This is a genomic window from Antarctobacter sp. (assembly GCF_965277915.1).
Lineage (GTDB): Bacteria > Pseudomonadota > Alphaproteobacteria > Rhodobacterales > Rhodobacteraceae > Antarctobacter.
Genome location: NZ_OZ255849.1, coordinates 1536879 through 1592774, shown reverse-complemented (window position 1 = coordinate 1592774; position 55896 = coordinate 1536879). Strand labels below are relative to the sequence as shown.

Annotated in this window: 54 protein-coding genes, 1 tRNA gene and 1 pseudogene (2 of these 56 running past the window's edge); 14 read left to right on the top strand and 42 right to left on the bottom strand. The window is 65.9% G+C overall.

All coding sequences use genetic code 11. The features are described from left to right. The 4 genes in view from ACQY5B_RS08560 to ectA are tightly spaced (at most 47 nt apart) and all read right to left on the bottom strand, a layout consistent with a single transcriptional unit that may run on beyond the window. Nucleotides 1-971, bottom strand: the 5' portion of a protein-coding gene (locus tag ACQY5B_RS08560; protein ID WP_420325601.1) for an aspartate kinase. It extends 463 nt beyond the left edge of the window; 971 of the gene's 1434 nt are visible here — the first part of the coding sequence; it begins with the start codon at nt 969-971; the stop codon falls past the left edge of the window. A 4-nt stretch (nt 972-975) separates the two neighbouring features. Next, nucleotides 976-1377, bottom strand: coding sequence for an ectoine synthase (locus tag ACQY5B_RS08555; RefSeq protein ID WP_305968468.1), 402 nt, complete (start codon nt 1375-1377; stop codon nt 976-978). A 5-nt stretch (nt 1378-1382) separates the two neighbouring features. Then, nucleotides 1383-2669 carry a diaminobutyrate--2-oxoglutarate transaminase gene (gene ectB / locus ACQY5B_RS08550; protein WP_305968469.1) on the bottom strand — a complete coding sequence of 429 codons (1287 nt, stop codon included), beginning with the start codon at nt 2667-2669 and terminating at the stop codon, nt 1383-1385. A 47-nt stretch (nt 2670-2716) separates the two neighbouring features. Beyond that, nucleotides 2717-3247 (bottom strand): diaminobutyrate acetyltransferase, encoded by a 531-nt coding sequence (ectA, locus tag ACQY5B_RS08545; protein ID WP_305968470.1) that lies wholly within the window; start codon nt 3245-3247, stop codon nt 2717-2719. Nucleotides 3248-3458: 211 nt separating this feature from the next. On the opposite strand from ectA, the gene ACQY5B_RS08540 reads away from it, so the two are divergent. Continuing rightward, nucleotides 3459-3941: a MarR family winged helix-turn-helix transcriptional regulator gene (locus ACQY5B_RS08540; RefSeq protein ID WP_305968536.1), complete on the top strand. Its 483-nt coding sequence runs from the start codon at nt 3459-3461 to the stop codon at nt 3939-3941. 278 nt (nt 3942-4219) lie between these two features. On the opposite strand, the gene ACQY5B_RS08535 is transcribed toward ACQY5B_RS08540, so the two are convergent. The 3 genes from ACQY5B_RS08535 to ACQY5B_RS08525 are packed head-to-tail and all read right to left on the bottom strand — an operon-like array spanning nt 4220 to nt 7349. Further along, the gene (locus ACQY5B_RS08535) at nt 4220-5194 is read right to left on the bottom strand and encodes a sensor histidine kinase (RefSeq protein ID WP_420325602.1); all 975 of its coding nucleotides are present in this window, start codon (nt 5192-5194) and stop codon (nt 4220-4222) included. Continuing rightward, nucleotides 5191-5865, bottom strand: a complete 675-nt coding sequence (locus ACQY5B_RS08530) for a response regulator transcription factor (RefSeq protein ID WP_420325603.1) — start codon at nt 5863-5865, stop codon at nt 5191-5193. The genes ACQY5B_RS08535 and ACQY5B_RS08530 overlap by 4 nt, the downstream gene beginning before the upstream one ends. Next, complete coding sequence (locus tag ACQY5B_RS08525) at nt 5865-7349, bottom strand: DUF4153 domain-containing protein (protein ID WP_420325604.1); 1485 nt, start codon at nt 7347-7349, stop codon at nt 5865-5867. The genes ACQY5B_RS08530 and ACQY5B_RS08525 overlap by 1 nt, the downstream gene beginning before the upstream one ends. A gap of 326 nt (nt 7350-7675) precedes the next feature. On the opposite strand from ACQY5B_RS08525, the gene ACQY5B_RS08520 reads away from it, so the two are divergent. Further along, the gene (locus ACQY5B_RS08520) at nt 7676-7864 is read left to right on the top strand and encodes a hypothetical protein (RefSeq protein ID WP_371931738.1); all 189 of its coding nucleotides are present in this window, start codon (nt 7676-7678) and stop codon (nt 7862-7864) included. A 1-nt stretch (nt 7865) separates the two neighbouring features. Here the strand turns inward: ACQY5B_RS08520 and ACQY5B_RS08515 are convergent, their stop codons facing one another. Beyond that, nucleotides 7866-10295, bottom strand: coding sequence for a hybrid sensor histidine kinase/response regulator (locus ACQY5B_RS08515; RefSeq protein WP_420325605.1), 2430 nt, complete (start codon nt 10293-10295; stop codon nt 7866-7868). 649 nt (nt 10296-10944) lie between these two features. Beyond that, a pseudogene (locus ACQY5B_RS08510) lies at nt 10945-11154 on the bottom strand (WecB/TagA/CpsF family glycosyltransferase); the annotation flags it as partial. Nucleotides 11155-11413: 259 nt separating this feature from the next. Here ACQY5B_RS08510 and ACQY5B_RS08505 point away from each other — a divergent pair. Next, nucleotides 11414-12028 (top strand): response regulator transcription factor, encoded by a 615-nt coding sequence (locus tag ACQY5B_RS08505; RefSeq protein WP_305968474.1) that lies wholly within the window; start codon nt 11414-11416, stop codon nt 12026-12028. A gap of 521 nt (nt 12029-12549) precedes the next feature. On the opposite strand, the gene ACQY5B_RS08500 is transcribed toward ACQY5B_RS08505, so the two are convergent. From ACQY5B_RS08500 to iscR, 11 genes are all read right to left on the bottom strand, one after another. Beyond that, nucleotides 12550-12626: transfer RNA gene (locus tag ACQY5B_RS08500), tRNA-Arg, on the bottom strand. A 60-nt stretch (nt 12627-12686) separates the two neighbouring features. Then, entirely contained in the window at nt 12687-13697 is a 1011-nt protein-coding gene (locus tag ACQY5B_RS08495) for a methyltransferase family protein (RefSeq protein ID WP_420325606.1), read from the bottom strand. 114 nt (nt 13698-13811) lie between these two features. Next, entirely contained in the window at nt 13812-15032 is a 1221-nt protein-coding gene (locus tag ACQY5B_RS08490) for a cysteine desulfurase (RefSeq protein WP_420325607.1), read from the bottom strand. After that, nucleotides 15025-15609: a YIP1 family protein gene (locus ACQY5B_RS08485; RefSeq protein WP_420325608.1), complete on the bottom strand. Its 585-nt coding sequence runs from the start codon at nt 15607-15609 to the stop codon at nt 15025-15027. The genes ACQY5B_RS08490 and ACQY5B_RS08485 overlap by 8 nt, the downstream gene beginning before the upstream one ends. After that, a complete protein-coding gene (locus ACQY5B_RS08480; RefSeq protein WP_420325609.1) occupies nt 15606-16106 on the bottom strand; it encodes a YIP1 family protein in 501 nt (166 codons plus the stop codon). The genes ACQY5B_RS08485 and ACQY5B_RS08480 overlap by 4 nt, the downstream gene beginning before the upstream one ends. Nucleotides 16107-16109: 3 nt before the next feature. After that, complete coding sequence (sufD, locus tag ACQY5B_RS08475) at nt 16110-17387, bottom strand: Fe-S cluster assembly protein SufD (protein WP_420325610.1); 1278 nt, start codon at nt 17385-17387, stop codon at nt 16110-16112. Further along, complete coding sequence (gene sufC, locus ACQY5B_RS08470) at nt 17387-18142, bottom strand: Fe-S cluster assembly ATPase SufC (protein ID WP_305968497.1); 756 nt, start codon at nt 18140-18142, stop codon at nt 17387-17389. Before sufC ends, sufD begins: the two co-directional genes overlap by 1 nt. A 139-nt stretch (nt 18143-18281) precedes the next feature. Further along, complete coding sequence (locus ACQY5B_RS08465) at nt 18282-18491, bottom strand: hypothetical protein (protein WP_420325611.1); 210 nt, start codon at nt 18489-18491, stop codon at nt 18282-18284. After that, nucleotides 18488-20020 carry a Fe-S cluster assembly protein SufB gene (gene sufB, locus ACQY5B_RS08460; RefSeq protein WP_305968499.1) on the bottom strand — a complete coding sequence of 511 codons (1533 nt, stop codon included), beginning with the start codon at nt 20018-20020 and terminating at the stop codon, nt 18488-18490. The genes ACQY5B_RS08465 and sufB overlap by 4 nt, the downstream gene beginning before the upstream one ends. Before the next feature lie 15 nt (nt 20021-20035). Next, nucleotides 20036-21085 (bottom strand): cysteine desulfurase family protein, encoded by a 1050-nt coding sequence (locus ACQY5B_RS08455; RefSeq protein WP_420325612.1) that lies wholly within the window; start codon nt 21083-21085, stop codon nt 20036-20038. Nucleotides 21086-21226: 141 nt separating this feature from the next. Then, nucleotides 21227-21694 (bottom strand): Fe-S cluster assembly transcriptional regulator IscR, encoded by a 468-nt coding sequence (gene iscR / locus ACQY5B_RS08450; RefSeq protein ID WP_305968501.1) that lies wholly within the window; start codon nt 21692-21694, stop codon nt 21227-21229. A 185-nt stretch (nt 21695-21879) separates the two neighbouring features. On the opposite strand from iscR, the gene ACQY5B_RS08445 reads away from it, so the two are divergent. Then, nucleotides 21880-22533 carry an alpha/beta hydrolase gene (locus ACQY5B_RS08445; protein ID WP_420325613.1) on the top strand — a complete coding sequence of 218 codons (654 nt, stop codon included), beginning with the start codon at nt 21880-21882 and terminating at the stop codon, nt 22531-22533. 12 nt (nt 22534-22545) lie between these two features. Beyond that, a complete protein-coding gene (locus ACQY5B_RS08440) occupies nt 22546-22827 on the top strand; it encodes a hypothetical protein (protein ID WP_420325614.1) in 282 nt (93 codons plus the stop codon). A 177-nt stretch (nt 22828-23004) separates the two neighbouring features. Here the strand turns inward: ACQY5B_RS08440 and ACQY5B_RS08435 are convergent, their stop codons facing one another. The 6 genes from ACQY5B_RS08435 to ACQY5B_RS08410 form a co-directional block, all read right to left on the bottom strand. After that, nucleotides 23005-23421 (bottom strand): DUF1801 domain-containing protein, encoded by a 417-nt coding sequence (locus ACQY5B_RS08435; protein WP_420325615.1) that lies wholly within the window; start codon nt 23419-23421, stop codon nt 23005-23007. A 21-nt stretch (nt 23422-23442) separates the two neighbouring features. After that, a complete protein-coding gene (gene lpdA, locus ACQY5B_RS08430; protein WP_420325616.1) occupies nt 23443-24837 on the bottom strand; it encodes a dihydrolipoyl dehydrogenase in 1395 nt (464 codons plus the stop codon). Between the two features lie 71 nt (nt 24838-24908). Next, nucleotides 24909-25490, bottom strand: a complete 582-nt coding sequence (locus ACQY5B_RS08425) for a DUF924 family protein (RefSeq protein WP_420325617.1) — start codon at nt 25488-25490, stop codon at nt 24909-24911. A 99-nt stretch (nt 25491-25589) separates the two neighbouring features. Continuing rightward, nucleotides 25590-26873 (bottom strand): MFS transporter, encoded by a 1284-nt coding sequence (locus ACQY5B_RS08420; protein ID WP_371931740.1) that lies wholly within the window; start codon nt 26871-26873, stop codon nt 25590-25592. Between the two features lie 181 nt (nt 26874-27054). Further along, a complete protein-coding gene (queA, locus tag ACQY5B_RS08415; RefSeq protein ID WP_305968506.1) occupies nt 27055-28110 on the bottom strand; it encodes a tRNA preQ1(34) S-adenosylmethionine ribosyltransferase-isomerase QueA in 1056 nt (351 codons plus the stop codon). A 17-nt stretch (nt 28111-28127) separates the two neighbouring features. Further along, a complete protein-coding gene (locus tag ACQY5B_RS08410) occupies nt 28128-31421 on the bottom strand; it encodes a YhdP family protein (protein WP_420325618.1) in 3294 nt (1097 codons plus the stop codon). An 80-nt stretch (nt 31422-31501) separates the two neighbouring features. On the opposite strand from ACQY5B_RS08410, the gene ACQY5B_RS08405 reads away from it, so the two are divergent. The 4 genes from ACQY5B_RS08405 (at nt 31502) to ACQY5B_RS08390 (ending at nt 34849) form a co-directional block, all read left to right on the top strand. Beyond that, on the top strand, nt 31502-31963 hold the full coding sequence (locus ACQY5B_RS08405; protein WP_305968508.1) for a peroxiredoxin: 462 nt from the start codon (nt 31502-31504) through the stop codon (nt 31961-31963). Between the two features lie 91 nt (nt 31964-32054). Next, nucleotides 32055-32879, top strand: coding sequence for a ferritin-like domain-containing protein (locus ACQY5B_RS08400; protein ID WP_420325619.1), 825 nt, complete (start codon nt 32055-32057; stop codon nt 32877-32879). Between the two features lie 163 nt (nt 32880-33042). Then, nucleotides 33043-34350, top strand: coding sequence for a M23 family metallopeptidase (locus ACQY5B_RS08395; RefSeq protein WP_305968510.1), 1308 nt, complete (start codon nt 33043-33045; stop codon nt 34348-34350). Further along, complete coding sequence (locus ACQY5B_RS08390) at nt 34340-34849, top strand: bactofilin family protein (protein WP_305968511.1); 510 nt, start codon at nt 34340-34342, stop codon at nt 34847-34849. Before ACQY5B_RS08395 ends, ACQY5B_RS08390 begins: the two co-directional genes overlap by 11 nt. Nucleotides 34850-34960: 111 nt before the next feature. On the opposite strand, the gene ACQY5B_RS08385 is transcribed toward ACQY5B_RS08390, so the two are convergent. Next, nucleotides 34961-35230, bottom strand: coding sequence for a hypothetical protein (locus tag ACQY5B_RS08385; RefSeq protein WP_420325620.1), 270 nt, complete (start codon nt 35228-35230; stop codon nt 34961-34963). Nucleotides 35231-35421: 191 nt separating this feature from the next. Between ACQY5B_RS08385 and ACQY5B_RS08380 the strand changes: the two genes are divergently transcribed. Next, nucleotides 35422-36801 (top strand): COG3904 family protein, encoded by a 1380-nt coding sequence (locus ACQY5B_RS08380; protein WP_420325621.1) that lies wholly within the window; start codon nt 35422-35424, stop codon nt 36799-36801. A 60-nt stretch (nt 36802-36861) separates the two neighbouring features. On the opposite strand, the gene ACQY5B_RS08375 is transcribed toward ACQY5B_RS08380, so the two are convergent. From ACQY5B_RS08375 to ACQY5B_RS08355, 5 genes are all read right to left on the bottom strand, one after another. After that, nucleotides 36862-37446, bottom strand: coding sequence for an HNH endonuclease (locus tag ACQY5B_RS08375; RefSeq protein WP_305968514.1), 585 nt, complete (start codon nt 37444-37446; stop codon nt 36862-36864). 489 nt (nt 37447-37935) lie between these two features. Continuing rightward, nucleotides 37936-38232, bottom strand: coding sequence for a putative quinol monooxygenase (locus ACQY5B_RS08370; protein WP_420325622.1), 297 nt, complete (start codon nt 38230-38232; stop codon nt 37936-37938). Nucleotides 38233-38565: 333 nt separating this feature from the next. Further along, nucleotides 38566-39231 carry an alpha/beta hydrolase gene (locus tag ACQY5B_RS08365; RefSeq protein WP_420325623.1) on the bottom strand — a complete coding sequence of 222 codons (666 nt, stop codon included), beginning with the start codon at nt 39229-39231 and terminating at the stop codon, nt 38566-38568. Between the two features lie 131 nt (nt 39232-39362). After that, entirely contained in the window at nt 39363-40010 is a 648-nt protein-coding gene (locus ACQY5B_RS08360) for a DNA-3-methyladenine glycosylase family protein (RefSeq protein WP_420325624.1), read from the bottom strand. After that, on the bottom strand, nt 39977-40693 hold the full coding sequence (locus ACQY5B_RS08355; RefSeq protein ID WP_420325625.1) for a precorrin-6A/cobalt-precorrin-6A reductase: 717 nt from the start codon (nt 40691-40693) through the stop codon (nt 39977-39979). Before ACQY5B_RS08355 ends, ACQY5B_RS08360 begins: the two co-directional genes overlap by 34 nt. A gap of 291 nt (nt 40694-40984) precedes the next feature. On the opposite strand from ACQY5B_RS08355, the gene ACQY5B_RS08350 reads away from it, so the two are divergent. Next, the gene (locus tag ACQY5B_RS08350; RefSeq protein WP_420325626.1) at nt 40985-42211 is read left to right on the top strand and encodes an MFS transporter; all 1227 of its coding nucleotides are present in this window, start codon (nt 40985-40987) and stop codon (nt 42209-42211) included. A 9-nt stretch (nt 42212-42220) separates the two neighbouring features. Here the strand turns inward: ACQY5B_RS08350 and ACQY5B_RS08345 are convergent, their stop codons facing one another. The 5 genes from ACQY5B_RS08345 to ACQY5B_RS08325 all read right to left on the bottom strand — a co-directional run bounded on the left by ACQY5B_RS08345 (nt 42221) and on the right by ACQY5B_RS08325 (nt 47440). Beyond that, complete coding sequence (locus tag ACQY5B_RS08345) at nt 42221-42994, bottom strand: squalene/phytoene synthase family protein (RefSeq protein WP_420325627.1); 774 nt, start codon at nt 42992-42994, stop codon at nt 42221-42223. Further along, nucleotides 42991-43707: a class I SAM-dependent methyltransferase gene (locus ACQY5B_RS08340; RefSeq protein ID WP_420325628.1), complete on the bottom strand. Its 717-nt coding sequence runs from the start codon at nt 43705-43707 to the stop codon at nt 42991-42993. The genes ACQY5B_RS08345 and ACQY5B_RS08340 overlap by 4 nt, the downstream gene beginning before the upstream one ends. Next, entirely contained in the window at nt 43707-45326 is a 1620-nt protein-coding gene (cimA, locus tag ACQY5B_RS08335; protein WP_420325629.1) for a citramalate synthase, read from the bottom strand. The genes ACQY5B_RS08340 and cimA overlap by 1 nt, the downstream gene beginning before the upstream one ends. After that, nucleotides 45323-46777: a cysteine--tRNA ligase gene (gene cysS / locus ACQY5B_RS08330; RefSeq protein WP_420325630.1), complete on the bottom strand. Its 1455-nt coding sequence runs from the start codon at nt 46775-46777 to the stop codon at nt 45323-45325. Before cysS ends, cimA begins: the two co-directional genes overlap by 4 nt. Before the next feature lie 282 nt (nt 46778-47059). After that, nucleotides 47060-47440 carry a VOC family protein gene (locus ACQY5B_RS08325; RefSeq protein ID WP_420325631.1) on the bottom strand — a complete coding sequence of 127 codons (381 nt, stop codon included), beginning with the start codon at nt 47438-47440 and terminating at the stop codon, nt 47060-47062. Nucleotides 47441-47598: 158 nt separating this feature from the next. On the opposite strand from ACQY5B_RS08325, the gene ACQY5B_RS08320 reads away from it, so the two are divergent. Next, nucleotides 47599-47943 carry an MmcQ/YjbR family DNA-binding protein gene (locus tag ACQY5B_RS08320; RefSeq protein WP_420325632.1) on the top strand — a complete coding sequence of 115 codons (345 nt, stop codon included), beginning with the start codon at nt 47599-47601 and terminating at the stop codon, nt 47941-47943. Between the two features lie 252 nt (nt 47944-48195). On the opposite strand, the gene mltG is transcribed toward ACQY5B_RS08320, so the two are convergent. The 4 genes from mltG to ACQY5B_RS08300 form a co-directional block, all read right to left on the bottom strand. Then, a complete protein-coding gene (gene mltG, locus ACQY5B_RS08315) occupies nt 48196-49353 on the bottom strand; it encodes an endolytic transglycosylase MltG (RefSeq protein WP_421917679.1) in 1158 nt (385 codons plus the stop codon). Between the two features lie 6 nt (nt 49354-49359). Next, nucleotides 49360-50622, bottom strand: coding sequence for a beta-ketoacyl-ACP synthase II (gene fabF, locus ACQY5B_RS08310; RefSeq protein ID WP_420325633.1), 1263 nt, complete (start codon nt 50620-50622; stop codon nt 49360-49362). A 183-nt stretch (nt 50623-50805) separates the two neighbouring features. Further along, nucleotides 50806-51549 carry a type I methionyl aminopeptidase gene (map, locus tag ACQY5B_RS08305; RefSeq protein ID WP_305968528.1) on the bottom strand — a complete coding sequence of 248 codons (744 nt, stop codon included), beginning with the start codon at nt 51547-51549 and terminating at the stop codon, nt 50806-50808. A gap of 53 nt (nt 51550-51602) precedes the next feature. Then, complete coding sequence (locus ACQY5B_RS08300; protein ID WP_420328680.1) at nt 51603-52382, bottom strand: glycosyl transferase; 780 nt, start codon at nt 52380-52382, stop codon at nt 51603-51605. A gap of 259 nt (nt 52383-52641) precedes the next feature. On the opposite strand from ACQY5B_RS08300, the gene rsgA reads away from it, so the two are divergent. Beyond that, nucleotides 52642-53679, top strand: coding sequence for a ribosome small subunit-dependent GTPase A (rsgA, locus tag ACQY5B_RS08295; protein ID WP_420325634.1), 1038 nt, complete (start codon nt 52642-52644; stop codon nt 53677-53679). Between the two features lie 367 nt (nt 53680-54046). Further along, complete coding sequence (locus tag ACQY5B_RS08290; RefSeq protein ID WP_424976725.1) at nt 54047-54343, top strand: hypothetical protein; 297 nt, start codon at nt 54047-54049, stop codon at nt 54341-54343. Nucleotides 54344-54855: 512 nt separating this feature from the next. Here ACQY5B_RS08290 and ACQY5B_RS08285 read toward each other — a convergent pair. Continuing rightward, nucleotides 54856-55896, bottom strand: the 3' portion of a protein-coding gene (locus tag ACQY5B_RS08285; protein WP_305972184.1) for a M20 aminoacylase family protein. The gene runs 126 nt beyond the window's last position; 1041 of the gene's 1167 nt are visible here — the last part of the coding sequence; its start codon lies beyond the right edge, outside the window; it ends in the stop codon at nt 54856-54858.

Below are 55896 nucleotides of genomic sequence, written 5' to 3'. Positions count from 1 at the left end.
TCCAGGCCGGTCACGATCTCGACACCCGGGCTGTCTGCCGGCTGGTCGTCGATCAGCGTGCCGGGATCGCCCGGATCAAAGGCGTTGGTGACGCGCAACGGCACGTTGGCCTGACGCAGCGTCTTGGCCGCAGAGGGGTGGATCGCCTCCATGCCCAGGTTCGCCATCTGGTCGGCCACGTCATAGTTGGTCCGGCCCAGCTTGCGCACCTTGTCTTCGCCGACAATCTTGGGGTCGGCGGACGACAGGTGGAATTCCTTGTGAATGATCGCCTCGCGCGCGCCGGTCAGTGCGGCCAGTTCGCTGAAGGTCACCTCGGAATAGCCGCGGTCGAACTCGCGCATCAGGCCTTCGCGGCACTGGGCATAGCCGGTCACAATCGGCATCTCGGTTTCCGGGTCGATCCCTTCCATGCCGCGGTCCAGCCGTTCCTGCAGCGTCACCTCGCCATCGTCGCGCCAGCCGGTCAGGTCGACCAGGCGCGCGTTCACGCCGGCACGTTGCAGCAGCAGCACCGCCACATGGGCCGAGTGCGCCTCACCCAGGCCGGACAGCAACTCACGGATGTGCAGCAGATGCGCGTTCAGGCGGAAATGGCCGTAGGAACACAGGCGTTGCAGGTCGATCAGGCAGTTGCGCGCCCCCTCGATCCGCTCCTGAACAAAATTTGTCGCCTGCTCGATGTCGCCGGGGTGGTCAAGCACCGCCTCGTGCGCCTCGATCATGGCGTCGCTGACACGGCTCAGCGCCTCGTGCCAGCCGTGGTCGTCCTCGGCGTTGGCAAAGCGCGCATAGACGCCGTCCTCGCCGGTCTTCTTGTGTTCCAGCAGCAGGTTGGTGATGCCACCAAAGGCCGAAACGACAAATACACGACCGTAACGCGCCTCGCCGTCCTTGAGGAACAGCGTATCGCGCAGGTCGGCGAGGCGGGACATGCTTGTCCCGCCGATCTTTTCAACAGTGTGGGTCATGTGTTTAGGCCTCCACCTCCTCGGGGGCGGCATAGGATCCATCTTCGCGGTGCACTTCCTTGCCGGTCACCGGCGGATTGAAGCAGCAGGCCATCCAGAGTTCTTCCTCGGCCCGCAGCGTGTGCTTGTCGTGCTCGTTGAGCGCATACATGGTGCCCGGCTTGATCTGGTGGGTCTCACCGGTCTTGAGGTCGGTGATCGACCCCTTGCCCTGCATGCAGTAGACGCTCTCGAAGTGGTTCTTGTAGTGGAACGTGTGTTCCGAACCGGCTTCGAGCACGGTGATGTGGAAGGAAAACCCCATTCCATCATCCGCCAGCAGCATCCGCACGCTCGTCCACTGCGCATCGGAGACGACGCGCTCTTTCTGGTTCTTGCTGATCTCTTCGAAATCTCTGACGATCATGGCTGTTACTCCGCTGCAATCTTCTGGGTCGACAGCACCGAACGCGCCGCGTCGATCAGGATGTTCAGACCATCCTTGAGGGTTTCGTCCGGGGTGGTGAGCGGGGCCAGCACCTTGACCACCTCGTCCTCGGCACCCGAGGTTTCGATGATCAGTCCGTTTTCAAAGGCCTCGGCGCAGATCGCCGCCGCCAGGTCACCGGACCCGACGTCCACGCCGCGCATCATGCCGCGGCCCTTCAGCTTGGCGTCCGGGATCATCGAGGCGATCGTCTCCAGCCCGTGTTCCACGGTCTGTGCACGACGCTTGATGTCCTTCTGGAATTCATCGTCGCTCCAGAACTTCTCGAGCGCCACGCGGGCGGTCACGAAGGCATGGGTGTTGCCGCGGAAGGTGCCGTTGTGCTCGGCGGGTTTCCAGATGTCCAGCTCGGGCTTGATCAGCAGCGCGGCAAAGGGAAGTCCCATCCCGCTCAGCGACTTTGCCAGCGGAATCAGGTCCGGCTCGATGCCCATTTCCTCGAAGGAGAAGAAGGTGCCGGTGCGGCCACAACCTGCCTGGATGTCATCGACGATCAGCAGGGCGCCATGTTCCTTGGCAAGACGCGCGATGCCCTGCATGAACTCCTTGGACGCGGCGTTCAGTCCGCCCTCGCCCTGCACGGGTTCGATGATGAAGGCCGCCGGCGCGTCGACGCCCGAGGACGGGTTGCCGAGCATCTGCTCGATGATGTCGAGGCTGTCGACCTCATCGCCGAAGGCGCCTTCGAACGGCATGTGCGTGGTGCCCGACAGCGGGGTGCCACCGCCGTTCCGCTTGCCAGCATTGCCGGTCGCGGCGAGCGCACCCAGCGTCATGCCGTGGAAACCGTTGGTGAAGGCGATCACGTTCGTGCGGCCGGTCACCTTGCGCGCCAGCTTGATCGCGGCCTCGACGGCGTTGGTGCCGGTCGGGCCGGTCATCATGATCTTGTGGTCCATGCCGCGCGGCTTGAGGATCAGCTCCTCGAAGGTCTCGAGGAAGCGCGCCTTCTCGCCGGTGTGCATGTCCAGGCCGTGCGCGATCCCGTTGTGCGACAGATGGTTCATCAACGCGCATTTCATGTCGGGATCGTTGTGACCATAGTTCAGCGACGAACAGCCGGCCAGGAAATCGATATAGGTCCGCCCGGCGGCGTCGGTCATCTCCGAGCCAAGCGCGGTGGTGAAAACGGTGTCAAAGCTGCGGCAGTAGCTGCGCGCTTCCGACTCCCGTCGTTTGAAGATCGTGGGGTGAAAGGTCTGGGACGACATTATGTGCTCTCGTTCTATGTGAGGAATGTGGGCGAAGGGCGCGGGGCTCAGGCCGCCTGCGCCAGCTCTTCGGCCACCTTGATGGTCACGAGGTTCTCGGTCTTGTGCCGCTTGTTGAAGTGCAGCGACTGCGTGTAGTAGGGCTGCACGTCGAGACCACGGCCCATGCGGCGCGCGAACTTGCGGAACAGCGCCCACGAAGCGTCGTTGTCACCGGTGATGGTGGTCTGCATGCGGGTCACATCCTCGCAGACGTCACGGTTCAGGATGGTCTGCAGCATCAGGCCGCCAAGACCCATACCGCGCGCCTTGTCGGACACCGCGACCTGCCAGACGAACAGAGTGTCCGGCTCGTTGGGAAGGACATAGCCCGACACCCAACCGACGATCTCCCCATCCAGTTCGGCAACGACGCAGGTGTCGGCGAAGTGATCGCACTGCAGCAGGTTGCAGTACATCGAGTTCTCGTCGAGCGGCTTGCACGAGCGTACCAGCTCCCAGATCGCCGCCCCGTCTTCTGCGGTGGGCACACGCAGGCTGGGCAAGGACGAACGGGCGATATCGCGCGGATGTTGCATAGGATGAAGTCTCCTCGTTTGCTTTGGATGACGAAATAGCGTGCCGTCCCTGAAATTTCAACTGGCAAAGCAATTTTTATCCGCTTTCAGCCAAATATGGCCTCTATCGCGCCTGTTCTGGCCTTATTTAGCTTAGGATGGCAAAGCACTATTGCCTTGAATACCCCGCGAGAGACCTATATCGTTAGTCATGCTAATCAATGGAACACTGATGGACCGCGTCGATACCTGCCTGATTGCAATCCGCCGAATCCTGCGCGCGACCGAACTGTACGGGCGCGAGCTGAAACAGACGTCCGGCATCACGGCGGTGCAGTTCCGCGTCCTTCAGATCATCTCTGAGCGCAGCCACGCGACGGCCAAGGAAATATCCGTCCGCATGCGCGTGTCGCAGGCCACCGTGACCTCGCTGGTGGACAAGCTGGTGCGCCAGGGTATGGTCGTCCGTGAGAAATCCGAACAGGATCGACGTCAGACCAACATTCACATCACCCCCAAGGGCCGCCAGACACTGGACGAGGCCCCCGATCCGCTGCAGCAGCGGTTCGTGCGCAAGTTCGACGCGATGGAGGACTGGGAGCAATCCATGCTGGTCTCCAGCCTGGAAAGGGTGGCCACGATGCTGGACGCCGAGGATCTCGACGCCTCCCCCGTGCTCGACACCGGAGAGCTCAAGCGCACGCTGGATCACTGAGCGGCAGCGAGCTGCAGGTCTCGCTCACCGTCCCGTCATCTCTCAGGCGGTGCTATTCGTGATCTTGGAGGGCCTGATCAATGACGGCACCGTGTGGATGAACACGACCACCGATCCCGACATCCGCCGTCGATCGCTGCGGCAAAGGGGTGTCCCACGGGGTCGGTCACAGCAACAATGCTGTCTCTGACAACGGGCCGGCACCGGCGTTTTGCCGCCCAGACCGCAGCGAGGGCGCTCGTGGATGCATAGCGCTTCACGGGGCATCTCAGAAGTGCTCAGCGCTCGGCGGATGCAAACCTGATCCCCAGCCGCGTGCCCCTTTTCGCAGGCAGCAACCGGATACCGGCGCCGTGGGCGGTCAGCAGGTTGCGGACGATGGCCAGCCCCATGCCGGTGCCCCCTTCCCCACGGCGCGTGGTGAAGAACGGGTCAAAGACGCGCGCGGCATTGCCCGGCGAAATCCCCGTCCCGTCATCCTGCACCTGCAGAAAGGGCGCTCCGTCTTCCGACCCGGCGCGCAACAGAACCTGTCGCGCGCCATGTTCGCCCGCGTTGCGCATAAGCTGGCCCAGGACGATCTTCATGCCCGTCCCGGAGATCGGCAAGGGAACGCTGCCACCCTCGACCTGCAGGCCAAGGTCCGAGTGGTCCTCGCGCAGGCCCGCGCGCAGATCGTCCAGCGTGGACGTGCCAAGGTAGCGCGTCTCCCGCGCGCGGGCGACCTCGCGCAGCGCGGCAAGCTGGCGTTCGATCTGGGTGCAGGCGCCATCGACCTGTGCCACCAGCGCCGCGTCCTCGCGGCCCAGCGCCCCGCCGTCCTCCAACAGTTCACTGGCCGCGCGGATTGCCGTGACAGGCGTGCGCAGTTCATGCGTGACCTGATCGGTAAAGGCGCGGATCGTCGCCTCTCGGTCGCGCAGCGTCTCGGCCATCGCGATCACCCGGCGGGCGGTGGCGTGCAGTTCATACGTGCCGAAATGGCGCGGCGGCGCCGGAGCGCCACCCCTCTCCTGCGCCTCGGCATAGGCCTCGAGCGCGCGGATCGGGCGCAGCAAGAGCCGCACCAGCAGCCAGCCCAGCACCGCCGTCACCAGCGTGATCGACAGAGCCAACAGGATCGCCGCGTTGCGGAACCCGATCACCGGCCCCAGGTAGCGCAGCGCCACCAGACCCGCAAAGGACAAGACCAGCGTACCGCCCAGTGCCCCACCAAGGACAAAGCCCAACGAGGGCCGCCAGTGCCCGCTCATCGGCACGGCCCCATCCGCATCCCCTGCCCGTGCACCGTCTCGACCGCCCCGGCGCAGCCCGCCGCGGCCAGCTTGCGGCGCAGGTTGCGCAGGTGGCTGTCCAGCGTCCGATCCGACACCGCGCTTTGCGCGCCCCAAAGCGCGGCGACGAGATCGGCGCGCGGGGTCAGCCGGGCGGGGTCCTGCATCAGCCGCGCCAGAAGCCCGAATTCGGTTGCGGTCAGGGCGATCTCGGCTGGACCAAAGCGGCAGAGCCGCGCATGGCAATCCAGCGTCAACCGCCCCCGTTCCAGCCGTGCAGGCGCAGCGCCGCGTGCCGTGCGTTTCAGGATCGCCCCGACCCGCGCCACCAGTTCGCGTGGACTGAAGGGCTTGGTCACATAGTCGTCGGCCCCCAGTTCCAGGCCAAGGATGCGGTCGATCTCGTCATCCCGCGCGGTCAGAAAGAGGATCGGCACCTCGGATCGTGCGCGGATGCGGCGGCAGGTCTCGAACCCGTCCATCTCGGGCAGGCCAACGTCCAGTACCACTAGGTCCGGCGCCTCGCGCGCGGCATGAATAAGCGCCTGCTGCCCGTCGCCGGCGGTGATGACCGCGTGGCCCGCCCGTTCCAGCGCAAGCCGCACCAGTTCACGCAGGCGGGGATCGTCGTCCACAATCAGGATCTTCATCAGGGCCGCTCCACCATCACGCCTTGAACATAACGGCTTGCGCGCCAGGTGCGAAAGCCCCAACCCCGCCAGTCCTCGACCTGCGGACGGGAAATCCGGCAAGGCCCCAAATAGACCGAACGCCCGATGACACGGCCCAGGCCGCTTTCGACGATCGGCCCTGCGGCCATCGGGCCCAAACCGCAGAGGTACCACAGGTCCGGCTCTGCCCGGGTCACGTTCTCTGCCGCAATAACCTGGGCGAAGTTCACCATCGCGCAGAAGTACAGCGTCGCCAGCCCCAGAACACCGCCCCGCACCAGCAACCAGCGGTTCGATCGCGTCCGCAGCACCTGCCATAGCGCCAATCCCAGCCCCGCCGCCACCAGCACCATCCAGATGAACGCGTGTAGCCGGAGGTAGGTCAGCCCGAAGGTCTCGACGTACAGGTCCAGCCGCAGCGCAGCCGCCCCGCACAGCACCATGTTCTGCACCAGCCAGAGCATCAGCAGCGGCCGGATCAGGCGGCGTTCGCCCAGGAATGGCCGCGCCGACAGGGCAAATACCCCCGCCAGAACCGCCGCAGCCAACAGCGGATAGGCGCCGCGATGGGCATATTCGGCCAGGGTCATCCCCTCGGGCAGATCGGCACCCCCCAGCAGGATCGTAACATCGGTGAGGCTTTGTACTGCGATGAGCAGGTTGAAGACCGCCAGGCCCCGCAGGACAGAGCCGGAGTTGAGCCACCCCAGCGTGATCGACGGCATCACGGCCCGGCGCGCAGCCTGATCACGCAACGGAACCGGCGCCAGGAATGGAGCGACCAGCACCGCGACTCCACCCCAGAAGACAAGGCGCTGCGCCAGTTGCCACAGATCCAGGTCGATCTGCACAAGCTGAGCCAGCACCGGGTTCGCCTGCATCAAGAGTGCCGCCAGCACCAAGGCGCCACCCAGCGGCAAGGCCCAGTCCCGCAAGAGACCTCGCGCCAGCGGAACCGGCGCCTCTGCTAGGACTGCGGGCAAGACGATCAGGCGTCGCGGATCAAGCTGAGCCAGCCAGGCCAGCGGCAGCCGCGCCAGAAAAGCGCCCGTGCTGGCCAAAAGCACGGATAGCCGCGCCGCCGGGTGATGCGCCCAGATCAGTGCTCCGCCCACCCCGACCAGCAGAAAGGCAATCGAGAGCATTTGCAGGTGCTCAACTGCGGGCAGCGCTGCGACCAGGAACAGCCCCACGGGGCGCCACCCCGCTCTGGTCCCCGGCAGACCCCATGCCAGGATCGCCGCAGCGAAAATCACCAGCGACAGGCCCGGCGCCCTGCCCCAGAACAGAACGTCCGCCAGCGCCACAAGGCTCATAACCGCGACCATCCGCCGGGGAAACCGCAGCCCGGCACGGGCGGTCCCACCGTCTCCCTGCGCTGGCGGGGTGCCGACGTCGTCCAGCCACCAGCCGTCCTTTGCCAATGCATGTGGCAGCCCGGGAATGCTCAATTGCCTGTCCATGTCCCAATCTCCTGTTTTGGAATGGGATCAGACTGGACCTGGCTGCGTGCAGAGCTTGCGCGTGATTTGTGCAGTTTTCGTGCAGAGCCGGTCGGTACAGGCCGCGCCACGGATCGAGGACGCGGCCCAAAGCCCGGCTGCGGCGGGCCTTGATGCCTTTCGTCATGCAGACCCGGGCCCATAGCGCCGAACAGTCCGCCCGGCGTGTCACTGTTCCAGTCCAATCCGACCCAACCTGCGACCGGCAACGTGCCTTCGGCCCTCGGGCGCGACGTCCGCGCGGTTCCAGCGCCAATCGGTCGGCTCTGCTGAATACGCGCGGTCCGATGACCGCTGTGTCGATCGTGTTCGAACGCCGGAACGTGGACGAGTTGCGGCGCGCCGACCGCGATAATCATGACCCAAATCTGCTGCCAGGCGACGCCATCGACGGCTACGGCAGCGGTGTCACCAATATGGTCGAGGTGGCGCGCGTTCCGGGGGCAGTCGGCGCCGTGGCGGTGCTCGGCACCTAAGTCAGTCGACGCGCGGTTCGGGCGCGTTCTTCCACGCCGTCAGGGCGACCTGCACCGCCTCCGTCAGGGCAGTTGCGTTTTCTGCCTCGGCTGCCGTTTCGACCTTGAGAAGGGCCAGACGCAGCTCCGGTTGACCGAAGGCGGCCGCGCTGCCGGCCGTTCTGTGGCTGCGCTCGGCGATCTCGTTCCAGTCGTCGGGCCCCGTGGCCAACCAATCGAAGAGCTCTGTCGCCTCTGCGACATAGCGCGCCTTGAGTGCAGCAATCGGATCGGCGGGAGCGGTAACGCGATCCGTGGCAGACGCCACGCCGGGCTTGTCGGTGCAGAACCGCGTGATCACCTGAGCCAGTTCCTGCTTGTCCAGCGGTTTCCCCAGGAAATCCGACATGCCCCCCGCGATGAAGCGATCCTTGGCCTCCGGCAGGACATTGGCGGACAGCGCCACGATCGGAACATCCCGGCAAGGCCCCTGCCCCTCGCGAATGGCCCGCGTCGCGGCGAGGCCATCCATCACCGGCATCCGGATGTCCATCAGGATCAGGTCAAACCGCTGTTCGGCCGCGGCTTCGACAGCCTCTTGCCCGTTGCGCGCCACGCTGACGCGATGCCCGATCAGACGCAACATGTCCTGCGCCAGTTGCAGGTTGATCTCGTTGTCCTCGACCAAGAGGATATCGCGCGCCACAAACTGCGCGCTGCTGCGATCCGGCGCGCGCGCGTCATGCGGTGCTTCGGCAAGCTCGACAGGGATCCGCAGCCAGAAGACACTGCCCTCGCCCAGGGCGCTTTCGGCACCGATTTCGCCGCCCATCGCGGCGACGAAGCGCCGTGCGATCCCCAGGCCCAACCCGGTCCCCTGACCACTTTCCGCATGGTTCGACGTGCCGGTCTGGAAGTCCTCGAAAACGCGATCGAGGTCTTGTTCGGAAATGCCGACTCCGGTGTCGATGATCCGGAACTCGACCATCGGCGACGCACCTGCCGGGGTCTCCAGACGCTCCAACTCGATCGAGATACGGCCATAGCGGGTAAATTTCACCGCATTGCCGAGCAGGTTCAGAAGCACCTGCTGCAACCGCGACGCATCCACCGCGACCCAGGTCACCGGCTCTCCGATCCAGCCCCAGCCCAGCACGTTGCCAGCCGCCTCTGCCGGGCTGGTCTGGCTGTCGATCACGTCCTGAACCAAGTCTCCGATATGTACCACCTCCATCTGCGTTCCCGCCGTGCCCGCTTCGAAACGCGCGATGTCCAGCACGGCATCGACATGCGACATCAGCAACTTGCCCGACACCGCCATGTTGTGGACAAAGCGCGATTGCTCGGGCGTCAGCCGTGTCTCTCGCAACAGTGACAGGTTGCCCAAGACGCCATTGAGCGGCGTCCGGATCTCATGTGTCATCATCGCAAGGAACTCGGCCTTGGCCTTTTCGCCGGCCAGCGCCTTGTCTCGGGCCTCGACCAGTTCGTTTTCCGCACGCACGCGCTGCGAAATGTCGCGAAGAAACCCGATGACGATTTTCTCGTCTCCGGTCTGTGCCTGCTCCACGGCCAATTCGACAGGAAAGACCTCACCGGTGCTGCGCTTGCCATCCATCCGGACGCTGCCGTGACCGACAACCCGGTGTTCCCCGGTCTTCTGCATCCGCGTCATGCCGGCGTCATGCGCCGCGCGAAGATGCTCGGGCACGATCACCTCGCCGATGCGGAGGCCGATCACCTCCTCGACATCGTACCGGAAAATGCGTTCGGCGGCCGGATTGAACCGCTGAATCCGCCCCTCTTCATCCGCCACGATCACCGCGTCGAGCGAGGCGTCGAAGATCGTGTTCAAGCGGGCATAGGCGGCCTCCAATTCCCGGCCCCGCCGTTTGGTCTGGCGTGAGACCCGTCGTGCGTGGCGCAGCAGGACAGCCAGCACAAGAACAAGGACCCCGGTCAGCAGCGCCAGACGTGACAGTGTAACGGCAACCGAGTCACGCTGTGTGTCGGATTGGCGCGCGAATTGAAACAGTCCCGCGGTCGCAAGCGCGCGCAGATCTGGCCGAGCCCTCTCGAGGATCGCGTCGACCTCGTCCAGTTCCGCCTCAAGCTGAGCGCGCGGCCCGTCGATCAGCGGAACGAGGTTCTCCAGCATGGTGCGGGTACGCCCCAGCGGTTCGGAAAAGCTCGGGATCTCGCGCAACTCGGCATAGAGATCCCCATACGCAAGCGTGTCGACGCGGCTGTAGAAAACGTCGAATTCCTCGACCACCTTTTCAAGGCCGTCGTCCGGTTCCGACCGCGCTTCACTGATGGCATGACGCAGTTCGAGGAATTCGACCTCGGCTTGAGACAGGGTCCATTGCACGTTGTCCGAGTTGGCCGAATTGAGCAACTGCAGGTCCTTGACGATCTCGGTCGCGAGATAGCCGATCGCAACAAGGCACACCAAAACGCTCCCAAGAAAGAGCCCCCTGCCGCCCTGCTTGAGCCAGCTTGTCCACCGCACCGACAGTTCGATCACCTGACCTACCCTCCGACCTTCCAATTGCGCCAGCCGCCAACGCTCCGGCGGGCAAGCTGCCGGATGCTGCGCGGATGGATCGTACCGGCGCAACCGACGTTCGCGCACATACGGGAACAAATCGACCAGAATTGGCCATTTGGTGACACGGACCTGCCCTCCATGCCCCGACTTTCCTTCGTACGGGTCCCGGCGCCATCGTGGACGCCCTCGAAAACCTTCGGGCCCGCCGGAACGCCACCGCCACTTGCCCGGCCCCTTGCGCGCGGTCCGTCGTCATCGGCACCGCTGCGCCGGCCGCCCGCGTTCGGGATGGTCAGTTTCACAAGGATCGAGCGCCCCCCGTTCAGGACCTCTTCTGCCACGGCAAGAGCCAGAGGACATCGGGAATTCCGGATCAGAGACCTATCCGAAAGTGGAGGTGTCGCGCAGCGCACAGCCCCCCGCGACCGCACAAAACCGCCCGGACCGTCATCGCCATCAAGAGGATTTCCAGCGTGAGATTGCGGAAACGGACACAGGTCACCACCATGTCGACCATCTTGCCAAAGCCGACGTCGGACCGGACCGACACTTACCTCAGCCCGGTGATCCGCAGCGCGGGAATGCTCTGCGCCAGTTTGCGCGCCGCCGTCCCTGCCTTACCGGGCCGGGCACCAAACGGAAACACCGGTAGCCCCCGCTGCGCCGCCCCAGGCAAGCGCGCCGGCGTCAAATCGGTTCCCTTCAGGCTATCCGTCAGCCGCCTGCCGGTCATCCGGGCGGCGAACTCCACGCCGTTAAATCCGGCAACAACATGTAAGTCCGCATCGACGCCTGATCGGTCTGTTCGCGCGTGGCGTCGGCCAGCGGCAGCCCGAGCACGTCACACACGGATCGAGAGCGCGCGATGCAGCGAGGAGATCGCGAAGTGCGGCAGTGTGGGACAGCCAGTCATGCGGATAGGATCATCGCCTCCTTGGAAAATCTGCAAGCGGATAACCCTTGTTTGCGCATGGCCATGTGGGGCTTTATGGCAGTGCAGAAAGCTGTAGGGTGATGTAATGCGAATTCTGATTGCCGACGACCACGACCTCTTGCGCGACACGCTCGTCGCCTTTCTGGGGGCAACCGACGGGTTTCAGGTCGGCACAGCGGCCAGCTATGCAGAGGCCGTTACGCGCATCCGGGAGGATGAGCGTTACGACCTGGTGCTGCTGGATTACAAGATGCCCGGCATGGCGGGCCTGGACTCCCTGCGCGAGGCGCTGACGATTGACGGCGGGCAACGCGTGGCGCTGATTTCGGGCGAAGCCACGCGCGAGATTGCCGAGCAGGCATTGGAAATGGGGGCCGCCGGTTTCGTCCCCAAGACCCTGCCAGCGAAATCGCTGGTCAACGCGATCCGGTTCATGGCGATGGGTGAGAAATATGCACCGATCGACTTCATGACCGCCCAAGAAGAAGAAACGGCGCATCCCCTGACAGAGAAACTGACGCCGCGGGAAATGGACGTGCTGAACGGTCTGAGCGGTGGCAAGTCGAACAAGGAAATCGCACGCGATCTTGGATTGACGGAACCCACCGTCAAACTCCACATGAAGACGCTTTACCGCAAGTTGGGTGTGAACAACCGCACGCAGGCCGCCATCGCGGCCCGGGACGCAGGGTTGTTCTAGCCCGCATGACCCGCGCAGGGTCGTGGCAGCTTCAACACCTTGCAGATGACAGCCGCGGGGCTGAAAAACCTCCCGATGCCCGGAACGCTATCCGTCGCGACAGGCGAACCGCGGCTCTCCGCCCGCCCAGCGGTCATGGCGGCGTGCAACGGACAAGTCTCCGCTCACAGGAGACAACTGCCATAGCCGTTCAGCGCTCGTTCACACCCTGCCACCAGCGCATACCCGAGATGACCCCTACCCCGCTGCGGAGGTTGTTGTTCCTGCGTCTGGTCTTCCTCGGCCAGGCGTCCTCGCGTGCGGGTTCGGCTTTCGCCTCCAACGCTGTGAGCCGTCACGGAAACCCGCAAGAGGCGTCTCCGCGCAGCTCGGATCCTCGAAGATGCAACCGACAGTCGCGGACTGGAGCGTCGCGCGTCAGGCTTGCCCAAGATCCGGCCGGTCGATCAGACCGCCTGCATCCACGTCGAGATTGCCAGCACAAAACCGCGACAGGTCCACTCTGTACTGAAAAAGTGAGATGGCGCACCCGAAAGGATTCGAACCTTTGGCCTCTGCCTTCGGAGGGCAGCGCTCTATCCAGCTGAGCTACGGGTGCTTCGCGGGTGTCTATACCCGGTCGCCCGCACCGCCGCAATGGGGTGCGGGCGCAAAAGCGTCAGGGTTTTTTGGCCTGCGCCAGCATCGTCATTTCGGGGATCATCGTGCCCACGATCACCTCCTCGAAGCCCGCCGCCGCAAGCGCCCCCTCGAGCCAGCCCGCATCGAGCGAGCGTGCCTCGGGCGTGAAGGCCGTGTGCTGCAACTGCCAAAGCGCGGCAAGGCCCGGGCCGGTGCGGTCCTCCTTGACGATGAAATCATGGATCAGCACCACGCCGCCGGGATTGAGCACCTTGAAGGCCTGCGCGATCAGCCCGGCATGGGTTTCCCCGGGGACGCCGGAAAAGAGGTAGGACATCAGCACCACGTCCTGCCCCTCGGGCCAGGGCGTTTCCAGCGCATTGCCGTTCAGATAGGCGATCCGGTCCGACAGGCCCGCCTTTTCGACGTAGCCGCGTCCCAGCGCCGCGACATTTGGAAACTCCAGCACCGTGGCCGTCAGATCGGGGTTCTTCTGGCACAGGGTGATGTCGAAGGCCGCCGTGCCACCGCCCACGTCCAGCATCTTTTTCTTGCCGGACAGGTCCAGTGAACGGGCCAGCTGCCGCGCCGGGCCAAGCGACCCGGCGTGCTGGCTTTCGGAATAGAGCTTTGCCTCTTCAGGGTCCGAGAACCAGTCGGCATAGGACGCGGTGTCCTCATCGCTCATCTCGCCGGACAGCGCGCCTTCCAGTTGCTCCATCAGCGGGTACATCTGCTTGCCCACCTGCAGGCGCAGGTAATCCGAGAAATCGTATTTCGCCCCCTGGACCAGGAAAGCCTCGGCCGCGGGTGCGTTGGAAAAGCGCCCCTCTTCGACCGCGACCAGCCCCATGCCCGCAAGCGCCGTGAGCAGCGTCATCGCACGGTCCTCGTGCATCTCGGCGGCGGCGGCCAGTTCCCCGGCCGTCATGGCGCCCTTGGCGAGATGGGTAAAGACCTCGAGCTCGAGCGCGGCGAAAAGCGCCTTCGAGCCCATGAATCCAAATGCGATCTGCGAAATCTCGTCGGCTTCGGTCAAAAGGGGCATGCGGGTCTCCGGAGTTGTTGCATCCCCTGCAACCTGCCAAGACCCGCCCCGGAATTGAACCGCCTGCCGCGAAAATAACCCGTTCCGCTGCGGCACCGCCCCTTTTTGGGGCGTTCAGCCGAACAATTCGTGCGCCAGTTCCAGCGCATCGACCAGCGCGTCGATCTCGCCCTCGGTGTTGTAGAGGCCCATCGAGGCGCGGCAGGTGGCCGTCACGCCCAGGTGATCCATCAGCGGCCCGGCACAGTGATGGCCCGCGCGCACCGCCACGCCCTTCTTGTCGAGGATGGTGGAAATGTCATGCGCATGCCCTGCCCCCTCCATCGTGAAGGAGAAGATCGCCGCCTTGTCCGGTGTCGTGCCCTGCACACTGAGCCAGTTCAGCCCACCCAGTTTCGACACGGCGTAATCCCGCAGGCGCGCTTCATGGGCGGCGATGTTCTCCATCCCCAGGCCCATCATGTAGTCCAGCGCCACACCCAGCCCGATTTGCTGCACGATTCCGGGCGTGCCGGCCTCGAACTTCATCGGCGGCTCATTCCAAGTGACCTCGTCCTTGTGGACCTCGCGGATCATGTCGCCGCCGCCCAGGAAGGGGCGCATCTCGTCCATGCGGGCACGCTTGATCCAGATCGCCCCGGATGCGGAAGGACCGTATAGCTTGTGCCCGGTGATGGCGTAGAAATCGCAGCCCAGTTCCTCGACGTTGACGGGCGTGTGGACCGCCGCCTGAGAGCCATCGACCAGCACCGGCACGCCCTTGGCCCGCGCGCCATCACAGATCGCCTTCACATCCACCACGGTGCCCAGCACGTTCGACAGATGGGTGACGGCGACCAGCTTTGTCTTCGGTCCGATGGCATCCACCACCTTCTGCGGGTCGAGATAGCCGGTACTGTCCACGTCCACCCACTTGATCTTGACGCCCTGCCGCTCGCGCAGGAAATGCCAGGGCACGATGTTGGCATGGTGTTCCATCACCGACAGGACGATCTCGTCCCCCGCCTCCATCTGCGGCATGGCCCAGCCATAGGCGACAAGGTTGATCCCCATCGTCGTGCCGGTGGTATAGACGATCTCCTCGGGGTCCTTGGCACCGAGAAAGCGGGCCACGGTCTCGCGCACGCCCTCGTATTTCTCGGTCGCCAGGTTGGACAGGTAGTGCAACCCCCGGTGGACGTTGGCGTATTCCTCGGCGTATCCGCGCGTCACCGCGTCGATCACCACCTGCGGTTTCTGCGCCGAGGCACCGTTGTCCAGGTAGACCAGCGGCTTGCCGTTCACCTCGCGCGAGAGGATCGGAAAATCGGCGCGGATCGCCTCGATATCATACATTGTCCAACATCCCTTCCGGTGTGACCCCGGCCAGGGTCAGTATCAGCGAGACCGCAAAGGCCATCGCAAGCATGCCCAATACCAAGACGGCCAGAGCACGCAAGAGGCTGCGCAGTTCGTGCGCCTCGTCGAGGAAATTCACCGCGATCCAGACGCCAAGCGCGGTCGCAGCCATCGTCACCAGCCCAGCCAGCGCCAATGACAACGGCACCACCAGCAGCGTCGCCGCCTGCACCAGCACGCGCAGCCCCTGCATCCAGATCATCAAGAGCGCGACTTCCTCGACCCGCGCGCGCCCGCCGAACAGCCGTCCCATCCAGGTCAGGGCCAGGATCGTCGCCGCCAGCGCCAAGCCCTGCATGACGAGGAAACTGACCGGGCCGCCGATGAAGGCCGGTGCGCCCGTCGGATCCAGCAGGATCGACAGGCCGTAGAGCAGCGCATTCAGCACCACCACCAGCGCGAAGCCTGTAAAAAGCGCCTCGCGGTTGGGGCGGATCGACAAGAGCAGCGCCGCCACCTCGCGCGGGTTCGTGACGCTTTGCAGCGCCAGTTTCAGGAACCCATCAAGTGTCACGCCGGTTCCGCCCCAGCGGTCAGGCGCCGCGCCTCACGCAACCCGCTGCTCCAGAACCACAGGAAGGCCGCGAACCACAGGATGCCGACCAGCGTCAGGGCGCCCCCGGGTCCGATGAACCCGGCCACGAGGCCATTGAGCAGCGCCAGCGGCGAGGCCGCCAAAAGCGCCCAGAACAACGCAAGCCGCGTTCCGTAGCCGTCGATCGAACGGCCCAGGGCACGCGCGACCAGCTGGCTCAGCCCTGCGATCAGGTAGAAGATCAGCGGCAGGAAGATCAGCGTCGCCAGCAACGCCCCGCCAAGCGCCGGTTGCAGTTCCGTGTCCTCGAGATGCGCCTCGCGGGCGAGGCGCGGCCATTGCGCGACGAACATCACGCCGCAGGCCCCCATCAGGTAGGCCAGCGCGCGCGGCTCGTGCGCCCCGCGCGCCAGAAGCGCGCGGAACACCCTGCCCGGCCGGCGATAGCTGGCCGCGATATCCGTCGTGACGCTCACGGCTCAGCCGCGCCGCCGCGCCAGCCAACCAGCGACGCGCTCCACTAGGTCCTCTTGCAGGCTTTCGTCCTCGACCTCCTGCACCGCCTCGGCGATGAAGGCGATGGTCAGCAGGTCCTCGGCGGTGCCGCGCGGCACCCCGCGCGCGCGCAGGTAGAACAGCCCGTCCTCGTCGATCGCGCCGCTGGTGGAGCCATGCGAACAGGCCACGTCATCGGCGTAGATTTCGAGTTCAGGCTTGGCGAGGAACTGGCTGTCCTCGTCCAGCAGCAGCGACTGGCTGATCTGATAACCGTCGGTCTTCTGCGCGTCGGGTTTCACCAGGATCTTGCCCTGGAAGACGCCGGTCGCACCGTTGCGCAGCACCTTCTTGAACACCTGGCGGCTTTCGCAGTTCACCGCGTCATGGGTGACAAAAACCGTATCGTCATGATGGAAATCGCCGTCGCCCATGCAGGCGCCCGCGACATGCGCTACACCATCGTCGCCGGTGAATTCCACGACCACCTCATTCCGGGTCATGGCGCCGTTAACAGAGAGCGTGAAGCTCTTGAAAACGCTTTCTTTCTCCAATCGGGCAAAGACATGCGTGGCGGCGCGGCGCTCGTGGTCGCGGCCCTGTGCACGGACGTGATGCAGGCGCGCGCCCGCGGCCAGATCGACCTCCATGCACTTGTTGAAGCGCGCGGCGGCGGGGCCGTTCTCCAGGATCGTCGCCTCGGCGCCTGCGTCCACCTTGATCACATGGTGCAGGATCGCGTCGGAGCTGTCCGAGACGTGGCGGTAGATCAGACTGATCGGCTTCGACGGTTTGCCGGTCACATGGATCAGCAGCCCGTCGGTGGCGAAAGCGGTGTTCAGCGCGGCCAGCGGACGCGCCACCGGTTCCTGCCCCCGCGCCTCAAGAGTGCCGTACAACTCCTTGGCCCAATGGATATCTTTCGCCTCGGCCAAGCGATCGATCGTGACGCCTTCAAGGCTCAGGTCGTCCGACTCCTCGGCCGAAAAGACACCGTCGACAAAGACCAGTTTCAACCGGTCCCGGCTGTCGAAAAGCGGCGCCTCGCCGGTTTCCAGCACCCGCGCGGCGGGCGCTTCGGCGCTGACCAGCGTGTCGGGCCGGGTGAACTTCCAGTATTCGTCGCGCGCATTGGGCAGGCCCATGGCCCGCACCCGCGCCAGCGCCTCGCGCCGCGCGGGCTCTGCCCAGCCGCCCTCGGGCAGGCTGAGCGCCGCGATACGCGCCTCTGTAACGTCCTGTTTCGCCTGCGGCAAAGCCATTACGCCACCTCCGACATGATGTCGGCATACCCGTTCTGCTCGACCTCGAGGGCCAGCTCGGGGCCGCCGGTCTTGATGATGCGGCCATTGGCCATGATGTGCACCACGTCCGGCTTGATGTGGTCCAGAAGCCGCTGGTAGTGCGTGATCACCAGAAAGCCCCGGCCCTCGTCACGCAGCGCGTTCACGCCGTCGGCGACCAGCTTCATGGCGTCTACATCGAGGCCCGAGTCGGTCTCGTCCAGGATGCACATCTTGGGTTCCAGCATGGCCATCTGCAGGATCTCGTTACGTTTTTTCTCACCGCCCGAGAACCCGACGTTGACCGGACGCTTGAGCATCTCGGCGTCGATCTTCAGCTCCTTGGCCCGGGCGCGGATCACCTTGAGGAAATCGGCCGAGGACATTTCCTCTTCGCCGCGCGCCTTGCGCTGCGCGTTTACCGCGGTGCGCAGGAAGGTCATGTTGCCGACGCCGGGGATCTCGACCGGGTACTGAAACGCCAGGAACAGGCCGGCGGCGGCGCGTTCCTCGACGTCCATGTCCAGCAGGTCCTCGCCCAGCAGCGTGGCCGACCCGTCCGTCACCTCGTAGCCATCGCGGCCCGACAGGACGTAGGACAGGGTCGATTTGCCCGAGCCGTTCGGCCCCATGATCGCATGCACCTTTCCCGCCTCGACCTCCAGGTCGACGCCCTTGAGGATCTGCTTGTCCTCTTCTTCAAGTTTGACGTGCAGGTTCTTGATTTCCAGCATTTTCTTTCCTTTCACTCGACCTGGCATCACAGGATCTGACGATCTGGACCGCGGTGCCATTGGCCGGCTCCATCAGCAAGTTGTTGAATATTTCAGAATCCGGATCGACGCCCGCATATGCGTTCCCCCGGGGCGCCCATCACATCCACCAGCCACAGATCTGCGGCAGAAAGAGAGGTGTCACACAGCGCCGGACCTCCAGCGCGCTCCAGACATCCAGTCCGGGCAAGAGCGGCGGGTCAAAGCGGGGACCGGCGGCCAGCGCCGGTTCCTGCCAGCCGACACCGCTGACCAACATCATGATGCCGGCCAGCAGCAGAACGGCCTTGCCCGCGCCGCGCAGGCTCACCCCACCGATCCTTCGAGCGAGATGGCGACAAGCTGTTGCGCTTCCATCGCGAATTCCATCGGCAGCGCCTGCAGCACGTCGCGGCAGAACCCATTGACCACCAGCGCCACGGCCTCTTCCTCGTCCATGCCGCGCTGGCGGCAATAGAAGAGCTGGTCGTCGTCCACCTTGGATGTCGTCGCCTCGTGCTCCACCCGGCTCGAGTTGTTCTTGACCTCGATGTAGGGCACCGTGTGCGCCCCGCACTTGTCGCCGATCAGCAGAGAGTCACACTGGGTGTAGTTGCGCGAGTTCTTTGCCTTGGGGTGCATCGACACCAGCCCGCGATAGGTGTTCTGCGCCACGCCAGCCGAAATCCCCTTGGACACGATGCGCGAGCGCGTGTCTTTGCCGAGGTGGATCATCTTGGTGCCGGTATCGGCCTGCTGATGGTTGTTGGTGATGGCGATCGAGTAGAACTCGCCCTGGCTCTCGTTGCCGCGCAGGATGCAGGACGGGTATTTCCAGGTCACGGCAGAGCCGGTTTCCACCTGCGTCCACATGACCTTGGCCCGGTCGCCCCGGCAATCGGCGCGCTTGGTGACAAAGTTGTAGATGCCGCCCTTGCCGTTCTCGTCGCCCGGGAACCAGTTCTGCACCGTGGAATATTTCACCTCGGCGTCTTCCTCGACCACGATCTCCACCACGGCTGCGTGCAGCTGCGCGGTGTCGCGCTGCGGCGCGGTGCAGCCTTCGAGGTAGCTGACATAGCTGCCCTTGTCGGCGATAATCAGCGTGCGCTCGAACTGGCCCGTGTTCTCCGCGTTGATGCGGAAATAGGTCGACAGTTCCATCGGGCAGCGCACGCCAGGCGGAACGTAAACGAACGACCCGTCAGAGAAGACGGCGCTGTTCAGCGTCGCGTAGAAGTTGTCCGAGACCGGCACGACCGAACCGAGGTATTTCTTGACCAGCTCCGGATGCTCGCGGATCGCCTCGGAGATCGAGCAGAAGATCACGCCCGCCTTCTTCAGCTCTGCCTGGAAGGTCGTACCCACGGAAACGGAATCGAACACCGCGTCCACGGCGACCTTGCGGTCGCTGTTGCGGCCCTCCGCCGGCATCGCCTCGGCGCCTTCGACGCCGGCCAGGATCATCTGCTCCTTCAGCGGGATCCCCAATTTTTCATAGGTTTCCAGCAGCTTGGGATCGACCTCGTCCAACGACTTGGGCTTTTCCGTCATCGACTTGGGCCGAGCGTAGTAATACTGCTCCTGGAAATCGATTTCCGGGTATTCGACCATCGCCCAGTCCGGCTCTTCCTTCTGCAGCCAGCGTTCGTAGGCCTGCAGGCGCCAGTCGGTCATCCACTGGGGTTCGTCGTTCTTTTCCGAGATCAACCGCACGATGTCCGGCGTCAGCCCCTTTGGGGCGTATTCCATCTCGATGTCGGTTTCCCAGCCGTGCTTGTAGGTGCCGACGGATTTGACGGCATCCACCGTCTCCTGGTCGACACCCTCTTTTACCGTCACGTCTTCAAAAGCCGCCATCGGGTTCCCTTCCTTTCACGCGGCCCGTGCCCGGTGCCGCTGGTACTTGTCGATCCATGCCGCGCAGAACCGCGTCACGTCTTCTTCGGTGGTCTGCAGACCCAGGCTCACCCTTATGGCGCCGCCCGAGGTCGCGTCGTCGTATCCCATCGCCTCCAGCACCCGGCTGCGGCGGACCTTGCCGCTGGAACAGGCCGATCCGGCGCTTACGGCAAATCCCGCCAGGTCCATCTGCATCACCTGTGTTTCCCCCTTCCACCCGGGGGTCGCGAAACAGGAGGTATTCGGCAAACGGGGCGAATCTTTCCCGACAAAAATAGTTACGTCGGAAGAAGCCTCAAGAGATTCTTCTAGAATGTTTCTAAGTTTTTCGACACGGCCCCAGGCTCCGGACGCCACGTCACGCCCTGCCGCCTCTGCCGCCGCCCCGAATCCGGCAATGCCGATGACATTCTCGGTGCCGCTCCGCCGGCCCATTTCCTGCCCGCCGCCGCGCAGGATCGGCCGCGGATCGTCGCGGGTGAAATTGATCAGGGCGCCCACGCCCTTCGGCCCGCCGATCTTGTGCGCCGAAAGGATCATGTAGGACGGCTTGCCGCCCGCCGGGTAAAGCACGGGCATCTTGCCCGCCATCTGGGTGATGTCGCAGATCACCGCCTGCCCCTCGCGGTTCGCCACCACGGCCCGGTCGGGCTGCATGACCCCGGTTTCGCTGTTGGCGGCGGAAATGGCCACCAGGCCCGCGTCCATCTCGCCCTCGCTCCAGGCCAGGAGGCAGTCATGTTCCGTCGGCAGCGCCGCAAATCGCCCGCCGTGCCGGTCCTTCTGGGCCACCGCCAGCGCGGCCGCCTCGGTCGCCGAGCCGGTAAAGACCACCTGGCTGGCCATGCACCCCACCAGGTCCGCCACCTGCGCCCGGGCCGCCTCGACCAGGCCCTTGGCCACGCGCCCCTCCGCATGGACGGACGAGGGGTTTCCGACCACGTCCATGGCACGCAGCATGGCCTCGCGGGCCTCTGCACGCAGCGGCGTCGTCGCATTATGATCCAGGTAGACCCGGCTCATGACATCTCCCACAGGGCGGCCGCCCCCGGTTTCTTTGGGCCAAGAATACTCCGGGGGAGCCCCGGCCCGCCGGGGCGGGGGCAGAGCCCCCACGGGCGGCGCAAGCCGCCTTCACCGGCGCGCCGCAGGCGCTCCGCCGGATCACGCCTTTTCATCATCGACCACGGAAAAGATCGAGGGCACCGCCGGACAAGGCGCAAGCGTGTTGTCCACCACGTCCGACAGCCGCGTCTGGTGGAGGAAGACGTAGACATGGGCCGACAGGCTCTGCCACAGGCGGTTCGTCAGCGACTGCGCCCGACTGCCGGACAGCGCGCCCGAGGCGCCCGCCCCCTTGTGCATCGCATCCACGGTTTCATCCACGGCGGCCAGAACGTCGACCACGCGGATTTCGGTCGCTGGGCGCGACAGGCGATAGCCGCCCCCGGGACCGCGCACCGACTCGACAAGGCCCGCCCGCCGCAGCTTGACGAACAACTGTTCAAGATAGGGCAAGGAAACGTCCTGCCGGCGCGAGATATCCCCCAGCGTCACCAGGTCCCCGGCGGGCTGAAGCGCGATATCCGCCAGGGCGACCATCGCATAGCGTCCCTTTGTGCTCAGTTTCACGGCGTTTACGCCCCCACGTGCCGCGGCAATTGACCTTGACCGCCACATTGCCTATCTGCTTCGCAGCCCGGATCACGCCCGAACTGATTTAGAACACTTCTAAAGAAGCTGCGTGTTTTGGTCAAGAATTTCAGGCACGCCGCGGTCTCGCGCCCGTCGCCATTGTGAAGGAGCTGTTCCGCCCTATGCCCGAGGTCATCTTTCCCGGACCCGAAGGCCGTCTCGAAGGCCGCTACCACCCGCAAAAAGACCGTGATGCGCCGATCGCCATCGTTCTGCATCCCCACCCCCAGTTCGGCGGGACGATGAACAACAAGGTTGTCTACAACCTGCATTACGCCTTCTACAACATGGGCTTTACCGTGCTGCGGTTCAATTTCCGCGGCGTGGGCCGGTCCCAGGGCGAATACGACCAGGGCGTGGGCGAACTTTCCGACGCCGCCTCGGCGCTCGATTACCTGCAGTCGATGAACCAGAACTCGAAACACTGCTGGGTCGCGGGCTTTTCCTTCGGCGCCTGGATCGGGATGCAGTTGTTGATGCGCCGCCCCGAGATCACCGGCTTCGTCTCGGTTTCGCCGCCCGCGAACATGTATGATTTCTCGTTCCTGGCACCCTGCCCGTCGTCGGGCCTGATCATCAACGGCGCCGCCGACCGCGTCGCCCCGCCCGCCGATACGCGCGCGCTGGTGTCGAAGCTGCACGAGCAGAAGGGCATCTCGATCACCCATGAAGAGGTCGAGGGCTCCGGCCACTTCTTCGAGGATCCGCATATGGAGACGCTGATGGACAGTGTCTCGACCTATGTGAAACGCCGCCTGACCGAGAACACCCGCTGAACGGAGGCCCCCATGTCCGTCGTCGATGACCTCGCAGACAAGCTTGCCCGCGACACGATCAAGGCGATGGACGCCCTGGGGGATGAAAACCTGCCCGAACAGGTGGCCAGTGTATTGGGCGCCTCTTCGCCCTCCTCCGAAGAGATCTTTCGCGCCGCGATCCGCATCCGCCTGGCAGAGCGGCGGGCGCGGAATTTCCTGAACGACCACGTCCAGAAGGCGCTGGAGGCGAAGAAGCGCGGCGAAGAGGTGCCCGAGGCGCGCGCGCCCGGATCCGACAACGAGAACCTCTGACAGAAGATCACCTGAAATCCCTGAAAATCAGGGGCTTGCGCCACGATCCTCACCTTTTTCTGAAGACCCCACCGTCCGGACCGGGGCTCTGCCCCGGACTCCGGAGGTATTTTAGGCCCAAAGAAACAAGGGGGGTCCGGCACCCGGTCCGGCGCATCGGAACCGCTCAACGCGGCATCAACTCGGCGAGATGTCCCAGCGAGAGCCGAGATCGGCCAGCCCGGCGCGGATCAACTCTGACAGGACATCCAGGTCGATCCTGGACAGCGCGCCGAGGTAGAGGCAGGACTTGCCCAGCCGATGCGGCCCCAGCCGCGACAGGATCTCCTGGAAATCCGCGTAGCCGGGCATGATATAGACCACCATGTTGGCCTTGCGCGGGGCAAACCCGGTGGCAAGGCTCTGGCCGGAATGCCCGCTGGCATAGGTGTAATCGTAGCGCCCGTAGCCCAGAATGGACGTCCCCCAGAGCACCGGCTGCCAACCCGTCACCTCGCGGAACAGCGCATCCAGAACGCGCGCATCCTCGCGGCGCCGGGCCGGTTCGACCGTGTCCAGGAACGCCGCCACCGAGGCATCCGAAGGCTGTGTCATCCGGTCCGCCATGATCTCACCTCAGAAATGGATCGCCCGGCCCCAGGCATCCAGAACGGATTCATGCATCATCTCGCTCAGCGTCGGATGCGGAAAGACCGTCTGCATCAGGTCCGCCTCGGTCGTTTCCAGTTGGCGGCCGACGATATAGCCCTGGATCAGTTCCGTGACCTCGGCGCCAACCATATGCGCCCCGAGCAGTTCCCCCGTCTGCGCATCGAACACCGTCTTGACCAGCCCCTCCGGCTCTCCCAGCGCGATGGCCTTGCCGTTGCCGATGAAGGGGAAGCGTCCGACCTTGATGTCATAGCCTTTGTCCTTGGCCTGCGCCTCGGTCAAGCCGACGCTGGCCACCTGCGGCTGGCAATAGGTGCACCCTGCGATGCTGTCCGGATCGACCGCGTGCGGGTGCTGCCCGGCGATCAGTTCCGCCACCATGACGCCCTCGTGGCTCGCCTTGTGCGCCAGCCAGGGCGCGCCCGCCACGTCACCGATGGCATAAAGCCCCTCGACCCCGGTGCGGCAGTAGGGATCGGTCACGATATGGCTCTTCTCGACCCGGACCCCCAGTTCCTCCAGCCCCAGTTCCTCCACGTTGCCGACAATGCCGACAGCCGAAATCACCGTATCCACGGAGATTTTTGACTTATCCCCATTTCTGTCCACATGGGCGACAACCGTGCCCTTGCCGCGTTCCAGCTTTTCGACCTTCGCCCCTTCGAGAATGGTCATGCCCTGTTTCTCGAACTGCTTCTTGGCGAAGGCCGCGATCTCGGCATCTTCGACCGGCAGGATGCGGTCCATGACCTCGACCACCGTCACCTCGGCGCCCAGCGTCTGGTAGAAACTGGCGAACTCGATGCCGATGGCGCCCGACCCGATCACCAGAAGTTTCTTCGGCATGTGCGGCGGGACCAGTGCGTGCTTGTAGGTCCAGACCTGTGTGCCGTCCGCCTCCAGCCCCGGCAATTCGCGGGCCCGCGCGCCGGTGGCCAGCACCACGCTGCCCGCCTCCAGCACCTCCTCGCCCTTGTCGGTGGTGACATGCACCCGGCCCGGCCCGTCCAGCCGCGCGGTGCCCATCAGGGTCGTCACCTTGTTCTTTTTCAGAAGATGGCCGACGCCGGAGTTCAGCTGTTTCGCCACCCCGCGCGAGCGTTTCACCACCGCGTCGAGGTCATAGGACAGGCCCTCGGCCTTCAAGCCGAATTCCTGCGCACGGTGCATCAGGTGGAACACCTCGGCAGAGCGCAACATGGCCTTGGTCGGGATGCAGCCCCAGTTCAGGCAGATGCCCCCCATGTGTTCGCGTTCGACCACGGCGACGCTCAATCCCAGCTGCGCGCCGCGGATCGCCGCGACATAGCCGCCGGGGCCCGCGCCGATCACCACCATGTCAAAGCGTTTCGCGCCCATGCCGTTCCTCCCCTGCAGGCCATTGCAAAGGAGGCTAGCCGCTCACCGGACCAAGGGCAATCGGGTGGCGATCAGGCCGCCACGCCCGACTGGAAGTCCCGCAGGGTCGCGCCATAGCCGCCCTGGTCGAGAAAGGCCTGCTCTGGCGGGTTCGTCCGCCGCGACAGAGCCTCGTTCCGATAGGGAAACCGGCCAAAGCGGCGGATCACCTCGCGGTGCACGCGGGCGTGCAGCAGGTTGTTCTCGGCGTCGGGCATGCGTTCCTTGAACAGGCGCACGCAGCGGTCCTGATCACACAGGTTTTCCGAATGCATCAGCGGCAAGTAGAAGAACTGCCGCGCCGGTGGATCGATCTTGAGGTCCCAGCCGCGATGGATCGCCTGTTTTGCCGCCGCACGGCCGACCTCGTCCGAGGCAAAGGCACGCGCGTCATCGCGAAACATGTTCCGCGGAAACTGGTCGGCCAACAGGATGTAGGCCAGCGCCCCGGACGGATAGGTCAGCCACAGCCCATAGCGCCCTTCCATCAGTCCTTCCCAGGCCGCGCCGAACCGCTCGGTGATCGCCGCATCCAGCGCGTCATCCTTTGCGTACCAGCCCTTGGGGCCGACCTCGTCAAGCCAGAAGGCCAGTATACTCTCGGGGGTGCTCATCTGTTTCTCCTTTGTCACCCTGATCTCATCCTGCCACGAAATTATATTGCGCGAGGAATCACCGGCACCCAAATCACGAATTCTGACAGGTTCTGACAGTCATTGTGCGCCGGCTTCGTCGTCCTCTTGCTGACCGATGAAGTATTCCTGCGCCACCTCGACGGCGACCGGGGTCGATGAGGGCATGACCGGGGCATAGGCGCCGGTATCCTCGACCGAGGGCGCGGCCCGCTGCGTCATGCGGTAGAGCGCGTAGAGCGAGATCAGCGCCAGCAGCGCGAAGATCAGCATGAAGAAGGCTTCCGGCCCGGCGACTTCCATGACCCAGCCGATGATCAGCGGCCCGGCGATGGCGCCCAGCCCGTTGACAAAGAGCAACCCGGCAGAGGCGCTGGCCATGTCCTCGGGCTGGAGAAAGTCGTTGGTATAGGCGATCAGCAGCGAATAGAGCGGGTTGGAACAACCGCCAATGACAAAGGCCGCGGCCACCAGCACCGCGAAGGCCCCGCCCGATACGGCGGCCAGGATCGCGGCCCCGGCACCGCCCGCGGCCACCAGCATGATCAGCCAGCGCCGGTCGACCCGGTCAGACACCCAGCCCAGCGGATACTGCAGCACGACCGCGCCGACGTAGAAGGAGGCCACGAAGATCGAGATCTGGCTGAGCGTCAGCCCGGCCTCTGTCGCATAGACTGCGGCCATGCCGAATTGCGCCGCAAAGACACCGCCGAGGAAGAACATGCCCACCATGCCCAACGGCGAAACGCCGTAAAGCTCCCGCAGGGTCATCGGCTTGGAGGAGTCGAAGGCCGGGGTCGGCGAGATCGACAGCAGGATCGGCGCAAAGGAGATCGAGACCAGCACCGAAGGGATCACGAAGAGCAGGAACCCGCTCGCATCCGGGACCACCAGCAGGGCCTGGCTGACGATGATGCCGGCCATCTGCACGATCATGTAGGCGGACAGGGTCTGACCGCGGGTTTCATTGTCCGCGGCATTGTTCAGCCAGCTTTCGGCGGTCACGTAGACTCCGCAAAAGCAGAACCCCAGAACCAGCCGCCCGAAAGTCCAGGCAATCGGGTCCTGCACCGCCGGAAACAGGATCAGCACCGCCGAGACGAAGCTCCCCAGCGCGGCAAAGACCCGCACGTGCCCGACACGCCGGATCATTCCCGGAACGGTCCGCGAGGCCAGCAGGAACCCGGCGAAATAGCCCGCCATGACAATCGACATGGTGCCGGCGGAGAAACCCGCCGCCGCGCCGCGCACACCCAGCAAGGAGCCCTGCAGCCCGTTGCCGATCATCAGGAGCAACATGCCCAGGAGCAGCGCCCAGGAATTTTTCAGCACATGGATCAACGGTTTGCCCTTTCTCTTCGGCATACTGCAAAACGGCGCACCACTGCCGGATGGCCATTGGCGACGCCCTGCCCGATTCTGTGTCGCAGGGGAACCAAAAGCGTCATCGCTTGGCGAATTGCTGCGACTTTTCCCGGCAGGCTCACGGCACGCGGTTTCCTGCCGCGACCGCTCTGTGACCGATGCGGAACGCCCGCGCGGCGCCTCAGCCCGCGGGCGGGATCAAAAGCGAGGCATCCCCGTAGGAAAAGAAACGGTACTCGGTCTCGACCGCATGGGCATAGATCGCCCGGATGCGTTCCGGTCCCATCAGCGCCGAGACCAGCATCATCAGCGTCGATTTGGGCAGGTGGAAATTCGTCATCAGCGCGTCGGTCACGTTGAAGGTGAAACCGGGATAGATGAAGATGTCCGTCACGCCCCGGAACGGCGCGATCTCGCCGCCCCTTGCGGCCGTCTCGATCAGGCGCAGCGCGGTGGTGCCGACGGGTATGATCCGCCCGCCCGCGGCGCGGGTGGCGGCGATCTCGGCGGCGGCCTCTTCGCTGACCTCACCCCATTCGCCGTGCATCCTGTGGGTGGTCACGTCCTCGACCTTGACCGGCAGGAAGGTGCCCGCCCCCACATGCAGGGTGACATGGGTGAAGGCCACGCCCATGTCACGCAGTTGCGCCAGCAGCGCGTCGTCGAAATGCAGCGATGCGGTGGGTGCGGCAACCGCGCCCGAATGCCGGGCCCAGACCGTCTGATAGTCTTCGCGGTCCTGCGCGTCGGCGGGGCGTTTGGCAGCGATGTAGGGCGGCAGCGGCATGGCGCCCGCGGCGTTCAGCGCGGCGTCGAAATCATCCCCCTCGAGGTTGAAGCGCAGCAGGCCCTGCCCTTCGTCACGCGCCTCAAGAGTTGCGCTCAAGGTATTGGAAAAGATGATTTCCTCACCGTCGCGCACCTTTTTCAGCGGCTTGATCAGCGCCGCCCATGTGCCGCCGGCGCGCGGCTCCAGCAGCGTGACCTCGATCCTTGCCTCGGTCTCTCCGGCGTCGGACATGCGCCGCCGGACCCCTTGCAGCCGCGCCGGGATCACCCGCGTGTCGTTCAGAACCAGGCGGTCGCCCGGGCGCAGCCAGTCCACCAGGTCGGTGACATGCGCATCGGTGATCGCATCGCCCTCGGCCACCAGCAGCCGGGCCGAGGTGCGCGGGCGCGCGGGCCGCGTGGCGATCAGCCCATCCGGCAGATCGAAATCGAAATCGCTGAGCTTCATGAGGCAACCCGTTGGAATCACTGTGACAGCTTGGGCGGAGGCCGGCGGAAGATGTCACGGAACATGCCCGGGGTGAAGGCCGAAAGCGGGTTGACCGCAACACGCGGGTTATCGACCGAGCCACGCAGGTTGAAGTTGAAGCCGATCAGCCCCTCGCCCCGGCGCGAGAAGATCTGGCCGATGCCGTTGATCAGGTAGATCGGCGACAGCACACCTTGCAGATCCATGCGCCCGGTGGCGAGGTCGTAATACCCGTCCAGCGAGATCCCCATCGAGGGGCCGACCGCGCTTGACCGGCTGATGATGACCCGGCTGGGCGTCAGCCGAAACCGCGCCTCGACATCGGTAAAGAAGATCCCCGGCCCGTTGAGTTGATCCAGCACCCCGACCACGCTGACCGCGTCCAGCAGGGCGGCGATGGCGGGGGCCTTGCGCAGGCGGGTTTCCTCGATCCGCATGAGACCGTCGTAGCTGCCCGGTTGGCCCCGGACCGGCGCGATATCCAGTTGAAAGGTGCCGTCGCGCACGGTCTTGAGAAGCCCGGCCGCCCGCAGGACGTCGCCTGCGTCCTCTCCGGTGACGCGGAAGGCAGTGCCGCCCCGCTGCGGCACGGCAAGCCCCTTGACCAGCGTGCGCCCGCCCAGTTGCGCGTCGAACCGCCCGTTCAGCCCGCGCGTCGTGTCGAAATCGGCACGGAAGTCCTCGAAGACGATGCTGTCGGTCAGGCGCAGGCTGTCCAGCGTCAGGGTCAGAGGCGCGCCGCCCCCAGGCCCCCCGTCACCGTTCCCCGCCGCACCGGAACTGGAGGTGAAGGGCGCGCGCCGCATGTCCACGCTGCCAGATCCGACCTCTATCGCCGGCATCGCCCCGGCACCGCGCCCGCGCAGGCGCCCGCTGACGTCCAGCCAGTCGCCCACCGTCAGGCGCGCCAGTTCCAGCCGGTCAAAGCCGCCCTGCGCCGTCAGCAGCACGCGGCCCTCGGCCTCCAGCCCGGCGCCCTGCAACTCCAGCCGCTCGATGGTCGGCACCTCGCCCAGCAGGCCGGCGACGAAAAAACGACCGCGTTCGCCGGGTGCCATGTCCCAGCCCAGTTGCGGCATTGACAGGCCCATCCCCGCCAGGTCGCTGGTCAGCGAAAAGCGCGCCGGGGCACCGCGTGGCATGTCGATGCGCAACTGCCCCTTGCCGCTGCCGCGCACCGTGCCCGGCGGCAGGCCGATCCCCAGCGCCGCAATGCTTTCGGGCGTCAATGTCACCTCGGCGTCGATCTCTCCTCCGGAGCCCGAGAAGGGCCGCGCCCAGCGGCCCGTGGCCGGGATACCATCGACCATGACCGCCCCTTCCAGCGCCACCGCCTTGTTGGTGACGCTCAAGGCCAGCCGGTCGGCGGTCAGAGGCTTGCCCGGGATGGCCGTGGGCGCGTCCACGTCGCGCAACGTGCCTTCGAGGTTCAGCGCCACGTCCTGCAGCGTCAGCCCCCGGACCAGCGGCAGCGCGATCCGCCCGGACACCCGCGCCCGCCCGCTGGCCATGTCGACGGTCCGGTCGGCCTTGTCGATCAGCCGCCAGGCCTCGTTGTTGAGATACGAGAGCGCGGCGGTGATGCTGCCCCGCGCCTGCAGGCGCACCTCGCCGGTCGCGGGTTTGACGCGCAGATCGCCGATGACGAACTCGGACCCGCCCAGGTCGATCGGCCCATGCCCGGCATCGGTGGTGCCCGCCTCCAGCCGCAGGCCAAGCCGCCCGTCGTAGATCGTCACCCGGCCTGCGGCGTCACTCAGGCCCGGCATCCGCGGGTTGAAGGTGGCCAGCCCCTCGGAAAAGGCGAAGTCGATATAGGTCTTGGGCTGGTCCGCGCCGGGTTCGGCGCGCAGCGCGAACTGCACGTCCTCGATGCGTCCGCCGTGCACGTTGTTCACGACCCAGCGGCGGGTGCCCGGATGCAGCTCCTCGGGCCAGAAGCCCAGAACCTGCTCCGGCGTCGTCTTCTCTATCTGCGTGTCCAGCGCCAGCCGCCATCCCTCGGCCTGCGCCGAAAGCTGGCCCGAGGCGCGCAATGGATAGGTCGGATCGGTCAGGCGCAGCTCACCCAGCGTGACCTCGAAAGGATCGAGCCGCACCTTGAAGGCGGCCTCGGCCCCCGACAGGCTCATCTCGCGGTCCAGCAGCGCGCCCTTGGCAAGCGCCATGTCGCTCAGGGTGAACTGCCCGGTCAGCCCCTGCGGCCAGCCGGTCTCGATCCCGTTCAGCCGTGCGGTCCCCGCCGCCGTCACCTTGCCCAGCGGAGAGGCCAGGCGAATGCGCTGGAACCGCAAAAGCCCCTCTGCGGGCGTGTAGGTAAAGGCGGTCTCGGCGCTGTCGAAGGGCAGCGCGCGGGTGGCCGCGGTGGGCTGCAACGCGCCCTTGCCGATCCGCAGCGAGGCCTCCAGCGGATTCAGCGCGCCGCTTTCATCGAGGCCCGAGCGCAACGCGCCCGAGATCGGCGCATCCAGTTCCTCGAGCCAGGCCAATGCCGGGCTTTGCGTGGCGATATCGCGCGCGGCAAGCCCGTGCAGGATGATACCGAAATCCAGGCTCTGCTGGCCGATGGGGCTTTGTGCCTCGACCTCGACGGTGGCCACGCCGTCGCCGCCTGACAGCAGCGCCACATCGCCGGACAGGGCAAGCCGACCGTCTTCGCGCGCCAGCCGCAGCCGCCCGCCATCGGCGGTCCATCCGCGCCGCGCGCGCTGGTCCTCGAAGCGCAGGGTCAGCGCGTCCGCCTCGAAGGAGGTGAGTCCCGCCAGCCGCGGATCCTCCATGACCGTGTCGATGCGAGCGATGATCTGCCCGATGTCGGGCATTTCGGAACTGGCGGCAAAGGCATCGCCCAACGACAGGCCCAGCCGCCCGTCCGCATCGCGCCGCAGGGTGACGAAGGCGCCGGAGACCTGTGCCTCGCGCAGGTCGACCTGCCCATTCAGCAGAGCGGCGGGCGACAGGCCCGCCTCGATGTCCGAAAGCTGCGCCACCGTCGCGCCATCGAGATTGCGGATTTCCACGTCCCAGAGGATCACCCGGGCCAGGCCGCTGCGCTGGACCAGCAGGCTCATGCGGCCGAAATCGACCTCGATTCCCGGCAGGCTTTCGGCAATCCGTGTCTCGATCCGCTCACGGACCCAGTCGGGCGCATCCACCGGTCGGCCGACCATCGCATATCCCGCCACACCCAGCGCCGCCAAAAGCGCCACCAGGACGTAGAGAACCCGCCGCCCGCGTCTGCGCCGGCGGGGCGGCGCGGATTTTTCCTGATTTCCGGCCTGTCTGCTCACTGGAAGCCCGCGCCCATTGTCTTACTCTCCTGGCAGAGCTTTATGGCACATCATACCGCAACGCACCAAAGGAGACACCCATGTCCGACACCGCGCTGAGCACAGCCCCCGATTTCACACTGCCCTCGACCTCGGGCGAGGTCTCGCTCTCGGCCCTGAAAGGCGCACCGGTGGTTCTGTTCTTCTACCCGCGCGACGACACCTCGGGCTGCACCAAGGAAAACGAAGCCTTTACCGCGCTTCTGCCGGAGTTCGAGGCACTGGGCGTGAAGGTCTACGGCGTATCCAAGGATTCGCTCGCCAGCCATGAGAAGTTCATGGCCAAGAAAGCGCTGACCGTGCCGCTGATCTCGGACGAAGGATCGGACATGTGCGAGAAATACGGCGTCTGGAAGGAAAAGAAGATGTACGGCAAGACCTTCATGGGCATCGAACGGTCCACCTTCCTGATCGATGCCGAGGGCCGCATCGCGCAGGAATGGCGCAAGGTGAAGGTCCCCGGCCATGCCGAGGCGGTGCTTGAGGCGGCCAAGGCCCTGTAATCCCGGCACCTGCGCCCGGGACTTGCGTCATGGGGGCTCTGCCCCCATACCCCCGGAGGTATTTTCCGAGAGAAGAAGACAGGGGCGCCTCATGATGAGCCTTTGCGAGATGGCGGTAGACGTTCTGACCACCGCGGACGGACGGCGGAAAACCGCCAAGTCGCGGGCCTATGCGGCGCAGTGGTTCGCGGCGCGCGCCGCGGGCGAGGAAATCCCGCTGGGCCGGGCGGCGCCACCGCTGCGGCCCGCGCGGCCCGATGCGCCCGAGCTGCTGGATCCGCGCGAGGTGCCCAAGCGCAAGCCCGGCAGCCCGCAGGGGCGGATCGCCCTGTTGCATGCCGTCGCCCATATCGAGCTGAACGCCGTCGACCTGCACTGGGACATCATCCCGCGCTTTGCCGGAACGCCGATGCCTGCCGGGTTCTACGACGACTGGGTCAAGGCCGCGGACGAGGAGAGCAAGCACTTCAACCTGATGTGCGACTGCCTGGAAGAGCTGGGCAGCCATTATGGCGCCCTGCCCGCCCATGCGGGCATGTGGCGCGCCGCCGAAGACACCGTCGAGGATTTCATGGGCCGGCTGGCGGTTGTGCCCATGGTGCTGGAAGCGCGCGGGCTGGACGTGACGCCGGGCATGATCGAAATCTTCCGCAAGGCCGGGATGGACAGCGCGGTGGCGGCGCTGGAGACGATCTATGCCGAGGAGGTGAGCCATGTGGCCTATGGCTCGAAGTGGTTCCATTTCCTTTGTGGCCGGCATGACGCGGACCCGAAAACCGTGTTTCACGAGTTGGTGAGGACGTACTTCAAAGGCGCGTTGAAGCCGCCCTTCAACGAGGAAAAACGCGCCGAGGCCGGGTTGCCGCCGGATTTCTACTGGCCCCTTGCCGAAGATATCCCCAACCGAACTCGTTGAATCGGCGGATTTTTGCCATTTCGGCCCCTTCCCGCCGGTGCGACCGAATCGCAGGGCCAAAAATCTTGCGGTTGCGTGAAAGGCTGGGGTAAGCCCGACGACAGGGTGCCGCGAAGTGGGGACTATGCGCGCCTTGATTGGGACGGGACTAGGGGACAGTCAGGTGAGATCACGTCTGACCATCAGACTTCACGCGCTTGTAGAGCGCTTCTTTCCGGAACGCAGGCTCTTTCTGAGGTCCGACAGCGACACGCGCTTTATCCGGCTGAGATCGGAAACGCAGGCGGTCGGTGTTGTCGGGCTGACCTTGCTTGTGGGCTGGAGCATCGTCGCCACCTCGATCCTGTTGATGGATTCGATCGGCGCCGGGAACTTTCGCGACCAGGCCAAGCGTGACCAGCTGACCTATCAGCAGCGCCTGAACGCCCTGTCGGCCGAGCGCGACGCGCGCGCCGCCGAGGCGCTGGCCGCGCAGGATCGCTTTGCCGCCGCGCTGAAACAGATCTCGGTCATGCAGACCGAACTGCTGAATTCCGAGGCGCAGCGCCGCGAGTTGGAAACCGGGATCGACGTGATCCAGGCCACGCTGCGCGAGGTGATGAAGTCGCGCGAAGAAGCGACCGCCCGATTGGCCGAGCTGGAAAGCGACCTCAAGGGCGAGGTCGCCCTGGCCCGCGCCAGCGGCGACGACGCCACCGTCAAGCTGCTGAACGAGGCGCTGACCCGCGTCGCCGAGGAACGCGACCAGGTGATCGCCGACGCCCAGGCGGCGCTGATCCGCGCCGCAGAGATGCAGGCCGAGATCGAGATCCTCGAGGACAAGAACGACCGCATCTTCCGCCAGCTGGAAGAGGCGATGACCGTCTCCGTCATGCCGCTGGACAAGATGTTCGAAAAGGCCGGCATGGACCCCGACCGCATCCTGAACGAGGTCCGCAAGGGCTATTCCGGCCAGGGCGGCCCGATGACACCTCTGAGCTTTTCGACCAAGGGCGACGCCACCTCCCCCGAAACGCTGCGCGCCAACCGTATCCTGAACCAGATGGACCGGTTGAACCTCTACCGGATCGCCGCCCAGAAGGCGCCTTTCGCCTCGCCGCTCAAGGACAGTTTCCGCTTTACCAGCGGCTTCGGCTATCGGTGGGGCCGGTTGCACGCGGGCACGGATTTCGCGGCGCCGCACGGCACGCCGATCTATTCTACCGCCGACGGCGTGGTGATCCACGCCGGCTGGCAGTCGGGCTATGGACGGCTGGTCAAGATCCAGCATGAATTCGGCATCGAGACGCGCTACGCGCACATGTCCAAAATCCGCGTGAAGGAGGGTCAAAGGGTCTCGCGCGGGGATCGGATCGGTGATATGGGGAACACCGGTCGGTCGACCGGGACTCATCTCCACTACGAAGTCCGAGTCGGCGGCAAACCCGTCAATCCGATGATCTATATCAAGGCTGCGAAAGATGTTTTCTAAGAGCAAGATCAATGAGCCCGGCCACAAGGCCGACGATACGTCGAAACCGGCCATGCCCGAGCCCTCGAAAGCCTCCGGTCAGGAGTACAAGCCCGCAGCCACGCCCAAGGCAAAGCCGCCGGCCTCGTCGCTGTCGGCCGATCTGCACGTGACGGGCAACATCAAGACAACCGGCGACATCCAGGTCGAAGGCACGGTCGAGGGGGACATTCGCGCCCACGTCCTGACCATCGGCGAAAGCGCCACCATCAAGGGCGAAGTTGTTGCCGACGACGTGGTGGTGAACGGCCGCATCGTGGGCCGCGTGCGTGGCCTCAAGGTCCGCCTGACCGCCACCGCCCGTGTCGAGGGCGACATCATCCACAAGACGATCGCGATCGAATCCGGCGCCCATTTCGAAGGCTCGGTGCAGCGCCAGGACGATCCGCTGAACGGTGGCAAGCGCCAGCAGCCGGCGCCCCAGGCTCCCGCAGCGGCCCCGGCGACCAGCAACGACTGATCACGACGCTCTTGATCTCAGGACGTGAAAAGGCCCCGCCATTGGCGGGGCCTCTTGTTTTCGTGGCAGGGAGTTTCGCCGCGCGGGTTCACCGGAAGCGATCCTCGCCGGTCAGCCGCCCTTCTTCTTTTGCTGGGTCTGCTGCTGCTGGTATTGCTGTTCGGTCCGTTCGCGGTTGCGATTGCGGTTCGCGCCGCTGACGTCCGGGCTGACCGGGCCGACGACGGTGCCATCGTCCAGCACATAGTTGCCATCCACGATCGTCCCGCCGACCACGTTGCCGTACTTGTCGAACTCGACCGGCACATGGACCGGCTCGGGCTGGGTGCAGGCGGCAGCCAGGGCAAGCATCCCGCTGGCTGCGACGGCTTTGAGTTTCATTGAATGTCCCCCTCGTTCGGATTCTGCCTCCGCAGTTTGCGCCCTCGCAACCTCAAATGCAATATCCGGAATATCTAAGTGCCGCCCACCATGCAGGCCTGCCACGAATCCCCTCGCCTTTCAGAGGTGGCTTTGCTTTGCTGTGTCCGGGGCGGCCCCGAACAGGCCCCCGCAGAGAAAGGAGCCGCCCAATGCACCGCCTGCTGATGATCTCCCTGATCCTTCTGTCCTTGCCGATTGCGTCCAAGGCCGCGCAACTGTCGCTGACACGGGACGCGGGTTACGGCTGCCTCATCGCACTGGAGGGCCAGATCGCCGAAGGCGACAGCGCCACCCTTCTGGCGCTGCTCCGGCAGGCCGCGTCCCAGCCGCGCTATGCGGACACGATCTACGTGAACGAGGACCCGGCGGGCGGCCCGCCCAATATCGCCATCTACAAGCCGATGAACCTTTGCCTCGACAGTCCGGGCGGGTCGCTGACAGAGGCCATGGCGCTCACGCGGCTGGTGCATGGCAGCCTTGGCACGGTTGTCCGGGCCGGCGCGCGCTGCGAAAGCGCCTGTGCGCTGGTCTTCATGGCTGGCAGCCATTCGACGGAAACGGATTACGGCGTCTCGGTGAACCGCTTTCTGCATGTCGACGGGCAGCTTGGCTTTCATGCGCCCAGCTTGATCGTCCCCGAAGGCCGCTATGACGCGGCCAGCGTCGCCCGCGCCTACGAGATCTCCGTCGCGGTAAGCGAGCTGATCTTTCGCAACCTCGTGACCTACCGGTTCGCGCCCTCGCTGGCGGCCCGGATGCATGCCACGCCTGCGACCGACATGGCCTATATCACGACCGTGCAAGAGGCGGCGCGGTGGCGCATTGGCATCCTCGGCGTGGACCGCCCGACCGCACTGCCGGATCAGGCGATCCGGCAGGCCTGTTCGAACCTGTTTCTCTCGGCTTGGGACCAGGTCAGCAGCGACCCGGACAACTGGCCGCGCAGCCTGCAACTGCCCTCGGCCCCCGTCGACCGCGACCGGGACAGCTTCCGCTATACCGCCTTCGGACAGGAAGGCGCGGGCACCTGCGAACTGCGCCGCATAAACCCTGATGACGAATACGGCGCCAATCGCCAGTTCTGGGGTGGTGAGCCGATGATCGCGGATTCCGTCTGGGCCGATGGGCATGTGCGCGACTCGCGCCCGGCGGTGTTCTTCGGGCTGGTGCAGGATTACATGGCCTGGCCGGGTGAGATGCCGCTGGCGGCCCTGCCCCGTGCTGGCCGCAGCCAGCCCGCGCAGACAGCAGGCCTCTGTTTCGTCCTGGACGCAGAGCAGAGCCTGACCGACCGGGACCCCTGCAGCCGCAGCCGAGAGGCCACGTCCGACGGGGGCGTGATCGACACCCACACCTGGCCATCGGGCGCGCGGACAACGCTGGATTACCGTGCCGAGACGCCGCGCGTGAATGGCGCAACCGGCCGCTGGGGATACTGGCCGCTCGCCCCCCTGCCCGGCGCAACTCCCAACTGCGTGGTCAACACCGGGTCCGGTAATACCTTCTGCTTCCAGCCGGGCGCCACCTGACGCGCGGAACGGTCCGACCGCGGCCGCAGTGCAGCGTTCGCCCCTGGCTACGCGGTGGCGTCAGGCCTCCAGCTCGGCATCCCAGTAGAGGAAATCGACCCAGCTTTCGTGCAGATGGTTCGGTGGGAACCGGCGCCCCATGTTCAACAGTTCCGAGGCCGAGGGCTGGCGCGGTGGCTTGCGCAGGCTCATGTTCACCTGCCGCAGGCTTTTCGATCCCTTGCGCAGGTTGCAGGGCGCGCAGGCGGCGACGACGTTTTCCCAGCTGGTGATGCCGCCCGCGGCGCGCGGGATGACATGGTCAAAGGTCAGCTCGGCCTTGGTGCCGCAGTACTGGCAGCGGAATTCGTCCCTCAGAAAAAGATTGAAGCGCGTGAAGGCCACGCGCTTCTGGGGTTTGACGAAATCTTTCAGAACCACCACGCTGGGAATCCTGAGCGTCATACTCGGACTGCGCACCACCTCGTCATACTCGGCCACGATGTCGACCCGGTCGAGAAAGGCCGCCTTGATCGCGTCCTGCCAGGGCCAGAGGCTGAGCGGATAATAGGATAGCGGGCGGTAATCCGCGTTGAGCACCAAGGCCGGATGGTGTTTGAGAGCCCCCGGCTCTCTTACGAAATGTGTCCTGAACTCGCTGTTCATGAGAGACTCTTCCCTCGCCCTGCCTGCTCAACCTGTAAGCACCAGAGCGGGGAACCCGCCCCAGCCTGACAAACACTATATCTCGCGTTTTGCCTCTGGCAAGTCTCGCAAGATAGAGTGGTCGCAACGAGGAGTAGCCTGCCTAGGTAAAAGGCATATGACAGCTGTGCCGGTTTATCCACATCCGACCGGGCAGGCCCGGAACCCTCTTTGCGTTGGGCGCGGATGTGGGTGTGAGCGCCGGGGCGCACTTGGCGTCCGCGTCTTCGACCGTAAAGCCGCCCAGAGCCGCCGCTGGCAAATGCAAACCGTCAGACCGGCGGTGCGCCCGGAACTCGACGGGTCGAGCAAAGGCAGATCCAGCCCAATGCCGGGCCGGGCAAACCAAAAACCGCCCCGGGCGGCAAAGAGCGCCCCATGACAACATCCGGTAGAAAAACAGGCCGGCTCCGGCAAATCGCCGACCGGTTCAGACACGGGATGACCCGATCAGCCTGCCACCAGATCATAGTGCCGGATCAGCCGGGACTCGACCAGTTCGTCCTCGGCCGGGTCGATATGGGGCGTGGTGTAATCCTCGCCGACAAAGGCCTTGAGCGAGGCAAGGTCGCGCCAGATCATGACAAAGGCAAACTCGCGCGGGCTCTCGTCGCGGGCGGCGCCGGGATAGACGTCGACGATGCCATCGGTGCCCCTCATGAGCGGTATGGCCGTGTCATGAAAGAACTTGGCGAATGCCGCCTCCTTTCCGGGGCGGATGGTGACCTGGAAGATGCGCATGATCATGGGATGGGACTTTCCTGTGCCAGGACCGGAGCAGCCCGGCCCCTGGGCACAGTGTAGCATATCTGTCTCCCGGCCTCAGTCGCGCCCCAAATGCGAAGGGCAGCATCTTGGCCGGCGGTCAGAATCCATCTCCGGTCCGGGAAATAGACGGCACTCTGAACACGACCGCCGGAGAGACCGGAGTTGTGGCAATCAAAGCCCCTCTCTGCGCATCCCTTGCCATTGCCGTGTTGTCGGGCGCCCGCGTCACGATCCCTGTCCGGTCCGGCGAGAAGGCGGCCCCTGCCGCAGCGCCCGGAAACAGACGCAAGGGCCCTCTCAGGCCCGCGCCCCTCAGAATCCGCACTTGTCCCTCAGAAAGGCCAGCGCCACGCCCAGCCCGTCGGGGGCGATGCCATGGGCGGTGCCTTCCATGATATGGGCAAAGACCTCCTTGAAGCCCGCCTCCTGCAGAGCCTCTGCCGCCTGTGGCAGCGATTGCGGCGGCACCACGTCGTCCTGGTCGCCATGCACCAGCAGGATCGGCGGCTTGCTCTTCCACTCGTCGGCCAGCAGTTCCGGCGCCACCAGGCGGCCCGAGAAACCGACGATGCCCGCCAGTTCGTCCTCGCGGCGGGGTCCGACGTGAAGGCTCATCATGGTGCCCTGGCTGAACCCGAACAGGGCCACCTGTTCCGGCAGCAGATCCTCATCGACCATCAACGCATCGAGGAAGGCGTTCAGGTCATCGACCGCCCGCGCCATGCCCGCCATGGCCTCTTCCTCGGACGACCCGTCGATCCAGGGGATCGGAAACCACTGGAACCCGAACGGCGCCCCGGCGCAGGCCTCGGGCGCGTCGGGCGCCACGAACAGCGTGTCGGGCAGGTGTTCGCCCAGCGGATCCGCCAGCCCCAGCAGGTCCGCCCCGTTGGCGCCGTAGCCGTGCAGGAAGACGACGCAGGACCGCATCTCTCCCGATACCGGCCCCTTGCGGCCCGTCTGCAATACTCGTGTCATACCCTGTCTCCCGTGATGATCCTGTGGTCAGCCTTTCGCGAAAAAGCCGACCTTCCTGGCGGCGGCGATGTCACGCGGCGCCCTGTCCCTGGTGCGAAGATCGATGATCCCAACGGCAATAAACGCGTGCTTCATGCGATCCCTTCGCGGTTCTTCTCCACATGGTAGTAGGCCCAGAGCGCGCGCGCCGCAACCGACCGCCAGGGTGCCCAGTCGCGGGCCATCTCGCGCAGCGCCTTCTCGCGCGGGCGTTCGGGCAGGCCGAAAAGTACCCGCGCCCCTTCCTGCAGGGCCAGGTCGCCGGGGGCAAAGACGTCCGCCCGTCCGAGGCTGAACATGGCATAGATCTCGGCGGTCCAGACGCCGATCCCCTTGACCGCCACCAGTCGCCTGATCACCGCTTCGGTCGGCATCCCGCGCAGGGCGTCGAAGTCGATCCCCGCCCCGGCCAGCGCCTGGGCATAGCTGGCCTTCTGGCGCGACAGGCCCAGCGCACGCAGATCGTCATGGCTGACCGCGGCCACCGCGTCCGGCGTGACCATGCCCGCCGCCTCCAGCCGGGCCTGGATCGCCCGGGCCGAGGCCACGCTGACCTGCTGGCTGACGATGGCGCTCAGCAGCTGCGCGAACCCGTCGGGCCGCAGCCGCAAGGGCAAGGGCCCGGTCCGCTCCAGCGCAAAGGCAAAGCGCGGCTCATGCGCGGCCAGCCACGCCGCCCCCTCGGCCACGCAGGCGTCCGAGCGGATCAGTCGTCCGACAGGTGATGCATCCTCAGCCATGCCAGGGCCTCCTTCACAGTTGCGACACGCGGGCCGCCGGGCCGGCGCGGACGGGCGATCATGGCCACCGGCAGATGCAGGCGGCGCGCCGCCTCCAGCTTGGGCCATCCGCCGGATCCGCCCGCGTTGTGCACCATCAACCAGTCGATCCGCTCGCGCCGCAAGAGCCGGATCTCCTCGTGAACGGTAAAGGGTCCATCGGCGGGCAGGTAGCGCCCCCGGCGCAACGGCAAGGGCGCCTGCCCACCGCCGATGCGCCGCATCAACACATGGGCCCGCAGCGCCCGCAGCCCCGGCAGGGCCGCCCGCCCCGTGGCCACCAGCACGCGGGCGCTCACCGGGATCACAGCCGCCGCCGCGCGGACATCGCGCAGCGGCACCCAGCGGTCGCGCCGCATCGGTCGCCATTCCGGGCGCACCAGCTGCAGCAGCGGCAGACCGGCGGCGCGCGCCGCCCGCGCCACGGCAAAGGCCGTCTCCGCATCGCAGGGATGCGCGGCCTCCACCACCGCACGGGCACCGCTCTCGCGCAGCCATTCCGCCGTCACCGGCCCGAAACTCACCATCCCGGGCCAGCGCCGCGCGACGCGTTCGCGCGAAGGCAGCCGCACATGGGCGCCGGGCATGGCCCGGGCCAAGTCATGCGCTTCCGCCGCGCCGCCGATGATCACGATCCCCGTCATGGCCCCCCCATAGAACAGCCCGGCCGGAATGGGAAACCCGCTGCGCCTCATCCCGCTCCCGCAGCGCGGCAGTGACCGGGTAATCGCCGTCCCTGTTTCTTCTCTCTCCAAATACCTCCGGGGGGAGACGACCGAAGGGAGACGGGGGGCAGCGCCCCCCTTCCGCCCCAGGATGCCGGGCAATCCTCCGACGACATGACGCCACGTCATCGGCCAACCGCCGCGCGCCCTGTTGCGCAGCGCGACATATTCTCTCTTGCCCATATAAGCGGCGCCGCCTAACCCATACGCATGAGTGACGTGACAGTGCCCCCCACCGACAGCCGCGCCAAGCGCAACGTGACCGTGCTGGTGCTTGCCCAGGCGATCCTCGGCGCGCAGATGCCGATGATCTTCACCATCGGCGGGCTGGCGGGGCAGTCGCTGGCCTCGAACGCCTGTTTCGCCACGCTGCCGATCTCGCTGATCGTGCTGGGCTCGATGCTCTCGGCGACGCCGGTCTCGGCGCTGATGCAGCGCTACGGGCGCCGCGCGGGCTTTTTCGTCGGCGCCGGGGCCGGCGCGCTGGGTGGCATGGTCGGCGCCTACGGGCTCTACATCGCCTCCTTCCCGATCTTCCTTTTGGGGTCGCTCATCACCGGCACCTACATGTCGGCGCAGGGGTTCTACCGGTTCGCCGCCGCCGACACCGCCTCGGACGCGTTCCGCCCCAAGGCGATCTCCTACGTCATGGCGGGCGGGCTGCTCTCGGCGGTGATCGGCCCGCAGCTGGTCAAGGCGACCTCGGACGCTTTCGTGGTGCCCTTCCTGGGCGCCTATGCCGCCGTGGTGGCCATCAACGTGATCGGCGCGCTGCTCTTCCTCTTCCTCGACATCCCCCGCCCCCCGCGCCCCTCCGAGGATGCACCCAAGGGCCGGACCCGCTGGGAACTGCTGACCACGCCCCGCATCGCTGTCGCGGTGATCTGCGGCACCGTCTCGTATGCGCTGATGAATCTGGTTATGACCTCGACGCCCTTGGCGGTCGTGGGCTGCGGGTTCGAGACCGGGGATGCGGCCAATGTCGTTACCGCACATGTCCTGGCCATGTTCGCGCCCAGTTTCTTCACCGGCCACCTGATCGCCCGCTTCGGCGTCGAAAAGATCATGGCGCTGGGGCTGATGATCCTCGCCGGGGCCGGCGTCGTGGGCCTGTCCGGCGTCGAGCTGGAACAGTTCTTTGTCGCGCTGGTGCTGCTGGGGCTGGGCTGGAACTTCGGGTTCATCGGCGCCACCTCGATGCTGGCCGGCGCGCATGAACCTCATGAACGCGGCCGGATGCAGGGTCTGAACGACCTCATCGTCTTCGGCGGCGTGACCTTTGCCTCGCTGGCCTCGGGCGGATTGATGAACTGTTCGGGCGGTTCGGCCCAGCAGGGCTGGACAGCGGTCAACCTCGCGATGGCGCCCTTCCTCGTGCTGGCGGGCGCTGCGCTGATCTGGCTGGTGCTGCGCCCCCGCGACACGGCAGAGGCGTGACCCGGCCCGTCAGCTTGTCAGCAGGTGCCAGCGGCGGGAAAACTCGCTGAGCCGCAACCGTCCCTCGCCCACGGCCGCAGGATCGCGCGCCGCCAGCGCCAAGAGCGGCTTGCCCTGCGCAAATTCCCGCAAAGCCGCCCCGGCCGGGCCATGCGCGCGCCGCAGCGTCCGCAACGAGGGCGCCTTGCGCACCTCTGCCAGCCGGGCGCGGGCCAGCCCTGTGATCGCCTCTGCCCGCCCGTCCGGCAGGGGCAGCTTCCCACGCGCCTCCAGCTCCGGTACCGCCTGCAAATACCGCGCCAGCGCCGCCGCCCGGGCATGGGCCAGCACCGCCGCCTCGTCCGCCTGTGCCCCAAGCGCCGCAAGCGCCGCCAGCGCCAATTGCCCCGCCGTCGCATCCAGGTAGTCGATCAGCGCGGTTTCATCCTCGAAAGGGGCGCGTTCCAGGTCCGCCTCGCGTGCGGCCACGGATCTTTGCAGGCCGGACACATCCACACCTGCCAGCGCCTGGGCCAATGGCGTCACCACCTCGTGCCGCCGCGTGAACCCGCCCGAGGCGATCTCGTCCAGCGCATCCTGCCACCATTGCAGCCGCATCTGCGCGATCATCGGCTCCTGGGTGACCCAGGGCGCGCGGCTGACCTCGACATTGAAGGCATAGAGCGGCATCAGCACCGCGCGCGCCGGCAGTGGCGCTGCCATCGCTGCGACAAAGCGCTCGGGGTCGCCGCGTTCGACGATCTGCGCGCAGGCGTACAGGTCGCCACCCTCTTCCCAGCTCATGAAAGCCGCCGCGCCACGACAAGGTGATAGCCGGTCTCGGATTTGACCGCGCGCCAGTCGCGCGCCTCCTGTTCGCAGAGGTCCAGCATCTCGGCCAGCCGTGCATCGGCCCCGGGGCGCAACGCTTCGATCCTTGCTTCCATCGGTCGGTAATAGGCCTCCCAGCCCACGTCAGAGACATCGCGCGTGCCCAGGATCTCGAACCCGGCCGCGGCCACCGCGGCGGCGATCCCCGCGCGATCCCGGGTCGGGTAGTCCTCCCAGAAGGCGCGCGCCTCTGCGCCGGGTGTTTCGGTGAAATAGCAGGGTTCCGAGAAGGCCAGCACGCCGCCCGGTTTCAGGGCCCCGCGCATCACATCCAGCCCCGGTTTCAGCCCCAGGAAATAAAGCGCCCCGGCGCACCAGATCATGTCAAAGGGCGCCTCGGGGAAATCGGCGATACGGCCCATGTCGTCCTTGCGCACCGTCACGTGCGGCAGGTCGGCAAAGCGGGCCTGCATCTGCGCGACAAAGCCCGCCTGCAGGTCCACCGCCAGCACCCGGCCCACGCGTGCCAATGCGGCCACGTCACCGCCCGCCCCGGCGCCCGCGTCGCAGATCATCGCGCCTTCGGGCAGCGCGGCAAGCTCCAGCGCCCAGGCCACGTCCTCCTCGCTGCCCGGCCCTTCGCGCGGCAGGTCCTTGTGGACGGTAAAGAAGGCCTCCCAGTCCATCAGCCCGGCACCCCGTCGCGCACCAATTTCCAGCGCACGGCGTCCAGCAGCGCCTCGAAACTGGCGTCGACGATGTTGGCGCTGACGCCCACGGTGGCCCAGCGCCGTCCCTGCCCGTCCTCGCTGTCGATGATGACGCGGGTCACGGCCTCGGTCCCGCCCTGGGTGATCCGCACCTTGAAGTCGACCAGCCGCATGTCGTCGATCGCCTCCTGGTAACGGCCCAAGTCCTTGGCCAACGCCTTGGACAGCGCATTGACCGGCCCGCGGTCATTGCCCGCCTCGTCCATCGACTCCGACACCGACAGCTTCTTTTCGCCATCGACCTTGACCACGACCACAGCCTCGGACAGCGAGACCATCTGGTTGTACTTGTTCTTGCGCCGCTCCACCGTCACCCGGTAGCGCTTGACCTCGAAGAACTCGGGCAGCATCCCCAGTTCGTCCCGCGCCAGCAGTTCGAAACTGGCCTGCGCGGTGTCGTAGGAATAGCCCTCGGTCTCGCGTGCCTTCACCCGTTCCAGGATGCGCGCCAGCGCCGGATCGCTCTTGTCGACCTCCAGTCCCATTTCCGACAGGCGGCGGCGCAGGTTCGACTGCCCGGCCTGGTTCGACATCGGCACGACGCGGCGGTTGCCCACCAGCCCGGGGTCGATGTGTTCGTAGGTGGTGGGATCCTTAAGGATCGCGCTGGCATGCAGCCCCGCCTTGTGCGCAAAGGCCGAGGCGCCGACATAGGCCACCTGTTTCTGCGGCACCCGGTTCAGGATGTCGTCCAGCATCCGGCTGGTCCGCGTCAGCCCGGCCAGCGCCTCCATGCTGACGCCGGTTTCGAAGAGATCCTTGTAAGGCGCTTTCAGCAGCAGCGTCGGGATCAGCGCGGTCAGGTTGGCATTGCCACAGCGTTCGCCCAACCCGTTCAGCGTGCCCTGGATCTGGCGCGCGCCGGCCATGATCGCCGCCAGCGACCCGGCCACGGCCGTTTCCGTGTCGTTGTGCGTGTGGATACCCAGGTGATCGCCCGGAATGCCCTTGTCGATCACATCCTGCACGATCTGCCCGATTTCATGCGGCAAGGTCCCGCCGTTGGTATCGCAGAGCACGATCCAGCGCGCCCCCGCCTCCAGCGCCGCGCGCAGGCAGTCGAGTGCATAAGGCGCGTTCGCCTTGTAGCCGTCAAAGAAATGCTCGGCATCGAACAGCGCCTCGCGCCCCTGCCCCACGAGGTGAGAGACCGAGGCGGCGATATTGGCGATGTTCTCTTCCAGCGTGATCCCCAACGCCTTGGTGACGTGGAAATCATGGGTCTTGCCGACAAGGCAGACGGCGGGCGTCCCCGCGTTCGTCACCGCCGCCAGCACCTCGTCATTGGCAGCCGAACGCCCCGCCCGCTTGGTCATGCCGAAGGCGGTCATGGTCGCCCGCGTTTCGCCCACGTCTTCGAAAAAGGCCGAGTCCGTGGGGTTCGCCCCGGGCCAGCCGCCCTCGATGTGATCGACGCCAAGCGCGTCGAGCGCCGCGGCGATCTTGAGCTTTTCGGCGGTCGAAAACTGCACGCCCTGCGTCTGCTGCCCGTCGCGCAGCGTGGTGTCGTAGAGGTAGAGGCGTTCGCGGGTCATCCCAACGCCTCCAGCTTGGCCGCGTCGAAGCCAGCGCCAGGCACCAGGTCCACGCCCGCCTTCGACATGCGCACCTCGACTCCCGCCTCGATGAGCGCCTGTTTCATCCGGTCGACTTCGGTAAAGTCCTTGCTCTGCATGGCCTCGGCCCGCGCTTGGGACAAGTCGTTCTCATACTTCTCCAGAAGCAGTGAAACAGCCAGTTTGTCGACGGCGCCACCGAAGACCCACGAACCCATCATGGCATTGTCTTCAAGCAAACCAAGCAATCCCGCTGACGCAGCAAAGAGATCAATATCGGCTTGGGAGGCTTCCGAACTCTGGGTTCGATTTAGAGCGTCCGCAAGCCTATGCAGCTCTGCGATCGCTTTGGGAGTGTTCAAGTCGTCAGCCAATGCGGCCAGAACCGACTGGCTCACTTCTTCACTCGGCTGGGCACCCGTCACCAATCCGCGCCACTTGCGCAGCGTGGCTTCCGCCTCGCGCGCCTTCTCCGCCGTCCAGTCCATCGGCTTCCGATAGTGCGTCGACAGCATGACAAAGCGGATCACCTCGCCCGGGATGCCCTGGTCCAGCAGGTCGCGCACGGTGAAGAAATTGCCCAGGCTCTTGGACATCTTCTTGCCCTCGACCTGCAGCATCTCGTTGTGCAGCCAGACGCGCGCGAAATCCCCCTCGGGGTGGGCGCATTTCGACTGGGCGATCTCGTTCTCATGGTGCGGAAAGGTCAGGTCGTTGCCGCCGCCGTGGATGTCGAATGTCTCGCCCAGCAGCGCATGGCTCATGGCCGAGCATTCGATATGCCAGCCCGGACGACCCCGACCCCAGGGCGAGTCCCAGCCCGGCAGATCGTCCGACGACGGCTTCCACAACACGAAATCCATCGGATTCTTCTTGTAGGGCGCCACCTCGACCCGCGCGCCCGCGATCATGTCCTCGACCGACCGCCCCGACAGCGCGCCATACTGGGCATAGCTCTCGACCGAGAACAGCACATGGCCCTCGGCCGCATAGGCATGGCCCTTGTCGATCAGGTCGGCGATCATCGCGATCATCTGGTCGATGAACTCGGTTGCGCGGGGTTCTTGCGTGGGCCGCAGGGCGCCCAGCGCATCCATGTCCGCGTGATACCAGCCAATGGTCTCGTCGGACCTTTCGCGCACCAGTTCTTCGAGCGTTCCCTCGGCCCCCGCCTCCTTGCGCTTCAATGCGGTGGCGTTGATCTTGTCATCCACGTCGGTGAAATTGCGCACATAGGTGACGTGATCCGGCCCGTAGACATGGCGCAACAGACGAAACAGCACGTCGAACACCAGCACGGGCCGCGCATTGCCCAGGTGCGCGCGGTCATAGACCGTGGGACCGCAGACATACATCCGCACGTTGTCGAGGTCTATGGGGCGGAAGTCGTCCTTCTTCCGGGTCCGGGAGTTGGTGAAGCGGATGTTCATGGCCTCGTCCTTCGCAAATCTTGCGGCGGGCCTAGCAACTCTACGGATCGAAGGGAATAGAGGACCGTCCCGCCACTGGCCGGGATGTCCCGACCGATGTCAGCAGGTAATGCAGCAGAGAGTGTGTGCAGCGGTCGTCATGCGCGTGGCTTAACACGGCGCCCCGGCCCTGCCAAGCACGCTTTGCCAAGGTTGCAAGTGAGTATTTTTGGAGAGAAGAAGCACAAGGGCGCGCGCAATGGCTTCTTCTCTCTTGAAATACTCACCTGAAACGGCCCGAAATCAACCGTAGCTCACCATTTCATATTCCACCGCATCCGGCCCGTCGAAATAGAAGCGGCGGCCGGGTTCGTAGTCGGCGTGGTTGAAGGTCTCGATGCCCAGCGCGCGGACGCGGGCCTCGATCGCGTCGAGATCCTCGACCACGATGCCGACATGGTTCAGCCCGGCGGCGTTGCCGTAGCGCGGATGCGCCTCTGCGACCGGCTTTTCCGGCGTGTAGAGGGCAAGGTAGCTGTCCGCGTTGCCGACGTGGACGGAATAGCCGTTGTTGAGCGAGGCGCCTTCCCAACGGATGTGCCAGCCCAGGAGACGCGACAGGAAATCGGCGGTGGCGCGGGCATCGGGGACGGTGATGTTGACGTGTTCGAGGCGGGCGTTCATGGACTTATCCTTTCTTCTAATGTGACGGGACGAGCGTAATTCCTCAAGCTCACTTGAGCTCAAGGGATTTTTTTCCCGCCCTGCCAGAGGCGTAGGCATCTTCCTTGTGCCGATTTGCGCAGCTTGCGCCGGGGATGCACCCGGGGCATCCTGGTGGCATGGGACGCGATAGGGTCAACGATATCTGCCGCGCGCTGCCCGGCGCGGAATGGTCCGATCCCTGGGGCGGCGGGCATGATGCCTGGAAGGTGGGCGGCAAGATGTTCGCCTGTATCGGCGTGGCCAACGACGGGGTGTCGGTCAAGACCCCTTCGGTCGAGGATGCGGCCCTGCTGATCGAAATGGCACGCGCGGTCAAGGCCCCCTACTTCCACCGTTCCTGGGTGCGGGTGGATTGGGAGGCGGTGCCGGAGGAGGAGTTACGCAACCGGATCGAGACCTCTTACGCGATCATCTTTGGCGGGCTGACCAAGAAACTCCAGCGCCGGATCACGGGCGGCTGAGCCGCCACGCCCGACGCCCGCCGGCGGCGCGCTGGCCGGGCGGGTCGTCTGCTGTTTCTAATGGATGTCTGAAAACGGCGGCCGCCGGACGGATCGGTCTTGCCGGGGTGTCACTCCCGGCCCTGTTCGGGGCGTCGCCCCTTCGTTCCGCGCAGATCGAAAGGCCCCCGAGCGGGGTCATGATCCGGTTTTCAGTGCTAGCGGAAAGGAAGATGCGCCCCCACGGTTCACAAACCGTGAGGGCAGCGTACGCTACTGGTCGCGCTGCGCCTCCAGCGCGCGGTAGGCGGCGACGTTGCGGTTGTGCTCGTCCAGGGTGACGGCAAAGTTGTGCCCGTCGCGCGGGTCCAGCGTCTTGGCCACGAAGTAGATGTAATCCGTGTCCGCCGGGTTCAGCGCCGCCTCGATGCTGGCGCGGCCCGGGTTGGCGATGGGGGTCGGCGGCAGCCCGTCGATCCGATAGGTGTTCCAGGGCGTCTCTGCATCCAGTTCCGACCGGCGCAGACCCCGGCCCAGCGGCCCTTCGCCCTTTGTAATGCCGTAGATCACCGTCGGGTCCGTCTGCAGGCGCATGCCCTTTTCCAGACGATTGACGAAGACGCTGGCCACCTCGCGGCGCTCCTGCGGGCCGCCGGTTTCCTTTTCGATGATCGACGCGAGGATCAGCGCCTCTTCCGGGCTTTCCAGCGGCAGGCCGGGGGCGCGATTGGCCCAGGCCTGTGCCAGGATCACCTCCTGCCGTTCCTGCATGCGCGCGATGACATCGGCGCGGCTGTCGCCGGGCAGGATCTCGTAGCTGTCGGGGGCAAGGCTGCCTTCCTCGGGCACGTCGACCTCGCCTTCCAGCACGTCGATCTGTTTCAGTTCGGCAACCACCTGCCAGCTGGTCACGCCCTCGGCCAGCGCGAGGCGGAACCGGGTGCCGGTGGTGTCCTTGACCTGGGTATAGGCCTCGGGGGCGTCGCCTTCGCCGGGGTCGAAGCTGGCCTGTTCCTCGTAGCGGCCGGTGGCCGGATCCACGGCGCGGACCTGCACCGTCGCCCGGGTGATGCCGATGCGGTAGACCACCTCGGTGCCGCAGGTCGAGGCGCCGCCACGGGTGACGATGTCGGTGATCTCGGACATCGAGGCCCCCTCGGGCACAAGGTAGCTGCCCGCCTTCAGCGCCTGCGTCTTGTCGGTGTAATCTGCCCCGACGCGGAACATCATCGCGCTCTTGACCGCGCCCTGGTCCGACAGGTCCTCCGACACAGCGCGCATGTTGGTGCCGCGCGGCACCTCGAGGCAGATCGGCGCCGTCAGCGGTCCCTGCGCATGGTATTCGCGCTGCGCCCAGATCAGGACGCCGCCGAAGAGAAACAGCGCGACGACCAGGAAGGTCAGCGCGTTCGAGGCGATGCTGCGCCACATGTGGGGTTACTCCACCTTGCCGAAGACCACGCTGGCATTGGTGCCGCCAAAGCCGAAGGAGTTGGACAGGGCGTAGTCCACCTTGCGGTCCCGCCGGGCATTGGGGGCCAGGTCGATGGGCGTGTCCACCGCCGGATTGTCAAGGTTGATCGTCGGCGGGGCCACCTGGTCACGGATGGCAAGGATCGAGAAGATCGCCTCGATCGCGCCGGCGGCGCCCAGCAGGTGGCCGGTGGCGGATTTGGTCGAGGACATGGTGACCTGCGCGGCGTGATCGCCCAGCAGGCGTTCCACCGCGCCCAGTTCGATCGTGTCCGCCATCGTCGAGGTGCCATGCGCGTTGATGTAGTCCAGCGCCGCGGACTCGATGCCCGCATCCTTCAGCGCCGCGCGCATCGAGCGTTCGCCGCCCTCGCCGTCCTCGGACGGGGCGGTGATGTGATAGGCGTCGCCCGACAGGCCGTAGCCCGCCACCTCGGCGTAGATCCGCGCGCCGCGCGCCTTGGCGTGTTCGTAGTCCTCCAGCACGACGACACCGGCGCCCTCGCCCATGACAAAGCCGTCGCGGTCGGCGTCATAGGGCCGGCTGGCGGATTTCGGATCGTCGCCGCGTTTCGTGCTGAGCGCCTTGCAGGCGTTGAAGCCCGCGATGCCGATTTCGCTGATGGCCGCCTCGGCGCCGCCCGCGATCATCACGTCCGCATCGCCGTACTTGATCAGCCGCGCGGCATCGCCGATGGCATGCGCGCCGGTCGAACAGGCGGTCACGACCGCGTGGTTCGGCCCCTTGAAGCCGTACTTGATCGAGACATTGCCCGAGATCAGGTTGATCAGCGCGCCGGGGATGAAGAAGGGCGACACCCGGCGCGGCCCCTTGTCACGGATCAGCAGCGCGGTTTCCGCGATGGCGTTCAGCCCGCCGATGCCCGATCCGATCATCACGCCGGTGCGCAGGCGGTCTTCCTCGTTCTCGGGCTTCCAGCCCGCGTCGGTGACCGCCTGTTCCGCCGCGGCGATGCCGAAACGGATGAACTCGTCGACCTTGCGCTGTTCCTTCTTGTCCATCCAGTCGTCGGGATTGAAGGTCCCGTCGCTGCCGTCACCATAGGGCACCTCGCAGGCATAGGTGGTTGCCAGGTGGCTGGCATCGAACTTGCTGATGGTGCCCGCCCCGGACTGACCATCCAGGATCCGGCCCCAGGTCTCTTCGACTCCGCAAGCCAGCGGCGTGACCAATCCCAGCCCGGTGACAACTACGCGACGTGCCATGCGCCTGCCCTTCTCTTGTTCGCTCTTTATCCCGCTCTTACCGCGCCAAGCCCTGCATGGGCAAGGGGATGCGGGCGTGATCGGCAGACAACCGACAACCTGACTTTGCCCGCGCGGACTGCGAAGGCCGCGCCCTGGACCGAGCCCGAAGGCCTTGGGCCGGATGCCAGCGTGACAGCGGTTTCAGCCCGGCAAGGTCAGGATCTGGGCACCGCGAGACGTGGCGACGACCGTATGCTCGAATTGCACGGTCTCGGCAGGCGGCACGCTGTGAAGGGTCCAACCGTCACCGGCCTCGTCCGCCATGCGCCCTCCGCGCGACAGGAAGGGCTCGACGGTCAGGACTAGGCCCTTGGTGATGCGGCGGCGCTCACCTCGGGTGGGCCATGTGGCGATTTCCTGTGGGTACTCGTGCAGGCTGCGCCCGACGCCGTGACTTGCGAGATTGCGAATGAGCGAGTAGCCGCGCTTTTCGGCAAAGCGCCCGATGGCGGACCCGATACCTGAAAGCAACTTGCCCGCCGCGACCTGTGCAATACCGATCTGCATTGCGCGGCGGCCGTCCTTGCACAGCCTGTCAGGCTGCGCCGCAGCAAGGCGAAAGCTGGCCCCGGTGTCCGCAAAATAGCCATCCTTGCTGGCAGAGACATCAATGTTCACCAGATCCCCGGCACGCAGCAGGCGGTCGCCGGGAATTCCGTGGGCGATCTCTTCGTTGACGCTGATGCAGGTGGCGCCCGGAAAGCCATAGGTCGCCTCCGGCGCCGGTATGGCCCCTGCCTGTTCCAGCAAGTTGCGCCCGAGGGCGTCCAGTTCGCGGGTGGTCATGCCCGGCTCTGCCGCGCGGATCATCGCCTGCAAGGTGTTCGCCACTATGCGGCCGATGGTCCGCATCCCGTCGAGTTCGTATTCCTGCGTAATCGTCATGAAGTGCCTTTTGCTATGCCCAACCAGCCTGCCCGCAGGCAATGCCATGTGCCTCAGGCCCAGTCCGCGCCCAGGTCCTCGCGGGCGCGGTCGATCCAGTGCTCCTGCAGCCAGTCGCAGGGTTTTGAATAGCGGATGACAGAGCCGGTATAGCCCGAAAGGGCATCCGTCATCTTGGGGCGCCCGTGGAAACAGACCACGCGGGCCTCCGCCGGCAGGCGCGGCGCGTGCAGGTAGTTGCCGGGAAAGGGATTGCAATCGTATTTGAACGACACCACCCAGTCCCCCGGAATATAGGTGAACAGGTCCCGGTCCATCGCCTTGTGCGAGGTATAGCGCTGTTCCGAACCGCGCGCCTTTTCCACCTCTTCATAGGGGTTGGCGGCCAGGTCTTCATACAGGAACCCGTGCAGCGCCGGATCGAAGCGAAAAACCGACCCGTGCCCGGTTGGCCGGCCCTTGCGCTTTTCCGTCCAGTCGTGGCGCATCGCCACGGTGCCGGGCGCCAGGTCGTGGATCTCGTCCAGCGATCCGGTGATCACAACGTCCAGGTCAAAGCCCAGCACCGGACCTTCGAGGTCGGGCACCAGCCCGGGCCGAAACAGCGAGGTCTTGCGCATCGCGCCCTGCCGGTTGGCCACTTTCAGCGCGGCCTCCATCGGTTCGGCATAGGGTTCCACCGGCAGGTCCAGCACCTCGATATCCGGGTGCAGCCCCTCGGCGTGTTCCGTCATCACCATGAAGCGGACCGGCCGCGACAGGTTGCGCCGCACGCCGGAATAGAGCCGGTTGACATACTCGGGGCCAAAGAGCGTGCCCCACTTGATGCACATGATGTTGACCGCCGTCACGCCGCGCCCCTGCCTTGGTGTTGCCCGCGCGGCATAGCAACGCCCGCGCGGGAACACCAGCGCTTGCAGTGGGGCGGGGCCGCGCCTAGAGTGCCCACGAACCCGAATTCAGGACGGAGGCCTTGATGGAGATTGCATCGCCCCTCCGGGCCGCGCGCTAACCTTCTGCCCGCCGCCCGTGCACGCACACCGGGCCGCTTGCCGCGGCCTGAACCTGCATGTCTGAACGGGACTTTCAACATTGACAGATCATGACCTGGCCGGCCTTGGATGGTCGGCCCATTTCGCACGCCAGTTGGGCGATGACGACCGGGGCCTGGCCCCTGCCCGCCTCTCCGAGGTGCACCGCGACCGCCTGCGCGCCCTGACCCCCAAGGGCGCCATCGACCTGCTGCCCAGCGCCCCCACTGGCGCCTATGCCGTGGGCGACTGGGTGCTGGGTGACGGCACCCGCGCGGTCCGCCGGCTGGCGCCTACCAGCGACCTCACTCGCCGCGCCGCCGGACGCGAGGCGAAACTCCAGCGGATCGCGGCGAATGTCGACACGCTGGGCATCGTCACAAGCTGCAACGCCGATTTCAACATCGCGCGGCTGGAACGCTACCTGGCGCTGGCCCATACGGCCGGCTGCCTGCCGCTGGTGGTGCTGACCAAGGCCGACATGACCGAGGACTCGGGCGATTACCTGCGCCGGGCGGAACGGCTCTCGCCGCTGGTGACCGCCGTCGCGCTGGACGCAACCAACCCGCAGGAGGTCACGCGCCTCGCCCCCTGGTGCAAGGGCGGGCAGACTCTGGCGCTGGTCGGCTCCTCGGGCGTGGGCAAGACGACCCTGCGCAACGCGCTGACCGGCGAAGAAGCCGGAACGCAGGGCATCCGCGAGGATGACGCCAAGGGCCGCCACACCACCACCTCCCGCAGCCTGGTGCCCACGCGGGCGGGCGGCTGGCTGATCGACACGCCGGGGATGCGCGAGCTGCAACTGGCGGATGCGGACGAGGGCATCGGCGCGGTCTTCGCGGACATCGAGGACCTGGCCCGTCACTGCCGCTTTCGCGACTGTGCCCATTCCGGTGAACCCGGCTGCGCGGTCCTGAAGGCCATCGGCAGCGGCACACTCGATCCCGACCGCCTCTCCCGTTGGGAAAAGCTGCGGCGCGAGGACCGCTACAACAGCGAAACCGTGGCAGAGGCCCGGGCGCGCGGCAAGGCCTTTGGCAAGATGGTGCGCGAGATCTCGGCCAGCAAGAAGCGCCGCCACGATCCGGGCGCGCCATGACCACGGCGCGGGCAGCCCCCCTGCCCGCGCTTATTTTGCCCCCGATTTCCCCCCCGTGGTCGTTCCGCATGACCTGTTCGCCGCCCCGCATGGACCAGGTTGCGCACAGCACCGCCCGGGCTCGCTGGTGGGTGCTACGGCGCGCACAAGGGACGTTCATGCGCCCCTCCACCAGGCCGACCGGGCACAGCGGATAAGCGCAGCACGCGCACTGCATGAAACGCGCGATGGACAGCGGAATCGGCTGCCCGAACGCGCCTTTCCGACAGGAAAACCAGCGCGCTCCTTTGGGCGCCACGGCCTGGGTGGTCTATGCTGCCGTCGTGACGCGCTTCGGCGAACAGGGCAGTCCCATGGCGAGTTCGAATTGCATCGTCTCAGCCGGGAAAACGGCGGTGCCTTCCGCTGCCCAGCAACCCTGGACAAGACAAACACCGACGGGCTTCTGATCGTGCATCTTTCAATCCGGATCCGCAGGCCCCGGGTCCAGATCGACCGCTGCCTTGCCTTGGCGCAGGCGGTCCGTGGTTTGTCGGATGGCCAGTTGCGACCGGCCTGGCAGATCTATGACCGCAAAGGCCCGAAAGAAACCTCCGAGGCGCAGGGTATCCGCGTCAACACCGCCCGCCCCGCCTGTCCCGCCTCCATGATGAAACCACTGTAACCGCGCAGACGTCGCGCTCGCGCCTGCGACCGAGCAACCAGCACCCCGCGCGGCACGCTCCCCTGCTTCTTCTCTCTCGAAATACTCCGGGGAGCGCGAGGGGCTGGCCCCTCGCACCTTTCGGCGCACACCTCCGGTGTGACGGGCTGGCCCCTCGCACCTTTCGGCGCACACCTCCGGTGTGACGGGCTGGCCCCTCGCACCTTTCGGCGCACACCTCCGGTGTGACGGGCTGGCCCCTCGCACCTTTCGGCGCACACCTCCGGTGTGACGGGCTGGCCCCTCGCACCTTTCGGCGCACACCTCCGGTGTGACGGGCTGGCCCCTCGCACCTTTCGGCGCACACCTCCGGTGTGACGGGCTGGCCCCTCGCACCTTTCAGTGCACACCTCCGGTGTGACGGGCTGGCCCCTCGCACCTTTCAGTGCACACCTCCGGTGTAACGGGCCGGCCCCTCGCACCTTTCAATAAACACCTGAGACGTGCCCCCGTCACCGGGGGTGCAAGCGGCCTCAGGAGGCCAGTGGCATCCGGCGTTCGACGATCTCCGCCCACCAGGAACAGCCCGCCGGGATCGCGTCGTCGTTGAAGTTGTATTCCGGGTGGTGAACCATCGCCGTGTCGCCATTGCCCACAAGGATGTAGGCGCCGGGGCGTTCCTCCAGCATGTAGGCGAAATCCTCGCCGCCCATGACGATGGGGGCCTCGTCGATGCCTCCGGACACCTCTTTCGCAACTTCGCGGGCAAACTCGGTCTGCTCGGGATGGTTGACCATGACCGGGTAGCCGCGGTGATAGATCACCTCGGCCGTACCGCCATAGGTGGCCGCCACGCCGGCCGCGATCTCCTTGATCCGCTGTTCCGCCAGGTCGCGCATTTCCGCCGACTGGGTGCGCACGGTGCCGCGCAGGAACACCTTTTGCGGGATCACGTTGAAAGCCTTGGACGAGGTCTCGAAGGATGTGACGGAGACAACCACCTGGTCCACCGGATCGGCGTTGCGCGCCGCGATGGTCTGCATGGCCAGCACCAGCTGCGACGCCATCACCGTGGTGTCCACGGTCTCATGCGGCTTGGCGGCGTGACCGCCGCGGCCTTCGAGGTTGATCTCGAACTGGTCCGTCGCGGCAAAGAAGGCCCCCTCGCGGATCGCGAAGGACCCGACCGGGCGGCCCGGCCAGTTGTGCATCCCATAGACTTCCTGGATGCCCCAACGCTCCATCATGCCGTCATCGCACATTTCCTTGCCGCCGCCGCCGCCTTCCTCGGCGGGCTGGAAGATCACCACGACGGTGCCGTCGAAATTGCGCGTCTCGCTCAGGTATTTCGCCGCGCCCAGCAGCATGGCGGTGTGACCGTCGTGGCCGCAGGCGTGCATGGCCCCATCGGTCTTCGAGGCATAGTCCACGCCGGTCTGTTCGTGGATCGGCAGCGCGTCCATGTCGGCGCGCAGCCCGATCACCTTGCCAGAGCCATTTCCCCGTCCCTTGATGACGCCCACAACACCAGTGCGGCCGATGCCGGTCACCACCTCGTCACAGCCGAATTCCTT

Coding starts and splice junctions, on each gene's coding strand:
- ACQY5B_RS08555 (WP_305968468.1), bottom strand. CDS start 1,377: ATGATCGTCAGAGATTTCGAAGAGATCAGCAAGAACCAGAAAGAGCGC.
- ectB (WP_305968469.1), bottom strand. CDS start 2,669: ATGTCGTCCCAGACCTTTCACCCCACGATCTTCAAACGACGGGAGTCG.
- ectA (WP_305968470.1), bottom strand. CDS start 3,247: ATGCAACATCCGCGCGATATCGCCCGTTCGTCCTTGCCCAGCCTGCGT.
- ACQY5B_RS08540 (WP_305968536.1), top strand. CDS start 3,459: ATGGACCGCGTCGATACCTGCCTGATTGCAATCCGCCGAATCCTGCGC.
- ACQY5B_RS08535 (WP_420325602.1), bottom strand. CDS start 5,194: ATGAGCGGGCACTGGCGGCCCTCGTTGGGCTTTGTCCTTGGTGGGGCA.
- ACQY5B_RS08530 (WP_420325603.1), bottom strand. CDS start 5,865: ATGAAGATCCTGATTGTGGACGACGATCCCCGCCTGCGTGAACTGGTG.
- ACQY5B_RS08525 (WP_420325604.1), bottom strand. CDS start 7,349: ATGGACAGGCAATTGAGCATTCCCGGGCTGCCACATGCATTGGCAAAG.
- ACQY5B_RS08520 (WP_371931738.1), top strand. CDS start 7,676: ATGACCGCTGTGTCGATCGTGTTCGAACGCCGGAACGTGGACGAGTTG.
- ACQY5B_RS08505 (WP_305968474.1), top strand. CDS start 11,414: ATGCGAATTCTGATTGCCGACGACCACGACCTCTTGCGCGACACGCTC.
- ACQY5B_RS08495 (WP_420325606.1), bottom strand. CDS start 13,697: ATGCCCCTTTTGACCGAAGCCGACGAGATTTCGCAGATCGCATTTGGA.
- ACQY5B_RS08490 (WP_420325607.1), bottom strand. CDS start 15,032: ATGTATGATATCGAGGCGATCCGCGCCGATTTTCCGATCCTCTCGCGC.
- sufD (WP_420325610.1), bottom strand. CDS start 17,387: ATGGCTTTGCCGCAGGCGAAACAGGACGTTACAGAGGCGCGTATCGCG.
- sufC (WP_305968497.1), bottom strand. CDS start 18,142: ATGCTGGAAATCAAGAACCTGCACGTCAAACTTGAAGAAGAGGACAAG.
- sufB (WP_305968499.1), bottom strand. CDS start 20,020: ATGGCGGCTTTTGAAGACGTGACGGTAAAAGAGGGTGTCGACCAGGAG.
- ACQY5B_RS08455 (WP_420325612.1), bottom strand. CDS start 21,085: ATGAGCCGGGTCTACCTGGATCATAATGCGACGACGCCGCTGCGTGCA.
- ACQY5B_RS08445 (WP_420325613.1), top strand. CDS start 21,880: ATGCCCGAGGTCATCTTTCCCGGACCCGAAGGCCGTCTCGAAGGCCGC.
- ACQY5B_RS08440 (WP_420325614.1), top strand. CDS start 22,546: ATGTCCGTCGTCGATGACCTCGCAGACAAGCTTGCCCGCGACACGATC.
- ACQY5B_RS08435 (WP_420325615.1), bottom strand. CDS start 23,421: ATGACACAGCCTTCGGATGCCTCGGTGGCGGCGTTCCTGGACACGGTC.
- lpdA (WP_420325616.1), bottom strand. CDS start 24,837: ATGGGCGCGAAACGCTTTGACATGGTGGTGATCGGCGCGGGCCCCGGC.
- ACQY5B_RS08425 (WP_420325617.1), bottom strand. CDS start 25,490: ATGAGCACCCCCGAGAGTATACTGGCCTTCTGGCTTGACGAGGTCGGC.
- ACQY5B_RS08420 (WP_371931740.1), bottom strand. CDS start 26,873: ATGCCGAAGAGAAAGGGCAAACCGTTGATCCATGTGCTGAAAAATTCC.
- queA (WP_305968506.1), bottom strand. CDS start 28,110: ATGAAGCTCAGCGATTTCGATTTCGATCTGCCGGATGGGCTGATCGCC.
- ACQY5B_RS08405 (WP_305968508.1), top strand. CDS start 31,502: ATGTCCGACACCGCGCTGAGCACAGCCCCCGATTTCACACTGCCCTCG.
- ACQY5B_RS08400 (WP_420325619.1), top strand. CDS start 32,055: ATGATGAGCCTTTGCGAGATGGCGGTAGACGTTCTGACCACCGCGGAC.
- ACQY5B_RS08390 (WP_305968511.1), top strand. CDS start 34,340: ATGTTTTCTAAGAGCAAGATCAATGAGCCCGGCCACAAGGCCGACGAT.
- ACQY5B_RS08385 (WP_420325620.1), bottom strand. CDS start 35,230: ATGAAACTCAAAGCCGTCGCAGCCAGCGGGATGCTTGCCCTGGCTGCC.
- ACQY5B_RS08380 (WP_420325621.1), top strand. CDS start 35,422: ATGCACCGCCTGCTGATGATCTCCCTGATCCTTCTGTCCTTGCCGATT.
- ACQY5B_RS08375 (WP_305968514.1), bottom strand. CDS start 37,446: ATGAACAGCGAGTTCAGGACACATTTCGTAAGAGAGCCGGGGGCTCTC.
- ACQY5B_RS08370 (WP_420325622.1), bottom strand. CDS start 38,232: ATGATCATGCGCATCTTCCAGGTCACCATCCGCCCCGGAAAGGAGGCG.
- ACQY5B_RS08365 (WP_420325623.1), bottom strand. CDS start 39,231: ATGACACGAGTATTGCAGACGGGCCGCAAGGGGCCGGTATCGGGAGAG.
- ACQY5B_RS08360 (WP_420325624.1), bottom strand. CDS start 40,010: ATGGCTGAGGATGCATCACCTGTCGGACGACTGATCCGCTCGGACGCC.
- ACQY5B_RS08355 (WP_420325625.1), bottom strand. CDS start 40,693: ATGACGGGGATCGTGATCATCGGCGGCGCGGCGGAAGCGCATGACTTG.
- ACQY5B_RS08350 (WP_420325626.1), top strand. CDS start 40,985: ATGAGTGACGTGACAGTGCCCCCCACCGACAGCCGCGCCAAGCGCAAC.
- ACQY5B_RS08345 (WP_420325627.1), bottom strand. CDS start 42,994: ATGAGCTGGGAAGAGGGTGGCGACCTGTACGCCTGCGCGCAGATCGTC.
- ACQY5B_RS08340 (WP_420325628.1), bottom strand. CDS start 43,707: ATGGACTGGGAGGCCTTCTTTACCGTCCACAAGGACCTGCCGCGCGAA.
- cimA (WP_420325629.1), bottom strand. CDS start 45,326: ATGACCCGCGAACGCCTCTACCTCTACGACACCACGCTGCGCGACGGG.
- cysS (WP_420325630.1), bottom strand. CDS start 46,777: ATGAACATCCGCTTCACCAACTCCCGGACCCGGAAGAAGGACGACTTC.
- ACQY5B_RS08325 (WP_420325631.1), bottom strand. CDS start 47,440: ATGAACGCCCGCCTCGAACACGTCAACATCACCGTCCCCGATGCCCGC.
- ACQY5B_RS08320 (WP_420325632.1), top strand. CDS start 47,599: ATGGGACGCGATAGGGTCAACGATATCTGCCGCGCGCTGCCCGGCGCG.
- mltG (WP_421917679.1), bottom strand. CDS start 49,353: ATGTGGCGCAGCATCGCCTCGAACGCGCTGACCTTCCTGGTCGTCGCG.
- fabF (WP_420325633.1), bottom strand. CDS start 50,622: ATGGCACGTCGCGTAGTTGTCACCGGGCTGGGATTGGTCACGCCGCTG.
- map (WP_305968528.1), bottom strand. CDS start 51,549: ATGACGATTACGCAGGAATACGAACTCGACGGGATGCGGACCATCGGC.
- ACQY5B_RS08300 (WP_420328680.1), bottom strand. CDS start 52,382: ATGTGCATCAAGTGGGGCACGCTCTTTGGCCCCGAGTATGTCAACCGG.